This is a genomic window from Clostridium sp. MSJ-8, from assembly GCF_018918325.1.
In the GTDB taxonomy this organism is placed as follows: Bacteria; Bacillota; Clostridia; order Clostridiales; family Clostridiaceae; genus Clostridium.
Map to the genome: position 1 here is coordinate 1 of NZ_JAHLQH010000017.1, position 57671 is coordinate 57671.

At 27.5% G+C, this 57671-nt stretch carries 44 protein-coding genes (1 of these 44 running past the window's edge); 33 read left to right on the forward strand and 11 right to left on the reverse strand.

What is annotated here, in order from left to right; genetic code table 11:
* Window positions 1-116 precede the first annotated feature (116 nt).
* The 3 genes from KQI77_RS03070 to KQI77_RS03080 all read right to left on the reverse strand — a co-directional run bounded on the left by KQI77_RS03070 (window position 117) and on the right by KQI77_RS03080 (window position 3687).
* Window positions 117-989, reverse strand: coding sequence for a transposase (locus KQI77_RS03070; RefSeq protein ID WP_367397271.1), 873 nt, complete (start codon window positions 987-989; stop codon window positions 117-119).
* Between the two features lie 194 nt (window positions 990-1183).
* Entirely contained in the window at window positions 1184-2758 is a 1575-nt protein-coding gene (locus tag KQI77_RS03075) for a CotH kinase family protein (protein WP_216388266.1), read from the reverse strand.
* A 59-nt stretch (window positions 2759-2817) separates the two neighbouring features.
* On the reverse strand, window positions 2818-3687 hold the full coding sequence (locus tag KQI77_RS03080; RefSeq protein WP_216388268.1) for a 50S ribosomal protein L11 methyltransferase: 870 nt from the start codon (window positions 3685-3687) through the stop codon (window positions 2818-2820).
* A 113-nt stretch (window positions 3688-3800) separates the two neighbouring features.
* Here KQI77_RS03080 and KQI77_RS03085 point away from each other — a divergent pair, with 113 nt between their 5' ends.
* From KQI77_RS03085 to ndk, 6 genes are all read left to right on the forward strand, one after another.
* Window positions 3801-4757, forward strand: a complete 957-nt coding sequence (locus KQI77_RS03085; RefSeq protein ID WP_216388269.1) for a D-2-hydroxyacid dehydrogenase — start codon at window positions 3801-3803, stop codon at window positions 4755-4757.
* A 153-nt stretch (window positions 4758-4910) separates the two neighbouring features.
* The gene (locus KQI77_RS03090) at window positions 4911-5471 is read left to right on the forward strand and encodes a hypothetical protein (protein ID WP_216388276.1); all 561 of its coding nucleotides are present in this window, start codon (window positions 4911-4913) and stop codon (window positions 5469-5471) included.
* 326 nt (window positions 5472-5797) lie between these two features.
* Window positions 5798-7465 carry a 2-isopropylmalate synthase gene (leuA, locus tag KQI77_RS03095; RefSeq protein ID WP_216388278.1) on the forward strand — a complete coding sequence of 556 codons (1668 nt, stop codon included), beginning with the start codon at window positions 5798-5800 and terminating at the stop codon, window positions 7463-7465.
* 254 nt (window positions 7466-7719) lie between these two features.
* On the forward strand, window positions 7720-9105 hold the full coding sequence (locus tag KQI77_RS03100) for a sodium:alanine symporter family protein (RefSeq protein WP_216388280.1): 1386 nt from the start codon (window positions 7720-7722) through the stop codon (window positions 9103-9105).
* 211 nt (window positions 9106-9316) lie between these two features.
* Complete coding sequence (locus tag KQI77_RS03105; RefSeq protein ID WP_216388282.1) at window positions 9317-10300, forward strand: glycoside hydrolase family 73 protein; 984 nt, start codon at window positions 9317-9319, stop codon at window positions 10298-10300.
* A gap of 30 nt (window positions 10301-10330) precedes the next feature.
* A complete protein-coding gene (ndk, locus tag KQI77_RS03110) occupies window positions 10331-10735 on the forward strand; it encodes a nucleoside-diphosphate kinase (RefSeq protein WP_216388284.1) in 405 nt (134 codons plus the stop codon).
* A gap of 71 nt (window positions 10736-10806) precedes the next feature.
* On the opposite strand, the gene KQI77_RS03115 is transcribed toward ndk, so the two are convergent.
* From KQI77_RS03115 to KQI77_RS03135, 5 genes are read right to left on the reverse strand one after another with little or no spacing between them, the layout of a single operon-like run.
* Entirely contained in the window at window positions 10807-11850 is a 1044-nt protein-coding gene (locus KQI77_RS03115) for a PotD/PotF family extracellular solute-binding protein (protein ID WP_216388286.1), read from the reverse strand.
* Complete coding sequence (locus tag KQI77_RS03120) at window positions 11837-12640, reverse strand: ABC transporter permease (protein WP_216388288.1); 804 nt, start codon at window positions 12638-12640, stop codon at window positions 11837-11839. Before KQI77_RS03120 ends, KQI77_RS03115 begins: the two co-directional genes overlap by 14 nt.
* Window positions 12634-13476 (reverse strand): ABC transporter permease, encoded by an 843-nt coding sequence (locus KQI77_RS03125; protein ID WP_216388290.1) that lies wholly within the window; start codon window positions 13474-13476, stop codon window positions 12634-12636. The genes KQI77_RS03120 and KQI77_RS03125 overlap by 7 nt, the downstream gene beginning before the upstream one ends.
* The gene (gene potA / locus KQI77_RS03130; RefSeq protein ID WP_367397272.1) at window positions 13469-14521 is read right to left on the reverse strand and encodes a spermidine/putrescine ABC transporter ATP-binding protein; all 1053 of its coding nucleotides are present in this window, start codon (window positions 14519-14521) and stop codon (window positions 13469-13471) included. The genes KQI77_RS03125 and potA overlap by 8 nt, the downstream gene beginning before the upstream one ends.
* Before the next feature lie 22 nt (window positions 14522-14543).
* Window positions 14544-15083, reverse strand: coding sequence for a cupin domain-containing protein (locus KQI77_RS03135; protein ID WP_216388294.1), 540 nt, complete (start codon window positions 15081-15083; stop codon window positions 14544-14546).
* Between the two features lie 221 nt (window positions 15084-15304).
* Here KQI77_RS03135 and KQI77_RS03140 point away from each other — a divergent pair, with 221 nt between their 5' ends.
* Both KQI77_RS03140 and KQI77_RS03145 read left to right on the forward strand, forming a co-directional pair.
* Window positions 15305-16384 (forward strand): GNAT family N-acetyltransferase, encoded by a 1080-nt coding sequence (locus tag KQI77_RS03140; protein WP_216388296.1) that lies wholly within the window; start codon window positions 15305-15307, stop codon window positions 16382-16384.
* 81 nt (window positions 16385-16465) lie between these two features.
* Window positions 16466-17296: a YcdB/YcdC domain-containing protein gene (locus tag KQI77_RS03145; RefSeq protein ID WP_216388298.1), complete on the forward strand. Its 831-nt coding sequence runs from the start codon at window positions 16466-16468 to the stop codon at window positions 17294-17296.
* Between the two features lie 1100 nt (window positions 17297-18396).
* Here the strand turns inward: KQI77_RS03145 and KQI77_RS03150 are convergent.
* On the reverse strand, window positions 18397-19800 hold the full coding sequence (locus tag KQI77_RS03150; RefSeq protein ID WP_216388300.1) for a sodium:alanine symporter family protein: 1404 nt from the start codon (window positions 19798-19800) through the stop codon (window positions 18397-18399).
* Between the two features lie 189 nt (window positions 19801-19989).
* Entirely contained in the window at window positions 19990-22536 is a 2547-nt protein-coding gene (locus tag KQI77_RS03155) for a transglycosylase domain-containing protein (RefSeq protein WP_216388302.1), read from the reverse strand.
* A 93-nt stretch (window positions 22537-22629) separates the two neighbouring features.
* Between KQI77_RS03155 and yunB the strand changes: the two genes are divergently transcribed.
* The 21 genes from yunB to KQI77_RS03260 all read left to right on the forward strand — a co-directional run bounded on the left by yunB (window position 22630) and on the right by KQI77_RS03260 (window position 51613).
* Entirely contained in the window at window positions 22630-23277 is a 648-nt protein-coding gene (yunB, locus tag KQI77_RS03160) for a sporulation protein YunB (protein ID WP_253289318.1), read from the forward strand.
* A 73-nt stretch (window positions 23278-23350) separates the two neighbouring features.
* A complete protein-coding gene (gene hflX, locus KQI77_RS03165) occupies window positions 23351-25138 on the forward strand; it encodes a GTPase HflX (RefSeq protein ID WP_216388306.1) in 1788 nt (595 codons plus the stop codon).
* A gap of 5 nt (window positions 25139-25143) precedes the next feature.
* Window positions 25144-26043, forward strand: a complete 900-nt coding sequence (locus KQI77_RS03170) for a nucleotidyltransferase domain-containing protein (protein WP_216388308.1) — start codon at window positions 25144-25146, stop codon at window positions 26041-26043.
* A 25-nt stretch (window positions 26044-26068) separates the two neighbouring features.
* Entirely contained in the window at window positions 26069-27487 is a 1419-nt protein-coding gene (locus KQI77_RS03175; protein ID WP_216388310.1) for a PLP-dependent aminotransferase family protein, read from the forward strand.
* Complete coding sequence (locus tag KQI77_RS03180) at window positions 27475-28122, forward strand: YigZ family protein (RefSeq protein WP_216388312.1); 648 nt, start codon at window positions 27475-27477, stop codon at window positions 28120-28122. Before KQI77_RS03175 ends, KQI77_RS03180 begins: the two co-directional genes overlap by 13 nt.
* Window positions 28123-28317: 195 nt before the next feature.
* On the forward strand, window positions 28318-29991 hold the full coding sequence (hcp, locus tag KQI77_RS03185) for a hydroxylamine reductase (RefSeq protein WP_216388314.1): 1674 nt from the start codon (window positions 28318-28320) through the stop codon (window positions 29989-29991).
* 20 nt (window positions 29992-30011) lie between these two features.
* Window positions 30012-30206 carry a DUF3787 domain-containing protein gene (locus KQI77_RS03190; protein ID WP_216388316.1) on the forward strand — a complete coding sequence of 65 codons (195 nt, stop codon included), beginning with the start codon at window positions 30012-30014 and terminating at the stop codon, window positions 30204-30206.
* 24 nt (window positions 30207-30230) lie between these two features.
* Complete coding sequence (nifJ, locus tag KQI77_RS03195) at window positions 30231-33758, forward strand: pyruvate:ferredoxin (flavodoxin) oxidoreductase (protein ID WP_216388318.1); 3528 nt, start codon at window positions 30231-30233, stop codon at window positions 33756-33758.
* Window positions 33759-33977: 219 nt separating this feature from the next.
* Entirely contained in the window at window positions 33978-34718 is a 741-nt protein-coding gene (locus tag KQI77_RS03200; protein ID WP_216388320.1) for a YebC/PmpR family DNA-binding transcriptional regulator, read from the forward strand.
* Between the two features lie 241 nt (window positions 34719-34959).
* Window positions 34960-35520 (forward strand): hypothetical protein, encoded by a 561-nt coding sequence (locus KQI77_RS03205; protein WP_216388322.1) that lies wholly within the window; start codon window positions 34960-34962, stop codon window positions 35518-35520.
* A 174-nt stretch (window positions 35521-35694) separates the two neighbouring features.
* Window positions 35695-37119, forward strand: coding sequence for a sensor domain-containing diguanylate cyclase (locus KQI77_RS03210; protein WP_216388324.1), 1425 nt, complete (start codon window positions 35695-35697; stop codon window positions 37117-37119).
* A 365-nt stretch (window positions 37120-37484) separates the two neighbouring features.
* Entirely contained in the window at window positions 37485-37745 is a 261-nt protein-coding gene (locus tag KQI77_RS03215; RefSeq protein ID WP_216388326.1) for an ATP cone domain-containing protein, read from the forward strand.
* 343 nt (window positions 37746-38088) lie between these two features.
* Entirely contained in the window at window positions 38089-38358 is a 270-nt protein-coding gene (locus KQI77_RS03220; protein ID WP_216388328.1) for a hypothetical protein, read from the forward strand.
* 81 nt (window positions 38359-38439) lie between these two features.
* The gene (locus KQI77_RS03225) at window positions 38440-39648 is read left to right on the forward strand and encodes an NADP-dependent isocitrate dehydrogenase (RefSeq protein WP_216388330.1); all 1209 of its coding nucleotides are present in this window, start codon (window positions 38440-38442) and stop codon (window positions 39646-39648) included.
* 650 nt (window positions 39649-40298) lie between these two features.
* A complete protein-coding gene (gene polA, locus KQI77_RS03230) occupies window positions 40299-43103 on the forward strand; it encodes a DNA polymerase I (protein WP_253289319.1) in 2805 nt (934 codons plus the stop codon).
* 15 nt (window positions 43104-43118) lie between these two features.
* Window positions 43119-43718: a dephospho-CoA kinase gene (gene coaE / locus KQI77_RS03235; RefSeq protein WP_216388333.1), complete on the forward strand. Its 600-nt coding sequence runs from the start codon at window positions 43119-43121 to the stop codon at window positions 43716-43718.
* Window positions 43719-43729: 11 nt separating this feature from the next.
* On the forward strand, window positions 43730-44278 hold the full coding sequence (locus tag KQI77_RS03240; protein ID WP_216388335.1) for a lytic transglycosylase domain-containing protein: 549 nt from the start codon (window positions 43730-43732) through the stop codon (window positions 44276-44278).
* Between the two features lie 483 nt (window positions 44279-44761).
* Window positions 44762-46672, forward strand: a complete 1911-nt coding sequence (locus KQI77_RS03245) for a sensor histidine kinase KdpD (RefSeq protein ID WP_216388337.1) — start codon at window positions 44762-44764, stop codon at window positions 46670-46672.
* Window positions 46665-48704, forward strand: coding sequence for a sensor histidine kinase KdpD (locus KQI77_RS03250; protein WP_216388339.1), 2040 nt, complete (start codon window positions 46665-46667; stop codon window positions 48702-48704). The genes KQI77_RS03245 and KQI77_RS03250 overlap by 8 nt, the downstream gene beginning before the upstream one ends.
* A gap of 45 nt (window positions 48705-48749) precedes the next feature.
* Window positions 48750-49214 (forward strand): TspO/MBR family protein, encoded by a 465-nt coding sequence (locus KQI77_RS03255; protein ID WP_216388341.1) that lies wholly within the window; start codon window positions 48750-48752, stop codon window positions 49212-49214.
* 236 nt (window positions 49215-49450) lie between these two features.
* Entirely contained in the window at window positions 49451-51613 is a 2163-nt protein-coding gene (locus KQI77_RS03260) for a DNA topoisomerase (RefSeq protein ID WP_216388343.1), read from the forward strand.
* 332 nt (window positions 51614-51945) lie between these two features.
* Here the strand turns inward: KQI77_RS03260 and KQI77_RS03265 are convergent, their stop codons facing one another.
* On the reverse strand, window positions 51946-52263 hold the full coding sequence (locus KQI77_RS03265) for a hypothetical protein (RefSeq protein WP_216388344.1): 318 nt from the start codon (window positions 52261-52263) through the stop codon (window positions 51946-51948).
* 182 nt (window positions 52264-52445) lie between these two features.
* Here KQI77_RS03265 and KQI77_RS03270 point away from each other — a divergent pair, with 182 nt between their 5' ends.
* The 4 genes from KQI77_RS03270 to KQI77_RS03285 all read left to right on the forward strand — a co-directional run.
* A complete protein-coding gene (locus tag KQI77_RS03270) occupies window positions 52446-52979 on the forward strand; it encodes a biotin transporter BioY (RefSeq protein WP_216388346.1) in 534 nt (177 codons plus the stop codon).
* A 127-nt stretch (window positions 52980-53106) separates the two neighbouring features.
* Window positions 53107-54594 (forward strand): methyl-accepting chemotaxis protein, encoded by a 1488-nt coding sequence (locus KQI77_RS03275; RefSeq protein WP_216388348.1) that lies wholly within the window; start codon window positions 53107-53109, stop codon window positions 54592-54594.
* A gap of 971 nt (window positions 54595-55565) precedes the next feature.
* Window positions 55566-57008 (forward strand): PLP-dependent aminotransferase family protein, encoded by a 1443-nt coding sequence (locus KQI77_RS03280; RefSeq protein WP_216388350.1) that lies wholly within the window; start codon window positions 55566-55568, stop codon window positions 57006-57008.
* A gap of 27 nt (window positions 57009-57035) precedes the next feature.
* Window positions 57036-57671, forward strand: partial view of a DHHA1 domain-containing protein gene (locus KQI77_RS03285; protein ID WP_216388352.1) — the 5' portion only. The gene runs 564 nt beyond the window's last position; the window shows 636 of its 1200 coding nt (coding positions 1-636); its start codon is at window positions 57036-57038; the stop codon falls past the right edge of the window.

Consider the following 57671-nt stretch of genomic DNA (forward strand, 5'->3'; position numbering starts at 1 on the left):
CATAAAAATAAATATCAAAAAAAGGTAATTTCAGTTACCTAGCTTTGCTATCGGCTTTTTTAGAAAAAATTTAAAAAGTTATCCACAGATTGGGATATTTCTATTATGAAATATCCTCAATTATAAGCTGGTTTAAGCTGACCATTTTTCATAGCATCTTCTTTCATTCTCATAAATGTAGCATCTTTATCTGTTTTTGAATAACTATTACGCTTGCCACATATATGTATTTTCTTTGTATATTCTTTAAGCTTATTACAGTATTTTTCAAGAGCTTCAATCGAGCTCTGTAAAGCAGTTTTTCTTTTACCACATCCGTGTACGAATTCTATATTTTCAGATTTTTTGATTCTATAAAGCTTTTTTCTTAACTTTTTTATATCTTTTAATTTTATGATGTTTTTATATCCAACTTTGATTCCATAAAGTTCATTGCATTCAGAAACAAAGTCTGCAATCTTAATTAGAAGTCTTTTCATATTTTTAGTAACAGCTTTCTTCCATATAAATGTATATTTATTTGAACTAGCTTCTATTTTAGTACCATCAATAAATATTGCTTCTCCTGAAATTTCACCTATTTTATAAAGAAAGTTACTTGCCTCACTAAGAATACGTGTAGCACAAGGTGCAAAATGAAGACTTCTAAATCGTGCAAATGTTGAATGATCTGGTACTTTAGAACCTTCTAATAGATACATAAAATTAATATCTCTATAACAAGCCTTTTCTATGTCTCTTGATGAATAAAGTTTATTCATATATCCGTATAACATGATTTTAAGTAACTTTCGTGGCGATGCTTGATTTTCCTTTACTTTGGAATAAGTCATATATAAATCTGATAAATCCATCTCCTCAACAAATTGACTTAGCAAACGTACAGAATCATTACTTGGAATCATACACTCAACATTTATTGGTAATTTTAGTTGATAAAATTTTCTATTAATTATATAATTCTTATGTAAAATATTTGTTTTGTTCATATTAATATTTTACTATAAATCTCATTCTTTTTAAGGATGGGATTTATTTTTTTTGCATAAAAACAGAGCTGCTGCACCACTAATTATAAATTAGTTGTGCAACAGCCCCTTTTTCATTATAATATTGTTTTATTTGAATCAATAATAATTGATATTAATTAACTATAAAAATAAATGATCAAAAGTGAATAAATTTAATAATTTTTATTAAAAGGATTACTTAGGTTGAAATCGGCATAAGTGCTAGCTGTTGATTTACCTAAGTCAGTCATATCTACATCGATATCCACAGGGGTGGTGTCTCCATTTAATTGTTTATCCACAGATAAAGATCTAGCTGTTATGAGTTGTGTTAATCCGTCAGTAGCTATAAGAAAATCTTTTTTCTTATAGAAACAAGAATTGTTTGTATATTTATCTAACAATTTTGATTTCATATTTGATATAGTATTTATATAATTATTAGGTGCATATGATTTATTATCACTAGTTTGTCCACCTTTAGTTGTGATAATTACACAATCTTCTAAATATTTTTCGTATAATGCTCTATAATCTGAATTTTTAAGAATTACATTAAGTAGAGGTCTTTTAGATATATCAACATCAATTAAAGGATTATATATATCAAAGTTAACCATATCTGTGGCTTCTGTTGTACCATAGTTACCAAAAGAGTAATTATAATCCCAAGGAATTATTCTAGCAACGTTATTAAGATATAAGGCATAATTATGAGCTTTGCCTGATTGATAGCTATCTAGATTAACTAGATATGTATTAACGGCAAAATACCTGATTACCTCATCAACATCTATTAACTTTTCTAATGAAGATTTATATTCAGCAGTATTACAACTCTCAGAAGAACTTAATAAATTAAGATTTTTGATCCATTCTATAGTAGAATTAATTTGATTATTAAGTTTTATTTTTTTTGATTTTTTATAATTATTTATATCTATACCTTCATTAACATTATCCCATATGCCTGAATAATCTTTATATATATCATTATCTTTATAATCTGTTGAACTAATATCAAATGAGTTATAATCTTTGGTACATAATAAATCGCTTCCAGGAAGTTCAGGTTTACATAATAAACCCCCTTCTTCTTTTAATGTTCTGTTAATTAGAGCTTCATCTATATTCTCTAGTAATAGATATAGTCCGTAGTTTTCATCGTTTATGTAGAGATTTACCAAAGCATAGTAAGGAGTAGGAATATTCATATCAGTCATTAATTTATAAGAAAGATATTCCTTTAATAATGTTGCATCTCCATACATATTATTTAGAGAAATTTTATGTAAACCATAGAAATTTTGTTTTTCACCATATTCTGATTTTTTTATATATTTTCCAAAGTTAATGGAAAAACTAAATCTGTTAGAATTATCATCATGTACATTTCTTAATGTTGAATTTCCTTTAGTTCTTATTCCAACATAATTAATTTTATTATTGCCGATAGATATAGAATTAGCCAAAACGGTAGGAGTATCTAGTGCATTATCTAAAAGATAATTTAAATTTTTCTTAGATATATTTATTTTAACAGTTTCAATATTTTCAGTATTAAAGAGCTTTGAATAATTTGCTTCAATTGCTTCTCCTTGAGTAGCTTTGTTTATTTTATAGTTAGAAGGAATTTTTGCTATAGGATAAGTATTCTTTGAAGAATTTTTGTGTATAAATAAAAAAAATGATAATAAAGTAATGACTATTAAGCATATAGATATAAAAATAAAGTTTTTCTTTTTCATAAAAACCCCCTTATAAGAAATGGGAGCACAAATAAAAATATTGCGCTCCCTAATAATAATTATTTGTTTGCAAATATAGCAGTACACCATTCATTACTCTGATGTTTCTCTGTTAGAGTAAATCCATGTTCTTCTACTATGTTCTTTACTTTATCATAATTCCATTCAACTAATCCTGAAACTAGTAAATATCCGTCTTGTTTAAGATGATCTTTGATATAATCCATGAACATCTTAGTTTCATCGCCACCTATATTGATATATATCCAATCAAATTCATCATCAATAGAAACTTCATTAGATAGTACATCTCCTATTTTAACTTCTATATTAGATAAGTTGTTAAGTGATGCGTTTAGAAGTACTTCATCAGTAACATCTCTTATATCTAGTGCAGTAACTGAACTTGCTCCTTTTATAGCTGTAGCAATAGATAATATTCCTGATCCTGTTCCTATATCTAGGACTTTTTTGCCTTCAAAGTCTTTAGATAATATAACTCGAAGTAAGTCTTGAGTTGTTTCATGAAGACCTGTTCCAAAGGCACCTTGAGATATGAAGTTAATCTTTTTCTTATTATCAGCAACTTCTTCTTCTGGAGATGCAAGTACCCATGTTTCATCAATATCTATAGCAGGAATAGAAAAGTCATCATAAGATGTATCTTCCTCTTCTAATATATTGAAACATTTTTCACCTACTATAGGTTGCACTATGTTATTGAAACTTTTTAATTCTTCAAATTCTCCTGTAAATGCAACTTTTAATGTGACAAGTTCATCTTCTTTAACTATATAATCATAACCATTATCATCAGTTGTAATTTCAATAGGACTTTCATAGAATACATCATAGATATCATTTATCTGTAAATTCTCTATTATATTATCAACACGATTGTAAGGTACTTGGTAACATAAAATAAACATTAAGTAAAAATCCTCCTTATATGAATGTATTTCATATAGCTAATTTTAGTATAGAAAAAATGAAAAGTAAAGTTAGAGTGTGATAAAATAAAGAAAAGGAGAGGTGAATTGCTATGAAAAAAATAGTTATTTTAGAGAGAGAAACTTTAGGAAATTTAGACTTTGATATGCTTAAATCTTTTGGTGAATTAATTATGTATGAAACAACTAATCAAGATGATGTTATAGATAAAATAAGAGATGCTAATATAGTTTTAGTAAATAAAGTTGTACTTAATGAAGATAATTTGAAGTATGCAAAGAATCTAGAGATAATATGTGAAGTTGCTACTGGATATAACAATATTGATATAGAGTATGCTAAGAAAAATAATATTGCAGTAACTAATGTGGCAGGATATTCAACTAATACAGTAGCTCAGCATACATTTGCATTACTTTTATCACTATATAATAGAATTTCTTATTTTGATAATTATGTTAAGAGTTATAAATATACTGAATCTGGACTATTCACTGATGTTAGTAAAACTTTTTATGATATAGCTGGTAAGAAATGGGGAATAATAGGACTAGGGGCTATAGGTAGAAAAGTAGCAGAGATTGCAACTGCGTTTGGTGCAGAAGTAAGTTATTATTCAACTTCAGGTAGAAATAATGATTCAAAATATAAAAGAATAGAATTAGACGAGTTATTAGAAACATCTGATATTATATCTATTCATGCACCTCTTAATGATAATACTTTAGGCCTTATTAACTATGATAATATATGCAAAATGAAAAAGAATGCTGTTTTGATAAATGTAGGAAGAGGTCCTATTGTAGTAGATGAAGATTTGGCGAGAGCATTAGATGAAGAAAGAATATTAGGAGCAGCTTTAGATGTATTTACTGTAGAACCAATTAAGAAGGATAATCCATTATTATCATTAAAGAATCCAGATAAAGTTATATTAACTCCACATGTAGCATGGGCAAGTATAGAAGCTAGGAGTAGATTATTAGGAGAAGTGTGCAAGAATATTACAGAATTCTACAAAGGTAATAAAAGAAATAGAATAGTATAACCAAGAAATAATACAAGTTTAGTGCAATTTTACCCATAAGACTACAATCGTTTGTTAAAATTATAAGAATTAATTTACGAAAAATTAAAAAATATGGTATAATTTATTATATGGTATTTAGAAGTTAATTTTTTTGGGGGAAAGGATGATTGTATGAATATAAAGAGTATTAAGAAAATGATTGCTTGTATTATGATAAGCAGTATATCTATTAGTATGATTTGTTGCAATAATTCTGATAAGAATAAAAAAGATAAACAAGAGAGTAAGGTAGAGGTAGAGCAAGATGGATTGCCAGAAGTAGAAGAAAAAAAATCAGAAAGTTATTTTACTGAGAATGATTTAAAGGATGTAACTGCTGAACAAGTAGAGGAATTAGTTACATATTATAAGCAATTTTCACAGAATACTACTAAGATTATGAATGATTTCTATGGAGGAGTTCAAGATAATATTCAAGACATCAATTCAATTATAGAAGCTAATAATTCAATTAGAGATAAAATGTATGAATATGCACCTGATGTTATGTTAGACGAATTAAAAGGTTATGTAGATGGATTTGAAACATTTACAAATTCTATAATAGAGGCAGGAGAATATTCTCTAGAAAATTATTCGGATTATTCAGATGTAGATAATAAGAGATATAATGTTGAGAATGAATTAAAAGAATTAATACAAAAATATAATTTAAATATTTCGTTATATTAGCTTATTAAGAAACATATAAATAATAAAAACAAATCAAATTATTGACATGTATTGAAGAGTGTAGTATTATTAGTATCAATAAACAAAATATGTATAAGCTATGATTAAGAGTAGTAAGAAGAAAGATATCTTATAGAGAGTAGAACAGTTGCTGGAAGTTCACAGATAATCGCTTTTGAACTTGCTTATGAGCTGTAAGTTTTAAGAAGACTTACCGGTTGTTAAGATCGTTATTTTAATTAAGTATTTTTTTGGATGGTACCGCATAAAAGCTCCAATTGGGTTTTATGCGGTTTTTTACTATTTACGGGGAGGTATAGTAGATAATGTTAAATTACAAGAAGTATAAGAGATTTGAAACAATTAAATTAAAAGAAAGAACTTGGCCAGATAAGTTTATTGAAAAGGCTCCTATTTGGTGCTCAGTAGACTTAAGAGATGGTAACCAAGCATTAGTTAATCCTATGACAGTTGATGAAAAGATAGAAATGTTCAATCTTTTAGTAGAACTTGGATTTAAAGAAATAGAGATCGGTTTTCCATCAGCATCTCAGATTGAATATGATTTCTTAAGAAGATTAGTTGATGATAATATGATTCCTGATGATGTATATGTACAAGTATTAACTCAAGCTAGACCACATTTAATCAAGAAGACATTTGAATCATTAGAAGGAGTTAAGAATGCTATATTACATATATATAATTCAACTTCTATATTACAAAGAGATGTTGTGTTTAATATGTCTAAGGAAGAGATTAAGAATATAGCAGTAGAAGGAACACAATTAGTTAAAGAATATGCTAAAGATTTTAAAGGTAATTTAAGATTAGAATATTCTCCAGAAAGTTTTACAGGTACTGAAGTAGACTATGCCTTAGAAATATGTGATGCTGTATGTGATGTATGGGGAGCAACTAAAGATAATAAAGTTATAATTAACTTACCTTCAACAGTTGAGATGGATACTCCTAATGTTTTTGCAGATCAAATAGAATGGATGTGTACTCATTTTAAGGATAGAGATAGAGTAATAGTTAGTGTGCATCCTCATAATGATAGAGGAACAGGGGTTGCAGCAGCAGAATTAGCTATGCTTGCAGGTGCAGATAGAGTAGAAGGAACATTATTTGGTAATGGAGAAAGAACAGGTAATGTAGATGTATTAACTATTGCATATAATATGTTCTCTCAAGGTGTTAATCCAGAACTTAATCTAGAAGATATCGAGAAGATTATAGATGTGTATGAAAGATGTTGTAAGATTCCAGTTCATATAAGACATCCATATGCAGGAGAATTAGTATTTACAGCATTCTCGGGTTCACATCAAGATGCAATTAACAAGGGTATGACTAAATATAATGAGAGACATGGACAATATTGGGAAGTTCCATATTTACCAGTTGATCCTAGAGATTTAGGAAGAGAATATGAAGCATTAGTAAGAATCAATAGTCAATCTGGAAAAGGTGGAGTTGCCTTTGTAATGGACAAATATTATGGTTATAAGATGCCAAAAGCAATGCATAAAGAATTTGCAGATGTTATTCAAAAGATATCTGAATCAAAAGGTGAAGTTGCACCACAATTAATTATGGATAAATTTAAAGAAGAATATCTAGATATAGTAGGACCATTTAAATTTATCAAATGTGCAGTTACAGATGAGAATGTAGATGACCCTAAGGTAGATACTAGAATAAAAGTAAGATTTGAATATAATGGAGAGGAAAAAGTTATAGAAGGTGTAGGTAATGGTCCTCTTAATTCCTTAAAGAATGCTATAGTAGATGCAAAGATTGCAGATATTTCTATTTTAGATTATAGTGAACATGCATTAGGAAAAGGTTCAGAAGCTATGGCTGCTTCTTATGTTAAAGTATCAAGAAATGATACAAAGAAAGAGACATTTGGTGTAGGAGTAAATAGCAATATTACAATTGCATCAGTAAAGGCTGTATTTAGTGCACTTAATAGATTATACAGATAAACATTATATTTTCTAATGATTAGTACCAATTGTTATATGCTTTTTTAATAGCATAATTTAATTAATAATTTCTAAATATAAAAATTGAGTTAGCTAAATGTTGTAAACTTATTAAAATTTATCCGATACAACATTTTAAATGCTAACTCATTTTTTGATTTTTATTCTAATATTCTACAAAAAAATTGATTTTACAACAATAAATATATTATAATAGGTAAGTATTAAAAAAATAAAGTTTTGGGGTGAAAGATATGTCTTTATCTAGTGTACTTACTAGTATTAATGATTTTCTATGGGGACCACCTTTACTTATTCTATTAGTAGGAACAGGTATATATTTAACCTTTAGATTAAAATTAGTACAGATTACTAAGTTACCATTAGCATTGAAATATGTATTTGGTAAAGATGATGAAGAAGATGATGATGATGCAAAGGGGGATGTTTCAAGTTTTGGAGCATTATGTACGGCATTATCGGCAACAATAGGTACAGGTAATATAGTTGGAGTAGCAACAGCTATAAAAGCAGGAGGACCAGGGGCTTTATTCTGGATGTGGATTGCTGCTTTCTTTGGAATGGCAACAAAATATGCAGAAGGTGTTCTTGCAATAAAATATAGAACTGTAGACGAAAATGGAGAAATGGCTGGAGGACCTATGTATTATATACAAAATGGTCTAGGATTAAAATGGCTTGCTAAGATATTTGCAGTCTTAGGAGTTGGAGTCGCATTTTTTGGAATAGGTACATTTGGACAAGTAAAATCTATAGCAGAAGCAGCTAAGATAGCATTTAATGTTCCATCTGCTGTTACAGCGGTTGTAGTAACTGTATTAGTAGCTTTAGTAGTATTTGGCGGAATAAAGAGAATATCAAAAGTTTCAGAGAAGGTTGTACCTTTTATGGCTCTTTTGTATATATTAGCAGCAGTTGTTTTAATTGTTATAAACATAAAAGCTGTTCCTGGTGCATTTGCTGTAATTATTAAAACTGCATTTAAACCATCAGCAGCAATGGGCGGTGTTGCAGGTGTAACAGTTAAGATGGCTATATCAAAAGGTGTAGGAAGAGGAGTTTTCTCTAACGAAGCTGGATTAGGTAGTGCGCCTATTGCGGCAGCAGCAGCAAAGACAAAAGAACCTGTTAAACAAGGATTAATATCTATGACAGGAACATTCTTTGATACAATAATAATTTGTACAATGACAGGTTTAGCAATAGTTCTTACAGGTGCTCATGGTGGAGTGGAACAAGGTGCAGAAGTTACAACACAAGCATTTGCAATTGGTTTGGGTGTATCAACAGTTGCAAAATATATAGTCAATGTTGGATTAATGTTCTTTGCATTTACTACTATATTAGGATGGAATTATTATGGTGAAAAATGTATGCAATATTTAGCTGGTACAAAATCCATAGTAATATATAGAGCAGTATTCATAGTATTAGTTGCAATTGGACCATTTATGTCAATAGATTTAATATTTACAGTTGCTGATATAGTTAATGGTTTAATGGCTATTCCGAACTTAATAGGTTTAATAGGTTTAAGGAATGTTATTGCACATGAAACAGAATTATATTTTTCTAAATTAAAAGGAAGAACACAAGAAGAAGAGATAGAGATAGCATAGATTTTATGTTTAGTAAATTGTATAATTAGGTTAGTCATTTTTAATAAGCAACAAAATTATTAACACATTTATTTTTATATAAATTATATTAGGTATTTCTAAGATGGTGAAGAGGTGAAAATTCATTGATGCTATAAAGTAAGCAAAATCTTAAAATATAGCATTTAAACGGTATTTTCACCTTTTATTATTAGAAATAAAGGTGAAGAAGTTGGAAAAAAGAAAGGTTCAGAATTATAATTCAAGAAATATAAACAAAAGAAATGTTTCAAGGAACAAAAAAGCACAAATTATTAAACTTAAAAGAAAAAAAAGGAATAGAAATAGATTTCTATTTTCTATAATAATTATTATGGCTTTAGCAATAGGAATTAATAAGCTTCAAGACAATGTATCAAATATACCTAGTATTACATCAGATGAAATTAATTTATTTATTGATGAAGCAGATAAACATTCGCAGGATAAAGCTCAACTTAATTGGAAGGAGTTAGCTGCTATAAATGCAGTACTTTCTACTGAAGATTTTAAAGTAATAGACGAAAATACTATAAGTGAAATATCTAATGCTATGTATATAGATGGTACTACAAAAAGAAGAAGCTTTAATGAAACACTAGATAAATTACTGCTTACTGATAAGCAAAAAGAGAAGGCAGAGGAAATACTTAATAGTTTAAAAAATGTTAGTTTAAGAGAAAAATATAATGGAAAAGATATATCTAAGGAAGAATTTATACATAATTTAACAGAACCTAGTAAGAGATGCTATGAAAAATATGGAGTTTTACCATCAATAGCAATAGGGCAAGCTATATTAGAATCTCAATGGGGAACATCAGAATTGGCGACTAAATACAATAACTATTATGGTATAAAAGCAGATAGTAGTTGGAATGGAGCAATATGTAATTATTCTACGAAGGAAAATTATGATGATGTAATAAAAGCTAACTTTAGAGCATATAATACTATTGAAGAATCAGTGCTTGATCTTGGCGCTTTTATCAATAATAATTCAAGATATAGGGAAAATGGCTTTTTCAATGGGGGAAATTATACAGAACAAGCAGAAGCTCTAGAAAGAGCTGGATATGCAACACTAAAAGATGAAAACGGAACATTAATATACGCTGATTTATTAATACAGATAATAAGAGAAAATAATTTAATGGTATTAGATAGTGAAGTGTAATTAATAAGTAGTTAGATGGAGGGAATAATTATGGAAAGATCCTTAGTATTAATTAAACCTGATGCAGTTGAGAGAAATTTAATAGGAAAGGTTATTTCTTATTATGAAGAGGCTGGATTGAAGATAGCTAACATAAAGATGCTACAAGTTTCAAGAGAACTTGCTGAGAAGCATTATGAATGTCATAAAGGAAAGGAATTCTACGAGAAATTAATAAAATATATAACTAGAAGTCCTCTATGTGCTATGATAGTTGAAGGTGATGATGCAATAGAGCGTGTTAGAAAGATAAATGGTGCTACTAGACCAGATGAGGCAGAGTACGGAACAATTAGAAGGGCTATAGGTATAGATGGTACTCAGAATAGTGTTCATTCTTCAGATTGTTTAGAAAACGCAAAAAAAGAAATAGAATTATGGTTCGGTGATGAATAACTTATAGTTAGATATTGAGTTTCTAATAAAAAAATTAAGGTGGCTAAATGCTACCTTAATTTTTTGTGTTTTTATACTCCTGTTATTCTAGTCCATTCTTCATTATAGAATTCAAATATATCTTTTGGTAAATCCTTAAATACTTCACATTTATCTAATAATTTACTTGATGGGTAAGATGCTTTTGTATCTTCATCAAGCAACTTATATGTTTCAGTATTAGGTGTATAATATCCTATATATTCTACATTTTGTAATGAATTTTCTGGATCTGTAAGGAAGTTAATTAATGCTTCAGCTCCTTCTTTGTTAGGTGCACCTTTTGGAATACACATTCCATCAAACCATTTGTTTGATCCTGATTCTGGTACTACATATTTTAGAGAAGGATCAGATTCCATTATATAAGCAGCATCTCCAGACCATACAGTGGCAAGAGCAGCTTCACCATTTAGCATTGCATCTTTAACTTCATCTACAAGCCATGCTCTAGATAATGCTTTTTGCTTAACTAGTTCATCAGCAGCTTGTGATATTTCAGATTTATCTGTAGAATTCATAGAATAACCTAATCTCATAAGTGAAATTGAGAAGGCATCTCTAAGTGAGTTAAACATTATTATATTATCTTTATATTTTTTATCCCATAATATATCCCAATTAGTTATCTTTTCTTTTACTTGAGATGGATCATATATAATACCTATAGTTCCCCACATATATGGAACAGAATATTTATTATCTGGGTCATAAGATAGACCTTTATAATCTTCACCTATATATTTATAATTTGGAATATTATCGAAGTTAATTTCTTCTAATAGATTTTCTGATATCATTTTTTCTATCATATAATCAGAAGGAAACACCAAGTCATATTTTGTAGTTCCAGAAGTTACTTTAGAGTACATTATTTCATTAGTATCATAAGTGTTATATACTACTTTGTAACCAGTTTCATCTTCAAATTTTTCTAATAAATCTTCATCTATGTAATCTCCACAATTAAAAACATTTATTGTTTTGCTAGAATCTTTAGATGAACAGCCAATAATTGAAGTTGAGATAATTAAAATTATAGATACAAGTGCAAGTAATTTTTTAAAAATTTTCATTGTTTTTATCACCTCTTATAAATGATTTGCCATTAGCAATAATTAATAGCAGAAGAACAACAATAAACATTATTGTTGATAATGCGTTTATTTCAGGTTTAATACCTCTTCTAGCCATAGAATATATTTCTATAGATAGATTAGAAACACCAGGACCATTAGTAAAGAATGATATTACAAAATCATCTACAGACATTGTAAATGCCATTAGAAATCCAGAGATAATACCTGGTTTTATCTGAGGTAATATTATTTTTCTTATAGTATAGAATTCAGTAGCACCTAAGTCGAGTGCTGCTTCTTCTACATTATCTGGCATTTGTTTTAGTTTAGGTAGCACTGATAATATAACATAAGGTATGCTAAATGTTATATGAGCTAAAAGCATAGTAATAAAGCCAAATTCAAAATTAAAAAATATGAATAACGACATAAGTGCAATACCTGTAACTATATCAGGATTAAGAACTGGTAAATAATTTATATTTAAAAGTATAGTTTTAAATGATCCTTTTTTTATTTTGTTAATTCCAATAGCTGTAAATGTTCCTACTATAGTTGAAATAACAGAAGATATAACTGCTATTAATATAGTATAATAAAGGGCATTCATTAATCTATTATTTTGAAAAAGACTAGAATACCATTTTAATGAAAATCCACCCCAATGAGACATAGACTTAGAATTATTAAAGGAAAATATCATTAATGTTACAATTGGTGCATATAAAAATATAAATATAAGAATCAAATAGAATCTTTTAATGAAGTTTTCTAATTTGCTTAACATATACCACCAGCACCTCCTTCTTTATCTGTTCCTCCAAATCTATTCATTATAGCCATAGATATAAGTATTATAATCATCATTATTATTGATATAGCTGAACCAAAGTTCTTATTACCCATAGTTATAAATTGTTGTTCTATTAAGTTACCTAGAAGCATATATTGTCCGCCACCTAATAAGCTAGATATAACAAATGTTGACACAGCAGGCATAAATACCATTGTAATTCCTGACATTACACCTGGTAGACTTAATGGGAAAATTATTTTCTTAAAAACTGTAAATCTAGTAGCACCTAAATCTTTTGCAGCATTTATAAGATCATGGTCCATCTTTGATAATATTGTATATATAGGTAGAATCATAAATGGTAAAAAATTATATATCATACCTAACAGTACAGCTCCATCATTGTATAAAAAGGATATAGGTCCTATTCCAAAGTTAGATAAAAAGCTGTTTATTATTCCGTTTTTACCTAGTATAGGTAGCCAAGCATATGTTCTAAGTAGAAAGTTCATCCACATAGGAAGAATGAATAACATAACCAAAAGAGATCCTCTATTAGGAGCCATTTTAGATATAATATATGCTACAGGATATCCTATAAGTAAACATAAAAATGTAGAAATAGCTGCAATAATAAGTGAACGTGTAAATATATTTAAATATTGTTTCGAAAATAATCTGTGAAAATTATCTAACGAAAAGCTATAACCTGTACCATTAGAAGTAGTAAAACTATAAAATAATACAATTATTAAAGGTATTATTATAAATATTATGCTCCATACAGTGTATGGATAAGATGCATATGCTGAATGTTTTTTATTCATTGTCTGCCACCTTTCTCATAATATGAATATCTTCTGGATAAATTCCTAGTCCTATGATATTTCCAACTTCAACATGTTTTGTGTTATGCAATATCCAAGTTCTATCATTCTCTATGACTTCTATTTCATAATGAACTCCTTTGAATATTACAGAATTTACTTTGCCAATTAGTTTTGATTCTTCAGGAGAAAGAATTTTTATATCTTCTGGTCGTATAACTACATCAATATTTTCATTTGTTTGAAAACCTTTATCTACACATTCAAATTCAGTATCTGCAAAATAAACTTTAAAATCTTCGAGCATTATACCATCTAGTATATTACTTTCTCCAATAAAATTAGCAACAAAAGCATTAGCAGGCTCATTATAGATATCTTCAGGAGTTCCCATTTGTTGAATCTTTCCTTTATTCATAACTATTATAGTGTCTGACATAGTTAGTGCTTCTTCTTGGTCATGTGTTACAAATATAAATGTTATTCCTAAACGCTTTTGAATTTTTTTAAGTTCTAATTGCATCTCATGACGAAGCTTAAGATCTAGTGCACCTAAAGGCTCATCTAATAATAAAACTTTAGGCTCGTTAACTAATGCACGGGCAATAGCTACTCTTTGTTGTTGACCACCACTTAGAGAAGGGATTTTTCTCTTCTCAAAACCAGATAAAGATACTAATTTAAGCATTTCAGTAACTTTATTCTTTATGTCTGTTTCAGGAAGCTTCTTAACTCTAAGACCAAAAGCAATGTTCTCATATACATTCATATGAGGGAATAATGCGTACTTCTGAAAAACAGTATTAAGAGGTCTTTTGTTAGGTGGCATGTTAGTTATGTCCACGTTATTAAAGAAGACAGTACCATCATCAGCAGATTCGAAACCAGCTATTATCTTAAGGGTAGTGGTTTTACCACAACCTGAAGGTCCTAATAAAGTTAAAAATTCATTTTCTTTTATATCTAGAGACAAATTGTCTAATATTATATTGTCACCAAATGATTTTTTTATTCCGTTAAGTTTTATAATAGTTTCATTCATCAACAGGACTCCTTTTTAAATAATATTAAAACGATGGTGGGCTGCTAACCCATATAACTTTTGCAGTACTTTTTCCAGCATTAGCAATGTAATGATTCTCCTTAGGTTTAAAATAGAAACTCTCACCTTTTTTTACTTTATGCAGTTTATCACCTAAGTGAAGAATAATAGAACCAGATAACACATATCCAAACTCTTCACCTTCATGAGGAGTTTCTTCAGCATATCTTCCGTTAGGTTCTAACGTAAGGAGAATTGGTTCCATACTATTTTTTTGTGAATTTGGAACTAACCACATACAATTGAATTTAAGTTCGTTATTGTCTTTAGTAAACATATCTTCATGTGTGAAGACAATTTTCTCATCTGTCTTGTCACTGAAGAATTCCATAAGATTTGTCCCTAATATTTCTAAAATATCTATTAATGTAGCGATAGAAGGAGAAGTTAAGTCGTTCTCTATCTGCGAAATAAAACCTTTAGATAATTCACATCTGTTAGCTAATTCTTCTTGGGTTAAGTTTTTCTCTATTCTAAGACTACGAATTTTATTACCTATTTCCAATATTTCACCGTCTTTCTACATAATGTTTAGTAAAATAATACTAAACTCTAAGTTTAAAATTACTAAACAAACAAATGTATTATATACTAGAAATTATATATAAATCAATATAAAATAAAAAAATAATAAAAAAAATAATGATAAGATTAGAAATAATATTGATAATGAATAATAAATATGAGATATTATAAGGTATAAAACAAAGATATGTAGGTGTAAAAATGGTTAATGATAAGATAAATTATAGGAGAAATGGTAAGAAAATATATATAAAGCAGCCAGAATTGAGTGAAATGGAGTTTGTATCTAAGCTATGGAGTGATGAGGATACTATGAGAGATATAGGTGGAGTTTATGATATATCAGAAGAGAAGTGGGAGAGGTTCTACAATAGTATGATAAAGGCAGAGGATAAAAAGAACTTCTATTGCTTGATATATACAGTAGATGAAGATAAACCTGTAGGAGAGGTAAGTTTTCATGGATACGATTGTGTTACTAAGAGTGCTAGATTTAATATAAAGATATTATATAGTGAACGTAGGAAGGGGTATGGTGAAGAGGCTTTTAACTTGTTATTAGAATATTATTTCTTTGAATTTGGGGGTAGAATGGTTATAGATAATGTAACTACAAGAGAAGGATTTAACTTAGTAAAGAAATTTGGTTTTGAAGTTACTGGTCAATATAATGAAGAAATTGGTATTAGGTTAACTAAGGAGAACTTTTCACATAAAGTTATTACAGAAGAAAAAAAAGTAGGAATATTTGTATATGACAATATGGAATTATTTGATTATGCGTTAGTAGAGAAGATACTAACAATTGCTAATGAGATTAATGGTAAAAAGATATTTGATATAAGTAATATATCTATAAATTCCAAGATAAATATAGATTCAAATGTTGTTTTATATAATAATGTGGACAAAAAGCAATGGGATATAATTATTCTACCAGGTAGTAAGTGTATAGTAGATTCAGAACTTAATAGTAGCTATATACAAGACAATATCAGATCAAGTGAATATATATGTGCACAAGGAAAGGCTATAAAGTTTCTTATTGCAAGTAACGTATTAGAAGGAATATTTGTACCAAAAAATCAAGTGGATGATGAAGATTCTAAATATATACCTACAAGAAGATTAATAGATAAGCCATTTGTTGACAATGGGAAGGTTATGTTGAGTAGTAATATAATGGGGCAAATGGAATTGATGTTAAGATTAGTAGACAAAATAGGTGGTATTAAATTGGCTAAGGATGTAGGAAAAGCTATAGGTGTAAATTATGAATAGCTTTAAATAATCATAAGTTTAGTGTAAAATATAACTTAAGAGAGTTTTTAATTAAAATAATTTTTTACCATGGAGGTTTTTATGCAAAAGAAATTAAACGGAAAAATATTAATATGTACCGTTGCAATTTTAATTGTTTTAATAGTAGTAGCTATTCTCATATTTGATAAAAAAATAAAAAAAGAAATAAATATAGCTAAAGATTTTATACAAGTGTTATATGATAATGATATGGTTAGCAAAGATAAAAAAATTGAGGATATAAATTTCGATATAAGTAAACAAAGTGATGGAGATAATGACTATTATTCTATAACATCAAAAGATTTTGGAGTAGATTTAAACGAAAAAGGCAAGGTAATAGGATTTAATTATAATAGAAATAATCCTATTGGAGAAAAAATAGATGCAGATGTAGCTAGAGAGACTGCAGAAAAATATGTATCTATATTGGTTAATGGTGATTATAAGTTTAAGGAAGAAGAAAAGCAAGAAGGTAATGTAACATATTATAGTTATGTTTTCACTAAATATAAAGGTGGCTTCCCATTTTATAGCGATCAAATAGTAATACAAATAGATAAGTATACTGGATATTTAACAAGATATACTAATGTTGAATCTCAAAAAAGTCCAGAAAAGATAGTGATAAATGTAGAAAAAAATATTGCAGAAGCTACAGCATTAGAATCGTTTAATAAGTTAAATAATGATGGTGTTGTTCAAGAAGGAGAAACATTTACAGCATTTTGTGATAATGAGGACAAGACTAAGACAGAATTAAGCTATGTTGTTTCTATAGTAGGAAAAGATATGTCAGATAAAGAAGTAAAAATGAAGGTATTTGTTTCTACTAAATCTGGTAAAGTAATTAATACAATAAAAGATAATGTTAGTACTGCAACATCATAAAATAACTTATGTTTCACAATAATTAATATCAAAATTATATGTTCTAAGTAAATAAGATAATATGAAAATCCAATGTTATTTAGTATAATAAAAATTATGTTTTCTAATGATTAGTATCAAATATTATATGTTTTCATAAATAGCATAATTAAGAATTTCTGAAAAATTATTGAAATATTAATTGTTAGATAACTTATATTTTACAATAATTAATATCAAAATTATATGTTTAAGTAAATAATATAATATCATTAAGTATTTACTAATATAATAAAAAAGAGTAAAGATCCCTAAATACTATAAACTCACTAAAGCTCAAACAGTATAGTATTTTTAACGGGATCTTTACTTTTTTATTATAAGAAATACTAAATTCTATTATAGATAATTTACTTAAATCAATAATTTGATATTAATTAACTTAAAAGATAAGTAATCCAAAAAATATATTCAATAATTTTTTAAAGTAAGAATTACTGAAGACTTAAGATACTTGTTAATAATATAGATATATTAAAAATCACCATAACGCGTAAATAATTAAAATATAATAAGCTTAGTGGAAGTAACCATTACTGTTAAGGTTAGAATTATAGGTAGATATAGAATAATATAACCATGAAGAATTAAAAATTAGTATGAGCAATATGGAACAATCGGTTACTGAAACTAATGCTATTATATTTTAATTATCAATATTTATTCAAAGCAATAATATTGATACTAAAAAAGAAAATCATAATATTAACATTATCAAATAACATTGGATTTTTCATCATAATAATATTATTTTACTTAAATCAATAATTTGATATTAATTAACTTAAAAAATAAGTAATCAAAAAATATATTAGCTAATTTTTTAAAAGTAAGAATTACTGAAGACTTAAGATACTTGTTAATAATATAGATATATTAAAAATCACCATAACGCTTAAATAATTAAAATATAATAAGCTTAGTGGAAGTAACCATTATTGTTAGGGTTAGATTATAAGTAGATATAGAATAATATAACCATGAAGAATTAAATATTAGTATAAATAATATGGAACAATAGGTTACTGCAACTAATGCTATTATATTTTAATTATCAATACTTACTTCCAAGCATCTATATTACTTAAATCAGGCATAGATTTTGCTGTAAATACAGGTTCTTTTATTCCAGAACGTTTTTGATCTTCATAATCCTTTAATAATCTAAAGGCTGTCTTACAAAGCATTGCAATTGCAATTAAATTGATTATTGCCATAAGCCCCATAAATATATCAGCTAAAGTCCATACAAAATCTAAGCTTACTTTAGAGCCTAAAAAGACCATAAATACAGTAAACAATCTATATATAGTTAGAACATGTTTCTTTTTAGATATAAATTCTATATTAGATTCACCATAATAATAGTTTCCTATAATAGAGCTAAATGAGAATAATAATATACATATGGCAATAAAGTAGTTACCCCATGAACCAACCTGTGAAGAAAGAGCTTTTTGAGTAAGTTCTATACCTTTTAGTCCACTAGTAACTGGATCAACATCAGATAATAGTATAATGAAAGCTGTACAGCTACATATTATAATTGTATCAGTAAATACACCTAATGTTTGGATTAAGCCTTGTTTTACTGGGTGTGATACTGTTGCAGTTGCTGCAGCATTAGGCGCACTACCCATACCTGCTTCATTTGAGAATAAACCTCTTCTAATACCATTTAATAATGCAGCACCTAGAGTACCACCTGCAACTTGCTTTATTCCAAATGCACTTTTTATTATAAGTGCAATTACTGAAGGAAGCTTAGTTATGTTAATTATTATAACAAGTAGAGCTATTAATATATAAGCTATGGCCATAATTGGAACAATTACTTCTGATATTTTTGCGATTCTATGAATACCACCGAATATTATAATAAATGTTAAAATGGTTATTAGTATGCCTATTATGTTTTTATTAAATCCAAAAGCAGTATTTATTGCAGAAGTAATAGTATTTGATTGTACAGAATTAAATATTAATCCAAATGTGACAGTGATAAGTATTGCGAATATTAATCCCATCCATTTTTTATTTAGAGCTTTTTTCATATAAAAAGCTGGTCCGCCTATATAGTCACCATTAGAATCTTTTTCTTTGTATAATTGAGCTAGAGTTGATTCGATAAAACTTGAAGCAGCTCCTATTAGTGCAATTATCCACATCCAAAATATTGCACCAGGGCCACCTATAGTTATAGCAATTGCAATACCTGCAAGATTACCTGTACCAACTCTAGAAGCGGTACTTATACAAAAAGCTTGGAATGAAGATATTCCTTTATTATCTTCATTACTTGAGAAACTATCTCCTAATAAACGAAACATTTCTTTTATCATTCTGAATTGTACAAATTTTGTTTTATATGAGAAAAATAATCCTAAGCACAATAAAAGAGCGATTAAGATATATGTCCATAAAAAATTGTTGCATTTATCTGCTAAGTCATTTAAAAATAGCATAAATATCCTCCCTGTAATTCATATTTAGACATTCTTTTTAATAAATTATATAGTGAAATTTAAAAAAATGCAAGAAATACTGTTTATAAATTGCATTTTAAATTTACTTTATTGAAATTAACAAAATATAAAAACCACCAGAATCATATCATTCAATGGTGGTTTTTTATATTTTGAATAATTCAAATATTATTCTTCAGGATTATTTTCATTTTCAGTATCAGAGTTATTGTCATTATTGTGATTATTGTCATTATTTTCATTATCATGAGAATTATTATTGTCATTGTTATCTTCATTGTTAGTTTCATTATTATTCTCGTTATTATTATTCTCATTATATTTGTTGCTATTTCTATATTTTGTATTAGTAGAGTAATTAGTACTTCCTATTAAGTAAGGATAATCTGCAGTAACAGGGTTTGGATTAGCTTTTTTTACCAAAACACCACCACCATAATTAACATGTGCGTCACAATAAGATGTTGGTTCAGTACCTTCTATAAACATTTCAGTATATACACGATTGCCTCTAGGATCACTAGAACATAAGCTAGTAGCTAGCTTTCCTGAATCCTTGCATACAGTGGCTGTTGTTATACCTGAAGGTTGTTCTATATCTTTAACTTCCAATCCTTCATGAGCTTTTTCCATTATCTTAGCCCATACAGCAGCTGCTGAGTTAGAGTTAAGTCCATATTTTTCATTTAAATTAACTGAACTATTATAATAACCTAGCCATACAGATCCAGAATAATATGGTGTAAGTCCTGAGAACCATAAGTCTTTGAAGTCAGTTGGAGTTCCTGTTTTACCAGCAGTTGGCATAGATCCCCATTGAGCACTTGGACCTGTATAAGATCTAGAACCTTTTAATAAGTCATACATTATATAAGCTGTTTGCTTTGAGAAAATCTCTTTTGTTTCAACCTCGTTATCTAGTATTACATTACCTGAAGCATCTTCTACCTTAGAATATAGTCTAGGTTCAGTATAGACACCTTTATTACCAAATACACCAAATGCTGAAGCTAATATATAAGGAGTACCTCCATCAGGATTCTTAGGATCATTACGGAATTGTCCTAAGGCAAGGGTTGCAATACCTGTATAATCATCATTATATTTTAAACCAAATTCTTTGCCATAAGCCTTACCTGTATCAACCCCTAGTTTGTTTTCTACAAGAACAGCAACTACATTTTTAGAATACATAATACCATCCCTTAATGTTACATTACCTGCATATTTGAAGTCATCATTATTAGGATTGTATGGTGTTCCATCAGAATCAAATAATCCTTCGCTTTCAGGAATAGGTGCATCATCTATTGTAGAAGCTGCTGTTAATATCTTTTCATTTATAGCTGGACCATATACAGTTAATGGTTTAGTACATGACCCTATAGAACGTAATTCACTATAAGCTCTATTAGTTGATTGTGCAGTATGTTCACCACGACCACCTATTACTACCTTAACAGAACCTGTATGATAATCGACGATAGTACAAGCAGCTTGGAAGGCTGGGGTATTACTATTTGGTATTACCTCTTCGCCATTATAAACAGTGGTTTCATCAAGAACTTGTTGTGCATAATCTTGTAATTCTCTATTCATGTTTGTGTATATTTTTAAACCACCATTTGCTAGTAATTTTGAAACTTCGTCTTTTGTATATTTGTATTTGTTAATTAAATCTTCTTTTACTTGTGCTATTGTAGGGTTAATGTACCACTCATATTCTAGTTTGTATGATTTATGAGTTGAAGAGAATACTAAACCACCATTGTCGATATCTGTAATTGCTTGATTGTACTCTTCTTGAGATATTTTTCCTAGTTCTAACATCTTAGATAGGACTGTTTTAGTTCTATTAATATATGTTTCTTTGTTAGAACAAGAATATGCACTATAAGTAGTTGGAGCTTGAGTAATACCTGCAATATATGCACATTCTATTAGATTAAGTTGACTAGCAGGTTTTGCAAAGTATAAATTAGCAGCTGCATCTACACCATAGGCAGTTCCACCCATAGGGATTGTGTTTAGATAAAGACATAAAATTTCATCTTTTGATAATTGCTTTTCTAATTGAATTGCAAGCCACATTTCTTTGATTTTTCGTTCAATCTGAGAACTCTCATTAGTTAATATAGTGTTTTTTAGTAATTGTTGAGTTATAGTTGAACCACCATGGAATTGAGTATTACCTGAAAAAACTTTTTTTACATCTGTTACAAATGAACCAACAATTCTTATAGGATCAATTCCAAAATGTGTATAAAATCTCTGATCTTCAATGGATGTAAAGGCATCTTTTAGATTCTGAGGTATTTCTTCATAACTTATTACATTTCTATCTACTTCAGAAATAAGGTTATCCATAAATTCACCATTATCATCATAAACAGATGTAGGTTCACTTAAGGCTTTTACTGCATTTACATCTAAATCTGGAGTGCTTTTTATAATTGCAAAAACATATCCTAAGCCTATAACAGTTATAGTTAAGCATAAGAAAAATACAGTTAAAAAGATTCCTTTAAATATTCGAAAACCAAGAGATCTTTTTTTCTTTTTTTTCTTCTTGGAAGTTTTATTATTTACGACATTTTTTGCTTGATTACTTTTAGAAGAAGTAGTTGCTTTATTATTGTAAGGATAGCTTACTTTTTTTGTATTATTGGATTTTTTGGCTTGATTTTTATTATTGTTATTGTTGTTTGTTGCCATTTTATCCTCCTGTAAAATAAATAATAATAATATAAAATATTATAGCATAATTATAATATTAGTGTATTAATAACTCAATATAAAGGTATAAACATGAATTATAAAAACAAAAAATATTCCAAAAATAGGAAAAAATATATTGTGATTATATCATTATTTATTGTTATTTGTCTAACTTTTTTTGCTTATTTTTTTGACAAAAGAATATTTCCTTCTGTTTTAAAAATGAGCGAGGTTAAAGTTAAGGCAAAAGTAGTTGAAATTATTAATGAAACAAGTTTAGAATTACTTAGCGATGAGTTCTCATATAATGAAATGATGATAATAGATAGAGATTCTGAAAATAATATTTCATTAATAAGAGCTAACACTATTAAACTTAATTATTTATCGTCTAAATTAGCTATAAAATGCAATAATAAATTGGACAAAATGGGAAAAGTCGGAATAGAGGTTCCGTTAGGATGGATTAGTGATAATAGTACTTTTTATGAACTAGGACCAGACATATGTGTAAATTTAGAGCCTGTAGGTAACCTAGAAGTAGAATATAATTCTATATTTGAGAGTGCCGGCATAAATCAAACAAGACATATAATCAATCTAGAGGCAAAAGCTACAGTTAAAATAGAAGTACCATTACATAATGAAGAATTTATAGTAACATGTACAGTACCAATTGCAGATACTATAATAATAGGAAAAATTCCAAGTACAGCAATAGATTTCGGAAAAAACTAAAAAGGAAGAAATTAATCTTCCTTTTTGGTATAATATAAGTTAAAAATAAGACTAATTAAGGAGACTAGCAATTATGGTTACAGGAAATATAGAAGGTATCAAAAAATCATATTTAGAAGAATTAGATTTATTACATAAAGTCAAAACTTCAAGAGATGAGATATGTAACATTGAAATAATAGATAAAATAACAAGAATATCATCTATTATAGAGAAAGAAGTAAGCGTAGCAATAGATAGAAGAGGCAATGTAATTTCAGTAGCTATAGGAGATTCTACATCTGTTTCTCTTCCTATATTAGAATTAGTAGAGAAGAAATTATGTGGTGTTAGAGTTATACATACACATCCTAATGGTAATAGTCATTTATCAGCATTAGATATATCAGCATTACTTAAGCTTAAGTTAGATGCTATAGTTGCAGTTGGAATACTTGATGGTAGAATAACTGATTTATCTATGGCAACTATTTTTGTAAAGAACGATATATTAACTTATGAGGAGAAGAATAATATATCAATAGAACAAGCGTATTCTATTAACATATCAGAAATGATTCGTTATTCTGAGAGTTTAGTTAAGAAGAGTGATGTAATTGAAGAAGATACAGAAAAAGCTATATTAGTAGGCTCAGATACTAGAGAGAGTTTAGATGAATTATATGATTTAGCAGAAGCATGTGATATTCCTGTTCTAGAAACAGTGTTTCAGAGTAGATCTAAGGTAGATCCAGCATTTTTTATAGGCAAGGGAAAGGTTTTAGAGATAGCTACTTTAAGACAGAAGTTAAAAGCTAACCTTATAATATTTGATGACGAATTATCAGGATCTCAAGTAAGAAATCTAGAGGCTAATATAGGTGCTAAGGTTATAGATAGAACAACACTTATATTAGAGATATTTGCAAGACGTGCAAAGAGTAAAGAAGCAAAGATTCAAGTGGAGCTTGCTCAACTTAAGTACAGAAAGAGTAGACTACAAGGTCTAGGAACTGTTTTATCTAGAACCGGTGGCGGAATAGGAACTAGAGGTCCTGGAGAAAAGAAATTAGAAACAGATAGAAGACATATAGAAGAAGCTATATATGACTTAAATAAAGAGCTTAAGAAAATAAAAAAAGTAAGAGAAGTTCAAAGAGGTAAAAGAACTAAAGAGAATATACCTAAGGTATCATTAGTAGGTTATACTAATGCAGGTAAATCTACTTTAAGAAATAATTTATGTGAAAAAGCAGCAAGCGAAACAAGTCAAAAAGAAAAAGTATTTGAAGCTGACATGTTGTTTGCTACACTAGATGTAACTACAAGAGCCATAAAGCTTAAGAATAAAGGAATTATAACTTTAACTGATACAGTAGGATTTGTTAGAAAACTTCCACATGACTTAGTAGAGGCATTTAAATCTACACTAGAAGAAGTTGTTTATAGTGATTTATTATGTCATGTTGTTGATGCATCATCTGATTCAGCTATTTCAGAAATAATAGCTGTAGAAACTGTGTTAAAAGAGATAGGTGCAACTGACAAAAAAATGATATTAGTACTTAATAAAGTGGATAAGGCAACTCCAGAACAAATCGAAGAAATAAGAAAAGATGCTAAGCTAGAGCAGATTATAGAAATTTCAGCGAAGGAAGGTCTTAACCTAGATGAATTGTTAACAATAATAGAAGAAAATCTTCCATATAATATGCAGAAAGTAAAATTATTAGTTCCTTATGATAAAGGTCAATTAGTATCAATGATTCATAACAATTGCAGAGTTATAGAAGAGGAATATAGAGAAAATGGAACTTATTTAGAAGCAGAAGTAACAGATGAATTTTATAATAAAACAAAGGAATATATTCTTGAGGAGTAAAGATAATGAAAAAAAGTATAGCTGAATTACAGATAGCATTCCAGTCAATAACTAACTCATTAAAACGTAATAAAAAAGTAAGAGCAGTGTTCACATATGGTAGTATAGTATCAGGAGATATTTGGGAAGGCTCAGATATAGATATTTTCATAGTATATGAAGATGAGTATGATAAGATAAGAGATATATTTTCAGAGTCAAAAGGTGTACCAGTACATGCAAAGGTTCTATCAAGAGAAGAATTTATAGAGTTAGATAAGGTATCAGGTAATAAAGGAATTATTAGAGATTTAATGGCCAAATCTAAAATGGTATTTTCTAAGGATGCAATTATAAGTGAAATATATAATAGATCTAGATATAGTAATGATAGTCAGCTAGAAAAATGGAATTTGGTGTATCTTGGTAATATAATAAGTGACTTAGGTGTATGTAAAAAGTATTTAATAAATGGAGGATTGAATACATCATATGAGGTTCTAATGAGAGTTTTAGATGGAGTTGCTAAATTATATATAAATTTAAACGGATATGAAAAAACAAAAGATTCAGTGGTTATGGCCTCTAATTTAAGTCATTCAATAGAAAATGTAGTTACTAACTTGTTTAATAGTAAAGTTACAATAAAGGTACTACAAGAAACTATAGATTATGTAGATATATTTATACAGGATAATCTTATAGAAGCTTCAAAATTATTATTAGAATGTTTATCTAATCAAGAAATAGCAGTAAGTGCTTATGAACTTACACATTCAGAATTATTTAGTGAATTTAACATAAAGATAGAATTTATACTTAAGGAATTAGCAAGAAGAGGATATGTTATTCAAGAAAAAAGACCATTGTATGATTCTTCAGGAATAAGGATTATGAAAGAATATGTATATAAGATAAAAAGTTAATTAACGTACAGGGGGGCTATTATTTATGGTTGATAAACTGTTTCAGATAAAATTTATAGAAGAAGAAGCCAAGTATATAACTATAGCAAATCATATAAAATCATTAATTGAGGACAAAAAGATAGATGATGGGGCTAAACTTCCTACTATTAGAGAATTATCTACATACCTTGGTGTAAATAATGTAACTATAGTTAGTGCATATAAAAAACTCGTAGATGAAGGATTTGCTAAACAAAAAATGGGTAGTGGTACTTATGCAAAAAGAAAAGAAATAGCTTTTTCATTTAATAAAACTTATTCTAATACAGTTAGAAAAATGAATATAATGAATCATGAAGATATAATAGATTTTTCGGGTGAAACAGTTAAGGAAAATATATTTCCTATAGAGCATATAAAAGAAACTATAACTGAAGTGTTAGATAGAGATGGTGCTAGTGCTTTAATATCACAAAATCCATTAGGATATGATAAGTTAAGAAGTGCAATAAATAAGGTTTTATGGAAAGGAAAACTTAATTCAGAAGATATACTTATTATATCTGGAGCACAACAAGGAATAGATATAGCATCTAAAACTATATTAAACATTAATGATAATGTAATAGTTGAAAAGCCTACTTATGGAGGTGCATTATCAGTATTTAAATGGAGAAGAGCTAATATATTTGAAGTGGATATGGAAGAAGATGGGGTGGATATAGATGCATTTGAGAACATCCTCAAGAAAAATAAAATAAGAATATTTTATACCATGAGTTATTTTCAGAATCCTACAGGCGTTAGTTATAGTAGGGAGAAAAAGGAGAGAATAATACAATTAGCAAAGAAATATGATTTTTATATAATAGAAGATGATTATTTATCAGAACTTATATATGATAAATCGGTAGAATATGCACCATATAAGTGGTTAGATAAGGATGATCGTGTAATATATATAAAAAGTTTTTCAAAGATATTTCTTCCAGGAATTAGAATTGGATATATAATAGCACCTAAAGTATTTAAAGAGAGTATTAGAAATTCTAAATTTAATACTGATATAGCAACATCAAGCTTGATGCAACGTGTGCTTGAACTTTATATAAAAAAAGGTTATTGGATAGATAATATACATTTTCTAAATGAAGAATATAAGAATAGATATAATTTTATGTCAGAAATTCTTAATACAGAATTTAAAGATATGATAAGCTATAAGGAACCTGGTGGAGGTTTAAGTTTTTATGTTCATATAGAAAATAGTAGAATTAATTCTAGAAAGTTATTTATAGAATTGAGCAAAAAAGGAGTAATAATAACACCAGGAGTATTATTTTTTAGTGATATAAGAGAAGGAGATAAGACTTTTAAGATAAGCTTTGCCCAAACAGATATAAATAATATTAAGAAGGGGCTAGATATAATAAGAGAGGAGTTAGAAAAGTGGCATATATAACTATAAGAAATTATGGGGAAGATTCATTTATAGAGAAGAAGTCAGAATTTATAGGATATGCAAAGAGAGTTGAGAATGAGGAAGAGGCAAAAGCATTTGTAGATGAGATAAAAGCAAAACATAAGCAAGCTAGACATAATTGTTTTGCATACATAATTGGAAGTAATATGGGAATCCAAAGATATTCTGATGATGGAGAACCTCAAGGAACAGCTGGTATTCCTATATTAGAAGTTATGAAAAAAAGTGGAATAACAGATTGTGCAATAGTTGTTACTAGATATTTTGGTGGAATATTATTAGGGACAGGTGGTCTTACACGTGCATACACAAAAGGTGCGTCTATGGCTATAAATAATGCTGGAATAATAGAAAAAGTAAAGGGAGTAAAGTTATCTATAGATATAAATTATGATCTATTAGGTAAAGTCCAATATTTATGTACTCAAAATAATTGGTATATGGAAGAAGTGACATATGAAGAAAATGTAAGATTCTATATATTAGCAGAAGAAAGCATAGCTAATGAAATAGAACAAGAAATTACTAATACTACTAATGCTCTAGCTCATATAAAGAGAAGTGATGAAGGAGATTATTTTAAAGAAGAAAATAGATTATATGCAGAAATATAATTTGATAAATTGAATGAGAAAAATCTGTAATCCGTGTAATATTAAGGATTGCAGATTTTTTTTGTTTGTATTTTAATCTTTTAATTATGCATATTTTAATAGTTAGATGAAAATAATAAATTGAAAGAACAAATAGTTAATTGATATATATATATATATATATATACAACTATTTATCAGAATGGAGGCAATAATATGGGCAATAATATGGACATAGAATACCCTATGTTTTGTTATCAATGTGAACAGACAGCAGGGGGGAAAGGATGTACCAAACTTGGTGTGTGTGGTAAGACACCAGAGATAGCTAACCTTCAAGATTTATTATTATTTCAATGTAAAGGAATAAGTTGCTATGCAAATGAACTTCTTAAGAAACAGCTTAATGTTGATAAGGAGATAGTTGAGTTTATTGAGAGTAGTTTATTTACTACTCTTACTAATGTTAACTTTGATGCTGATGTTCATGTTAATCTACTTAGAAAATCTCAACATATAAAAGACTCACTTAAGAAGAAATTAGGTAAGATAAACAATAACACGGCTTATGTTACATATAGTTTAAGTGAAACAAAAGCAGATATGCTACGTGATTCAGCAGTAGCAGGTATTATGTATGATAGGAATTTAGATCCAGATATAAGATCACTTCGTCAGACAATTATATATGGATTGAAAGGAATAAGTGCATATGGACATCAAGCAAGAGAACTTGGGTATTATGATGATGAAGTTGATAATTTCTATATAAGAGCACTTGAAGCAGTAACAGATGATAGTTTATCAGTAGAAGATTTAATAAGATGGACTATGAGAACTGGAGAAATGAGTGTTGCTATAGTTAAAAAACTAGATGAAGCAAACACATCAGTTTATCATAACCCTATTATGAATAAGGTAAATGTCCATATAAAAAAAGGACCATTTATCATAGTATCAGGACATGATCTAAAAGATTTAGAGATGTTACTTAAACAAACAGAAGGAAAAGGAATAAATATCTATACTCATGGGGAGATGTTACCATGTCATGGATATCCGGAGCTTACTAAGTATAAACATTTAGTAGGAAATTATGGTGGTGCATGGCAAGATCAACAAAAAGAATTTGATGGAATACCAGGTTGCATACTTATGACAACTAATTGCATGATGAAACCTAGAGAGAGTTATAAAGATAGAATATTTTCTACCAATGTAGTTGGATGGGATGGAGTAAAATTTATAGAAAAAAATTCAAATGGGGAAAAAGATTTTACTCCAATAATTGAAAAAGCATTAGAACTTGGTGGATTTACAGAAGATCAAGAACCTAAAGAGATACTTGTTGGATTTGGACATAAAACAACATTAAATTATACAGAAGATATCGTAAATGCAGTTAAAGAAGGTAAAATAAGGCACTTCTTTGTTGTAGGTGGATGTGATGGTGCAAGACCAGGTAGAAACTATTATACAAAATTTGCACAGATGGTTCCTGATGATTGTGTTATTTTAACCCTTGCTTGTGGAAAATATAGATTTAACAAACTAGAATTCGGGACAGTTGAAGGACTTCCTAGGTTATTAGATGTTGGACAGTGTAATGATGTATATTCAGCTATTAAGATAGCAATTGCATTAGCAGATGCGTTTAAAACAGATGTTAATAGTTTACCTTTATCAATAATTCTGTCATGGTATGAACAAAAGGCAGTAGCAGATTTGCTTGCATTATTATCACTGGGAATAAAAGACATATATTTAGGACCAACATTACCAGCTTTTATAAGTCCTAATGTGCTTCAATATCTTGTAGATACATTTGGATTAAGACCAATAAGTACTCCAGAAGATGATTTAAAGTCATGCTTGAAACAAGAAATTTAGATAATGAGGTGGAAATGTACATGGACCAATATTCAAAAGAAGTTATTAATGCGAATAAAAATATCAAAGAAAAAAGTAAAGTGAAAACTCATAGTGCGGATACAGCAGCATGGGCAGAAAGTTATAAAATTATCCCTGATTCAAATGTAACAATTCCTAGTGTAGAAAATGTTATAGATGCTAAAGATTGGGTTGATAATGGAAGTAAATTATAATATTTGAGAAAGGAAAGTGTTTATATGGCAAAAGTTACATTGACATTGGATGGTAACACAGCAGCAGCATATGTAGCATATGCTTTCACAGAAGTAGCATCAATATATCCTATAACACCATCTTCAACCATGGCAGAAGTAGTAGATGAATGGGCTGCAAAAGGCAAAAAAAATATATTTAATCAGAGTGTGAAGGTAATTCAAATGCAATCCGAAGCAGGAGCTGCAGGTGCATTTCATGGTTCATTGCAAGGAGGAGCTCTAACAAGTACATTTACAGCATCACAAGGATTATTACTTATGATACCTAATATGTATAAGATAGCTGGAGAATTACTTCCAGGAGTATTTCATGTGAGTGCAAGAGCTATTGCAGCACAAGCACTTAATATATTTGGTGATCATCAAGATGTTATGGCAGCAAGGCAAACAGGTTGTGCGATTCTAGCCTCTTCTTCTGTACAAGAAGTTATAGACCTTGCACCAGTTGCACATTTAGCTGCAATTAAGGGAAGACTTCCTTTTATTAATTTTTTTGATGGCTTTAGAACTTCGCATGAGATACAAAAAGTAGAAGGACTTGAATATGATGATTATGCATCATTAATAGATACAGAAGCATTAAAGGAATTTAGAGAAAGAGCATTATCACCATCTAATCCTGTTACAAGAGGAACAGCTCAAAATCCTGATATATATTTTCAAACAAAAGAATCTTCTCAGCGATTTTATGAAGCTATGCCTTCTATTGTAGAAGAGTATATGAATAAGATAAGTAAGCTTACAGGAAGAAAATATGGCTTATTTAATTATTATGGAGCAAGGGACGCAGAATATATAATAGTTGCTATAGGTTCAGTTAATGAAACTATAGAAGAAACAGTAGATTATATGAATAAACAAGGTAAGAAATATGGTGTAGTAAAAGTTCATCTGTATAGACCATTTTCTGCTCGTCACTTCTTAGAAGTAATTCCATCTACCGTTAAAAGAATAGCTGTATTAGATAGAACGAAAGAACCAGGAGCAGTAGGTGAACCTTTATATTTAGATATAAGAAGTTGTTATTATAATGCTGAAAATGCACCTGTTATAATAGGTGGCAGGTATGGATTAGGATCTAAGGATACTACTCCTAGTCAGATAAAAGCTGTATTTGATAATCTAGAAAGTGAAAATCCTAAAGATAGATTCACAATAGGTATCAATGATGATGTTTGCAATACATCATTAGATATAAATGAATATATTAACACAGCAGATAAGGGCACAGTATGTTGTAAGTTATGGGGATTAGGATCAGATGGAACTATAGGAGCTAATAAGCAAGCTATTAAAATAATAGGAAATTATACAGATAAAAAAGTCCAAGGATATTTTGCTTATGATTCTAAGAAGTCAGGTGGACTTACTATATCTCATTTAAGATTTGGAGATAGAGATATAAAATCAAGCTATTTAGTAGAAGAAGCTGATTATACTTCTTGTCATAATCAATCATATATATATGCATATGATATAACAAGAGGTATAAAAGAAGGTGGAACCTTTGTTTTAAATTGTAGATGGACTGATGAAGAGTTAGAAGAGAAGCTTCCTACAAGAATTAAAAGGACTCTAGCTGAAAAGAATATTAAGTTCTATTGCATAGATGCTATAAAAATAGCAGAAGATATAGGATTAGGTAATCGTATAAGTATGGTTATGCAAGGTGTATTCTTTAAATTGACTGATATTATCCCAGAGGATGAAGCAAAGAAATATCTAAAAGAAGCAATAAGAAATATGTTCAGCAAAAAGGGTGAAAAAATAGTAGCATTAAACTGTGAAGCTATAGATAAAGGATATGAATTAATAAGGGAGGTACAAGTAAAAGAAGAGTGGAAGAATATTGCTGATGAAGACATTAAGCAAGTAAAAGAACCAGATTTTATAGCTAATATTATGCGTCCAATGCTAAGAGAGGAAGGTAATGAATTGCCTGTTAGTGCATTTAATGGAATGGAAGATGGAACATTTCCACCTGGTACATCAGCATATGAGAAGAGAGGAATAGCAGTAAATGTTCCTGAATGGAATATTGAAACTTGTATTCAATGTAATCAATGTTCCTATATATGTCCACATGCATGTATAAGACCATTTCTATTAGATAAACAAGAGATTCAAGATGCACCAGAAGGATTTAAAACTAAGAAAGCTATTGGAAAGGGAATTCAAGAATATGAATTTAGAATACAAGTAAGTACTATGGATTGTACAGGATGTGGTAATTGTGCTGATGTATGCCCAGCTAATCCTAAAGCTTTAGTAATGAAGAAGATATCCACACAAACAGAAGTGGAAGTTCCAAATTGGGATTATGCTGTTAATAAAGTTTCAGAGAAGGGAGATTTATTTGAAGGGAAAAGTGTTAAGGATAGTCAATTCAAAAGACCTCTTGTAGAATTCTCAGGTGCATGTGCAGGGTGTGGAGAAACACCTTATATAAAATTATTAACTCAACTATTTGGTGATAGAATGATGATTGCAAATGCAACAGGATGTTCATCTATATGGGCAGCATCAGCACCTGCTACAGCTTATACTTGTAATGAAAAAGGTATGGGACCTGCGTGGGCTAATTCATTGTTCGAAGATAATGCTGAGTATGGGTTAGGTATGTATCTTGCTGTTAAGCAGATAAGAGATAGAATTGAAGACAACATGAAAGAATTAATGCATAGTAATATAGATATGCAATTAAAAGAAGCATTTAATAAATGGATTGAAGTAAAAGAATGTGGAGAAGAAACTAAAAAAATAAGCAAAGATATAATAGAAATATTAGAAAGATATGAGACAAAGTCTAGATCAGAAGAAGTATCGAAAGAATTTATAATAGATAATCAAAGTTATCTTATAAAACCATCTCAATGGATAGTTGGAGGTGATGGATGGGCTTATGATATAGGTTATGGAGGACTAGATCATGTAATCTCTACAGGAGAAGATATTAATGTATTAATTTTTGATACAGAAATATATTCTAATACTGGAGGTCAAGCATCTAAATCGACTCCAACGGCTGCTATTGCAAAGTTTGCTTCAAGTGGAAAGAAGGCAAATAAAAAAGATTTAGGAAGAATGATGATGACATATGATAATGTTTATGTAGCACAGGTGGCAATGGGAGCAGATAAAAATCAAACTATAAAAGCAATGATAGAAGCAGAGAAGTTTAATGGTCCATCAATAATAATTGCATATTCTCCATGTATTAATCATGGAATAAAAGAAGGGATGGGACGCAGTATTGCCAATATGGATAAGGCAGTTAAAAGTGGTTACTGGCATTTGTATAGATATAATCCAGAATTAAAGCAGGACGGTAAGAATCCATTTATATTAGATTCAAAAGAACCAAAAGAAAGTTTTAGAGAATTTATAATGGGTCAAGTTCGTTATGCAGCATTACAAAAGCAATCTCCAGAAATAGCAGAAGAATTATATAAAAAATGTGAAAAAGAAGCTAATAAACGTTATGAAATATATAAAAAATTAGCAGAATAATATTTATTATAGAAGTAAAAAGTTAAGCTGGCTAAATGTTGCAAATTCATAAAAGTTCAACATCTATAATGCTAGCTTAATTTTTTTACTCTATGAGAAATTATTTGCTTAAACTAAAGCTATTATATTTTAATTATAAATAACATGACTTTTATTTCCTAATTTAATATGTTATAATTTTAAGAGTTTAGTGTTATAAAACGATTGGAGGAGAAAAAGATGTCAGGACATTCAAAATGGCATAACATCCAAGCTAAAAAAGGCAAAACGGATGCAAAAAGAGGTAAAATATTTACTAAAATAGGTAAGGAATTAGCAATAGCTATAAAAAACGGAGGAGCTAATCCTGACAATAACGCCAAGTTAAGAGACGTTATAGCAAAAGCAAAGGCTGCAAACATGCCTAATGATAACATTAATAGAGCTATAAAGAAGGCAGAAGGGGATATGAATACAGTAAACTATGATTCTATAGTTTATGAAGGATATGGTCCAAGTGGAGTTGCAGTTATAGTTGAAACATTAACTGATAATAAGAATAGATCAGCAGGTAACGTAAGAAGCGCCTTTACAAAAGGTGGTGGAAACATGGGAGCAACAGGTTGTGTTAGTTTCATGTTCCAAGAAAAAGGTGAATTAGTTGTAGAAAAAGCAGATAGAGATGAAGATGAAATGATGATGATGGCTCTAGAAGCAGGAGCAGAAGACTTCAATGCAGATGAAGATGAAGTATTCGTAATAACAACTACACCAGAAGATTTCTCAAGTGTACGTGAAGCATTAGAAGCTCAAGGAGTAGAATTCTTAGAAGCAGCAGTTAAGATGATACCAGATACATACACTGCAATTAACGAAGAAGACGCTAAGAAGTTCCAAAAGATGCTAGACTTACTTGATGATGATGATGACGTTCAAGAAGTTTATCATAATGCTGAGTTCCCTGAAGGATGGGAAGAATAGGGCGTTTAGAAGTATTCTGAACTAGAAAAAATCATTTGATAATGGTATACAAATTTGTTTAAAGACACTTTCAATATTGATATACATAGTGTGTATTGATATTGGAGGTGTCTTTTTTTGCTTTTGGAGGATTTATTAAATTTTTTATATAATTATTGAAAAAATGATATTAATTATTATATAATATACAATGTCAATATTTGGATATATTAACATAAAAGGAAACTAGGAGAATGATATTGTGAAGAAACTAAATGAAACATTAAAAATAACAATATTAGTATCAGTAGCAGTTTTAACATTATTCTATATAAGTTTTAAGATAGTTAAATCTGATATAGAGAGACATCAATATCCAATAACTTTAAATAACGATAATTATAAATTAAGGTATATTGAAGACGGACCATATATTATTTCACAGGAAGATATTAATTATGATGTTTTTACTTGTTTAACATCTTATTCTATAACAGGCAATTACATTTATGCTGTAGATTCTTATAAGCCATTTAGTTATTTAAAAATAAATAGTGATTTAAATATTACTTTTTTTACTGAAGATATTAATGAATTTGACGAAAGTGATCAGAAAATATTTAAATATATGTTAAAGAAAGAAAAAGATAAAATTACTAAAGTAAATTTAAAAAATATAAAACCATCTAAAGTTATTGATTCGTATTTTGGAGATGGCAGTATTGTTTTAAAAAAGAGAAAGAATTCTTATGTTCTTTATGATAGAACTAATAACAAAATTATAGATACTGTAAAAAAATTAAAAGGATATTATTTAATATAAAATATGCAAAAAATAATGTAAAAAACAGTAATACAGGTAAACAAATTATTGATAATAAGTTCAGTCTATAGTAGATAAATGTTAATGGTGTTATAATTAAAAAAGTGAGAAATTATAGAGAGTATATATCTTGTAACCAAAATAATAAACAGATATGTTAAAGGAGGAGAGGATTTGAAAAATAAATTTAAAAGAGAAAAAGCATACCTGGGTATTATTGATAAGTTTATAATATTTTTTGTTACAATAGCAGTTGTTTTAGTAATTAGTACATCTATTATTTCTTATAATAGGATGGAAGATAATCTTTTAGATGTATATGAAAATAATCTTTCCAATAGAGTAGAAGAACTTGTGGAATCATTTGATTCTTTTTTTGAGAATAAATTTGATAATCTAGATTTTTTAGCTACCCAACCAGAAGTTTATAACATGAATAGAAATGAACAACAAGAATATTTATTAGAAAAAGCTAAGCCATTAGGTTTTGAGAAACTATTTATTGTAGATGAAGAAGGAAAAGCCTTTTATATAAAGCAGAATATAGTGAAAAATCAAGCTGGTGAAGATTTTACAAAAAAAGTATTAAATAATGACAGATATATTTCAGAACCTTTTATGGAATATACATTACATCGCTCAATTACAACTATATCAGTTGATATAGTTAATGCAGATGGTAAGAAAGTAGGAGCACTATGTGGAACTATAGATCTTGCAAAAGTTAATTATAAAATTGAAGAATTTACAGTAGGTAAAGATGGATTTGGTGTAATGATAAATGATGCAGGACAATATATAGCATATAAAGATATGAGTTTAGTTCATAGCAAGGAAAATTTTATAGATGAGTATTCTGAATATAATGATGATATATCATTAATTGAAGATAGAGATGATATTAGAGAAAAAAGTGGAAGTGTTAAGTTAAAAGGAATTAAATATAGTGCGGCTTATAAAAAACTTGATGTAAATGAATGGACAGTTATTATATTGGTTCCGCAATCAGAAGTTTTAGTGGAATTAGGTGCATATACAAGAATGCAAGTTTTAAATGTTATGGTTGTTGTTCTTTTAATTTTATTAGTTGCCAAGATAATGTATAATTGGCTATATAATGAGCATAAAGCGTATACAGATGGTCTTACTAAAATATTTAATAGAGCAAAATGTGATCTTGTATTGAAGAAAATAGATAAGGATAATAAATCTAGAATAATACTAATCTGTTTTGATCTTAATAATTTTAAAAAGATAAATGATTTAGAAGGCCATGCAGCAGGAGATAAAATGCTTCAAGATTTTGCTAAAATTTTAAATAATGTATTTGGAAAAATTGGATTTGTTAGTAGAATAGGTGGAGATGAATTCTTGGTTTTATTAAAAAATGCAACAGACAAAGAAATTGAGGCTTGTATACATGCTATGAATAGAAGAATAGATTTGTATAATAGACATTTTTATGATAATAAAAAATTAAAACTATCAACTGCATATGGTATTGCAATAAAAGAAAGAAATGAATTAACATCAGTAAATATTTTAAAGGAAAGAGCAGATTCAGAAATGTATAAAAATAAATATAAAGATAAAGAGTAAAAAAGAATAGAAATTAAAATAAATTACAAAAGTAAACAAAAAGTAAATAAAATATTATCTTTTTATGAAAAAAATAATTGACATATAATATCATATGTAATAAAATAACTCTTGTCGGTTAGTGAACCGATTTAGAATTTACAGTTGCTTTTAGACCACCAGGGTCGGCTTTTTATAGGAAAGGTCGGTTTTGGTGGTATTTTTAACGCTTAAAAAATAAAAATCCAATATCAATTTTTATTATAATTCATTAGATAATAAGTTTTTATGTATTAATTTATAAAAAAGTTACAAAATAATAGAGTGTGCTATTATGAAAAAACATTTATAATATATATATAAATAAATACTAGGTGGTGACAATTATGAAAATAATAAAGAAAGACGGTAGAATACAAGAATTTGATAAAAATAAAATAACAACTAGCATTAGTAATGCAGCAAGTGGATATTCATTAACAGAATCTGACTTAAAGATGGTTGTAGAAGATATAATAAAATTATTAAATAAAATTAGAAAAGATGAAACTCCAACATCAAGCTATGAGATAATAGGAGTTATTACAGACGTTTTAGTACAAGATGGATTTAAATTAGTATTAAAAGAATATATAGCACATGAATAATATATTGAAATTAATTGTTTCTATAAATAGTATAAGAAACAATATACTGAAAAATCTAATGTTATTTACATTATCAAATAACATTAGATTTTTTTACTCTATTAGGAAATTATATTTTGTTTGTAGGTGTGAATAAGTATCTTAAACATAGTATTTATGTATTGATAAGGTCACTACCCATAGAGTAAAGAAGAAAATAATGTCATGATAGAACACCAAGAATAATTTAAAACTTGTATATTTCTATTAAGAAATACTTAAAATTATATAAAATATCTTTATAGAAGAATTGTAGAATTGTATAATGAATATAAATATTTAGATAAAAGAAAGGAAAAGATTTATGAATAACAATACACTTAAGACAATAGGTATAACGTCAATAATAATTGTGATATTAATGTTTATATTAAAATTATTCATCAAGGCTCTACCATATGTAATTATAGTTGGAGTAGTATTGTGGATTGTACTTAATATAATAGGTTTTATTAACAATAGAAAATCTAAGAAGAATAAAAATTCAAGTGATTATACAAATGATATAGATAGTGAATATTCAGATGATGCTCCAGAAGTTATAGATGTTGATTATAAAGATGTAGACGAATAATTTGATAATAATTATTATATATTGTATAATACAGCTATGTTAAAAATTAACTTACATATATAAGAAGGGGGACACTTTTAGATGGAAAAAATTAAAATGACAACTCCATTAGTTGAAATGGACGGAGACGAGATGACAAGAGTTCTTTGGACTATGATAAAGGATGAATTACTTAATCCATTTATAGATTTAAAGACTGAGTACTATGATTTAGGGTTAAAGTATAGAAATGAGACTGATGATAAAGTTACAGTTGATGCAGCAGAAGCAATTAAGAAATATGGGGTAGGTGTAAAGTGCGCAACTATAACACCAAATGCTGCTAGAATGACTGAATATAACTTAAAAGAAATGTGGAAAAGTCCAAATGGAACTATAAGAGCATTGTTAGATGGAACAGTATTTAGAGCACCTATTATAGTTGACTCAATTAAACCATATGTTAAGAATTGGACTAAACCAATAACTATAGCTAGACATGCATATGGTGATATATATAGAGATGTTGAAATGAAGATACCAGGAAAAGGAAAGTGTGAATTAGTATTTACAGCTGAAGATGGAACAGAAACAAGAGAATTAGTTCACAACTATGATGGACCAGGTGTTGCACTTGGTATGCATAACTTAAATGGATCAATAGAGAGTTTCGCTAGAAGTTGTTTTAATTTTGCATTAGATACAAAACAAGATTTATGGTTTGCAACAAAAGATACTATATCTAAAAAATATGACCATACATTCAAAGATATATTCCAAGAAGTGTTCGATAAAGACTATAAAGAAAAATTTGAAGAAGCAGGAATTGAATATTTCTATACATTAATAGATGATGTTGTTGCAAGAGTTGTAAAATCAAATGGTGGAATGATTTGGGCTTGTAAGAACTATGATGGTGATGTAATGAGTGATATGGTTGCAACAGCATTTGGTTCATTAGCAATGATGACTTCAGTTTTAGTATCTCCTAAGGGTTACTATGAATATGAAGCAGCTCATGGAACTGTTCAAAGACATTATTATAAACATTTAAAAGGTGAAGAAACATCAACAAATTCAATAGCTACTATATTTGCATGGTCAGGCGCTCTTAGAAAGAGAGGAGAATTAGATGGCAATGCAGATCTTATGAAGTTTGCAGATAACTTAGAAAAAGCTTCTTTAGATACTATTAATTCAGGAGTTATGACTAAAGACTTGGCAATGCTTACTGAATTAAAAGATGTTAAGACAGTTAATAGTTTTGATTTTATACTTGCTATAAGAAAAAACTTAGAAAAGTTATATTAATATAAATAAATATGTAAAAAATCCAATGTTATTTGGTTTGATTAATATCAAAATTATATGTTTAAGTAAATAATATAATATCATTAAGTATTTACTAATATAATAAAAAAGAGTAAAGATCCCTAAATACTATAAACTCGCTAAAGCTCAGACAGTATAGTATTTTTAACGGGATCTTTACTTTTTTATTATAAGAAATACTAAATTTTATTATAGATAATTTACTTAAAGCAATAATTTGATATTAATTAACTTAAAAGATAAGTAATCCAAAAAATATATTCAATAATTTTTTAAAGTAAGAATTACTGAAGACTTAAGATACTTGGTATAAATATAGATATACTAAAAATCATCATGACACATGAATAATTAAAATAGAATTGATTTGATGGAACAAAGCTTTTTTGCTAGGGAAGAATTAGTAATGTTTATAATAAATAAAATACTGCAAGAAATTGAAGAACAGTATGAATAAAATTGAGCAAACGCTTTGTAAAATCAAAGTCATTCTATTTTAATTGGTTACTGAAACTAATGTTATTATATTTTAATTTATAAGAAGATATTTTGTTGTTATTTTGTTATAATATTAAATGATTAAGAGAAGAATAGTTAAAAATAAATTTTTTATCAAAAGGAAGATGACAATGAATAATGATTATTTATTATTAATAGATGGTTCTAGTTTATTATCAACTCAGTATTATGGTAATTTACCTAGAGAAATAATGTTTGCAAAGACAACAGAAGATAGAGAAAAATTTTATGATAAGATAATGCAGACATCTGATGGAATTTATACTAATGCAATATATGGATTTATGAGGACATTTATTAAGATATTAAAGGAACAAAAGCCTAAATATATTGCTGTAGCATGGGATATAAGTAGAGATACATTTAGAAGAGAATTATATTCTGAGTATAAAGGAACAAGAGGGGAAACACCAGCACCTCTTAAAGAGCAATTTAAGTTATGTCAGGATATTCTTAAAGCTATGAATGTACCGCAATTTATGGATACTAGATATGAAGCTGATGATTTCTGTGGAACATTAGCGAAAAAGTTTGAAGAAGAGATACCAGTTAGAATATATACTAAAGATAACGATTATCTACAATTAGTATCAGATAATACTAGATTATGGCTTGCGTATACTACACAAGAGAAAGCAGATGAATTATTTAAGAAGTATAATATAGATAAGGATTCTACTAATGTACCTGATAAATCATTTGAATTAACACCTGAATTAGTTAAAAGGGAATTTGGAGTTAAACCATGTCAAATTGCTGATTTAAAGGGGTTAATAGGAGATAAGTCAGATAATATAAAAGGAGTAACAGGAGTTGGAGAGGCAAGTGCTGTTCCATTATTATGTGAATATGAAACTATAGAAAATTTATATAATAATATAAGAGATTTAGACAAAAAATCAGAAAAAGAATTAAAGGAATATTGGAAAACTAAGCTATCAATAAAGAGATCTCCATTATCATATTTGTTAAAAGAAAGCGAAGAAGATTTAGTAGGAGAAAAATCTGCTATTATATCTAAGAAGTTAGCAGTTATAAAAAGGGATATAGATTTAGGAGAACTAGAAATAGATGATTTAAAGGTAGATATAAATGAAAAAGTTGGTAATGACGAATTTGAAAAACTACAAATAAAATCTATTAATTTAGATAATATTAATAATATAATTAATTCTCAAGAGGTAATTAAAGATGCCGATATCATAGAATTAACAGAAGTGAGTAAACTAGAAGAGTTACAAGATATACTTAATAATATAGGAACTATTTCTTATTTTTCATATAAAACAGTAAATGATTCTGAATATTCTAAGATGGATTTAGATAGAATAATATTATATTCTGAAGAAAAAATATATAATATTAATTGGTTTAATATATATAATGAAGACAGCGAGAAATCATTAGATATACTTAAGAATTTTATGGAGAATAGTTCAATAGATAAAGTTATTCATAATGCCAAGGCATTAATAAAGATATTATATAAGTATGGTATAGAGCTTAATAATCTTATTTTTGATACATCTATTGCAGGGTATATTATAGATTCTTCTAAGGGGGATTATACTCTTAGTAATTTAGTTAAGGAATATTTAGGTGAGACTATAGATGATTCAGATAAGGAGTTAAAAGCAACTAAATATATTAAAGAATTATATGAAAATTTATATAAAAAGATAAAAGAAGATGGAATGGAAGACCTTCTATATAACATTGAATTACCTCTTATATATGTTCTTGCATCCATGGAAGTTGAAGGCTTTAGAGTAGATAAGAAGATGCTTAGAGAATTAGAAACTAAGTTTAAAAAGGAAATAGAAGATACTCAGAGAGATATATATGAGTTAGCAGATGAAGAGTTTAACATTAATTCTCCTAAACAATTAGGAAAGATATTATTTGAAAAGCTAGATCTTCCAGTAATTAAAAAGACTAAGACAGGATATTCTACTAATGCAGAAGTATTAGAGAAGTTAGAAGGAAGTCATGAGATAATACCTAAAATAATGTATTATAGACAGATAACTAAGCTTAATTCCACTTATGTTGAAGGATTGCAGAATGTAATAGATGAAGATGGACATATACATTCAAACTTTAATCAAACTGTAACTACAACAGGAAGATTATCTAGTACAGAGCCTAACCTACAGAATATTCCTATAAAATATGAGATGGGTAGAGAAATAAGAAAGGTATTTATTCCAGAAGAAAAAGGAGATATGATATTATCGTGTGATTATTCTCAGATAGAACTTAGAGTTTTAGCGCATATGTCAGAAGATAAGAATATGATAGATTCCTTTAATCATCATAGCGATATTCATAGAAAAACTGCTTCAGAAGTGTTTAATGTACCAGTTGAAGATGTAACTCCTCTTATGAGAAGTAGAGCAAAGGCTGTAAACTTTGGAATAATATATGGAATGAGTGACTTTTCATTAGGTAAAGATTTAAATATTCCTAGAAAAGAAGCAAAGGAATATATGGATATATACTTTAATAGATATCCTAACATAAAAAAATATCTAGATGGTGTTATAGAATCTACAATAGAGAATGGATATATAACAACAATGTTTAATAGAAGAAGATTTATAAAAGAAATAGAATCCTCTAATAAAATAACTAAAGCATTAGGCGAGAGACTCGCTATGAATGCACCTATACAAGGAACTGCAGCAGATATTATTAAGATAGCTATGATAAAAGTTTATAATAGATTGAAAGAAGAAAAACTAAATAGTAAACTTATATTACAAGTTCATGATGAGCTTATACTTAATGTAAAATCATCAGAGAATGAGAGAGTAATGAAAATTGTTCAAGAGGAAATGGAAAATGCAGTTAAATTAAGTGTGCCGCTAGATGTGGATATTAATGAAGGTATGACATGGTATGAGGCAAAATAGAGGAAGTGATTAGGTATGATAAAGATAGGACTTACAGGAGGGATAGGTTCAGGTAAAAGTGTAGTATCTAATATTTTATTAGCATCAAAAATAAAAGTAATAGATGCTGATATTGTATCTAGACAGGTATTAGAGATTTATCCTGAGATATTAGATAAGGTAAGAAGGGAATTTGGAGAAGGATATTTTGATTGGAGAGGAGAATTTAGAAGAAAAGAATTCGGTAATCATATATTTAGATTCCCAAAGTTGCGTATAAAATATGAAAATATAATAATTCCGTACATTAAAAAAGAGATAAACGAAGCATTTGATAGATATGAGAAAAATGGAGAGAAAGTAGTAGTATTAGATGCACCTACTCTTATAGAAAATAAAATGCATGAAGAAATGGATTATATTATACTAGTTTATGCAGATACTAATACTCAGATTCAACGTATTAAAGCAAGAGATAAGATATCTCAAGTAAATGCAATTAGTAGGATTAATTCTCAGATGTCTCTAGAAGAGAAAAAGAAATACGCTAATATAATAATTGATAATAATGGTAATATAGCAGATACAAAAGTTCAAGTAGAAGATATAGTAGATTTTATTAAACATATTAAATAAAAGGAGATACAATGAGAATTAAGAAAGGCATTATAATTGTAGGAATAGTACTAATAACATTATTCTTTGGTACAAAATATTATCTAAAAGAATATTTATTCCCTTTTAAGCATGAAGAATATATTATGAAATATTCAAAGGAGTATAATTTAGACCCTCTTTTTGTTTTATCTGTTATAAAGGCTGAAAGTAAATTTAAGTCAGATGCGGTATCTAATAAGGATGCCAGAGGATTAATGCAGATAACTGAAGATACTGGTGAATGGATAGCAATTCAGATGGGATTAGATGATTATTCTACAGATAAGTTATATGAAGAAGAGTATAATATACGGATGGGATGTTGGTATCTTAATGATTTAGAAAATGAATTTTCTTCACAGAGTTTAGTTATAGCAGCATATAATGCAGGTAGAGGAACTGTTAATGGTTGGCTTAGTGATTCAAAATATTCAGAAGATGGTAAGACATTAACGTATATACCTTATGAAGAAACTAAGAATTATGTAGATAAGGTAAATACTTATTATAAGATATATAAATTTTTATATAAAGGATAATTAGTACTAATATTATATGTTTTCATAAATAGCATAATTTCATTAAGGATTTCTAAATATAAAAAATTAAGGTATTATTGTTAGATAACTTATATTTTACAATAATTAATATCAAAATTATATGTTCTAAGTAAATAATATAATAAAAAAGAGTAAAGATCCCTAAATACTATAAACTCGCTAAAGCTCAGACAGTATAGTATTTTTAACGGGATCTTTACTTTTTTATTATAAGAAATACTTAAATTCTATTATAGATAATTTACTTAAATCAATAATTTGATATTAATTAAAGAAATAAATGATTTTCCAATAAAGAAATTCAAGAACTTTCTAAAGAAATACATAATCCTTAAGGGGATTGGATGAAGAATTAAGGCTCATAGCCTTAGTGCAAGTTGTTTGTTTTATGACTGGGAAAATATATAAAATTTACATTTACCTATATATTATGATGGTGTAAAATAACTATGGAGGTAAAAAATGATATTAAATAGAAAAAGTGTTATTAGTATAAAGCAAGAATTAATAAGTAAGATAATAGTTATTGCTATTTTAATTGTTGCAATATTATTTGGATATAAATTTGATATTGATGTAGTTATTATACTAAATATAATATATATGGTTTCTTCTGGTGTAGATCTTGTATGTTGTAGTTTTTCAAGAGAGAAGAGAAATAGTTTTGTAGAAAAGGTATATATTGTTGATACAGTATTTTTAATGAGTATAATAATTGAATTCTTACCTATTGTGGATAATAGCTATAATAGCATTGTGGTATTAAAAGGTGCAAATATGTTAAGTTATTATTTACTAGTAGTATCAATATTTATTTCTTTTTTAGAAAATGAAAGTCAAGATAAGCATGTGAGTATAATAATTCAAATAATAAGTTATATTACAGCATATGCTTTTAATGCATTATTGATAAAAATGGATTTCGCGGATATAGCAGTTATTATATCCTTAATGTTTGTAGTAATATTAAATATAAAAAAGAAAAATAGTGAATTTGATGATAAGCTAATAAAAGATGGAAGACTAAATAACTCCTTATATTATGCTATTAATAGTTTAATATTATGTGTATTAATTAGTTCTATATTAATTGTAAATAAATCTAGCAACATTATTATAAAAATAAGCAATTATTTGTTGTTTTTTAATATATTAGATTTATCTATGAAGTTATGTTTTATATTATTGAATGAGCGATATAATGATGTGCTTTATAAAATAGATGAAACTGATTCGAGAATATTTAAGATGAACAAGAAAGTTAATAATGTAAAAAGACATATGAAATATTCTAAATCTATTATAAAAAAAGAAGAAAGTATTATGGATTCCTTTGTAGAAAATATGCCAATGTCCATAATTACATATAATAAAAATACATTAAGGATTACTTTCGTTAACAAAAGTATGCTTATGATGCTGGATGAAAATGACATAAAAAATATAGTTAATAAGAAATTAACTGCAATAATTTCAATAAAAGATTCTGATGATTATTCTAATCTTGAAGGAGCTTATGGAGAAATAAATTATAATGACAAAAATATTTACATAGAAATAGGTGTATTTGCAATAAATGAAACTAATGAAAATATAACATTAATTATAAGAAATGTTACAGAAAAGGTTATGTCTGAAAAGCTAAAAGAAGATATGAAAGATAAGGAATTCAAGGAGAAACTTAAAAGAGATTTTTTATCTAATATATCTCATGATTTGAAAACTCCTATAAATGTTATATATTCAGCAGTACAATTAATGGATATATATAATAATGAAGAAGGAATAATGAATGTTAAAAAATATAATGAAATAGCAAGAAGTAATTGTTTATCGCTTATTAAATTTGCAGACAATTTAATAAATGAAGGTAATATTGCGAAAGATATAACTGTAGTAAATAAGGAAATATGTGATATATGTAAACTCATTGAAAATATAGTGTTTTCATTATCTGACTATGCACATAGTAAAGATATAAAATTAGAATTTAAAAGCTATAAAAAAGAAGTTTATTTAGAAGTAGATATAGAATTTATGGAGAGAATAATTACTAATTTAATATCTAATTCTATAAAGTTTATTAGAGGTAAAGGATTTATAAATGTTGAGATAAAGGATAATGGAGATCAGGAACAGATAGTTATAGAAGATAATGGAATAGGAATGAGTGCGGAAACATTACAGACAGTTTTTGAGAGATATGCTATGGGTGAAAATAATAAAAATAATAAAGATAAAGGCACGGGATTAGGACTATTTCTTGCAAAGAGAATGATAGATGCACAAGGTGGAACAATAGAAGCAAAAAGTATAGAAAATATGGGGACAAAGATGATTATAAATTTTGATAAGGTGAATAAAAATGATTAAAAGTGAGAAAATAAGATATATGTATTTGTTTATTCCCATAGCTATTTATTATATATTCTTTATATTTTATAGGTATAGTTATAATGCATTTACTAGTTCTATTAATATTTTTCAAGTTGTTGTTTTCTTAGCAGTAGGAATATTAGCTGTATCTAGAAAAAAAATTAGTGAAGAATATGTTGTATATAGGAATCTAGGTTGTGCTTCTATAATTATAAGTTTAGTTGCCATAATTAGATTTATATTGGTTTATGCAGGTAATTATAATAATGATGAATTATATTTTTTAACATTAGCAATAATACTATGTTGTAATATTCTATATACCGCTGCTTTTCATTCAGCATATAGGAATAATAAAAGTGGCATAATAAGTATATTTAGTATTTATACAATTATAACTTTATTGATAATTTTTTCTATAAAAGAAAGTGCTGTTGAGCTTTCTGTTGGAATTTATCATAAGAAATTAATAATGATATTAATAGGATTATTTTTTATTAATGTATGTACATTTAAGAGAAGTATTAAGGAGAAAAGGGCTCAAGTATTACATTATACATATTTAATTTTTACATTAATAGGTAGTATATCCTATGTACATTATAAAAACGTATCTGAGATATTTAATATTTTTTCGTTTAATGTAAAATATATATCTGTAGTAGTATTCTATATTATGATAAAAGAAGAATATTTTTTGAAATCATATGAAGAAGGAAGAGAAAAGCTAGAAAAAGCAACTAAAGAAGATGTAGAAACTAATGAGGAATTTAGTAATAAGAGTAATGAATTAAGGGAACTACATCAAGTTATAAAGAATAATAAGTATAGACAAAAAGAATCTATTGAATCTGTAAGAGGTAGTGTTGTAGTAATATTACTTGATATAATAACTTATGTTAATAATTCATTTAGAGAAAATTTTGGCGATAAGTTAGCAGATGATATTATTGGAAGCAATATTAATGATTATTATACTATAAACAACAATTATATGGATGAAATATTTGGACTTACTATATATGAACCTAAGGAAGAAGTATGTAGAGAAAAAGCTTATTATAAGGTGGGCAATATTATTAATCTAGGTAAAGAATACGAAGTGTTTTTTATCAGATTAAGTGAAGTAGATTATTGTATATATATAAAAGATATAACCTACATAAAAGAAAGTTATGCTATAAAGAAGCAATATAATGAATATCTAAAAGAAGAACGTGAAAAGGAAAAGTTCTATGCTAATATTGCTCATGAGCTAAGAACACCTATTAATGTTATATATTCAGGAGTTCAATTGAATGATTTATATATCAAGAACAAACAATACGACAGTATAAGTGGAAATATAAAAAAAATAAAATTAAATAGTAAAAGGCTTATAAGAACCATCAATAATTTTATAGATGCGAATAAAATTATGGAAGGATATCTTGTTCCTGATATAAGAACGTATAACATAGTACCTATAATAGAAGATATATCTATTGCAACTAAGGAATATATTGAAAAGATAAACAATACATTAACATTTGATTCAATTGAAGAAGAGATATATGCAAGAGTAGATAAAAACTTAATGCAAAGGGTTATGCTTAATATTTTATCTAATTATGTTAAGTATGGAAAAGAAGGTGGACATTTAAATATTAGGATTTTACTAGAAGATAAGAAAATAATAATTATAATAAGTAGCAATATGTATTTGATACCTAAAGAAGACATACCAAATCTTTTTAATAAGTTTGGAAAAATTAATAATGGATTAGATAGAGAAACTGAAGGGACAGGACTAGGATTGTATCTATCAAAGGGATTTATGCAACTACAAGGAGGTACTATAGTAGTTAAGTCTAGTGAAGAAGAGGGTACAAGATATATTTTAACTTTGGATAAAACAGATGATATAAGTGAAATAGAAGATAGCTATGATGATATAAGTGAAATAGAAGATAGCTATGATGATATAAGTGAAATAGAAGATAAGGTTGAAACTGAATTCTCGGATATATATTTTCATAAAGAATTATAAAGGCAAGTATAATATACAAATAATATAATTTAAGGAAGTATATTTATGATTGCAGTGCTAAAAAAAATAATAATGTGTTTGTTACCAAGTATTTTATATTCTGTAGTTATTAGTCTTAATTATAATAATATCAATATGTATAATAATTTAGATAAACCACTATTGGCACTTCCAATATGGATATTAATTATGATATGGGGAATATTATATATTGCTATTGGAATATCAAACTATAGAATTTTTATGAATTCCAATAATACAAGTAATTTTAATTTCTACTTTATTGTACAAATTTTATTATGTTTTATTGGTGCATTTTTATTTTTTAGTTTTAGATTATATGGCTTGACTTTTATTGTTTCAGTTTTAAATTTGATTTTTATAATAATAGCAACATCAAAAGCTTTTAATATAGATATTGTTTCGGCAATAATAATGACTATGTATACTATATGGAATGGATATAATATATATATATTATGTTTTATATGGATGAAAAACGAAATGTAATTAGTTTATAAAAGGATAGAAAAAGTGTATAATGTAATTTTAGAGCCTTATGACAGGTTCTCAAACTTGTTTTTGTGTTCTGTCATGGCGCTATTTTTATTTTTTACTCTATAGGGAACATACTTCTCATATTACATAAGTATTATGTTTACAATGTTTTTCTACAGGTTTGTTTTAGAGATGATTTCCTATAGGATAAAAGATGTCTAAAAGACAATATGGAGGACAGAGTTGTTTTGAAAAAAGTAATAATTGCAGAGAAGCCTTCTGTAGCTAAGAATATAGCAGATGCGTATAAAATAAAGAAGAGATTAGATGGATATTTTGAAGGTGAGAATTATATAATAACATGGGCATTTGGACACTTATTGCAGTTATATGATGCAAAAGATTATGATGAGAATATGAAGGGATGGAGAATGGATAAGTTTCCGTTCATTCCAGCACAATTTAATTATAAAATAAAAAGTGATAGTGTTAATAAGTCTATAACAGATAAAGGTGCAGAAAAGCAGATCAATCTTATTAAGTCGCTTATAGAAAGAGAAGATGTAGATGGAGTTATATCAGCTACTGACTATGATAGAGAAGGGCAAGTAATAGGCGATGAAATATTTTTATTTTTAAATGAAAAGAAGCCTGTTTATAGAATATTACTTAATGAGTGGACGGAGAATGAAGTAAAAAAAGGAATGGATAATCTTAAACTTAATTCAGAGATGAAGTCACTTCAAGATGCAGGAATAAGCAGACAATGGGCTGATTGGATTATAGGAATTAATCTTACTTCTGTTGCTACTCTTAGATATTCAAGTAGGGAAGATAATAAGATTATTAATATAGGTAGAGTATTATTACCTACCCTTAAAATTATATATGATAGGGATAAAGAGATAGAAAACTTTAAATCTTCAACTTATTATAAACTTATAGTAACCTTTAAGACATCAGATAATAAAGAGTTTGAAGCAACATATTATGATAACAATAATAATGAAAAATTTGAAGATAAAAATATAGCTGAAAATCTTAAGAATAGATTAAATGAAAAGAATGCTAATATAATTGATAAGCAAATAGAAAAAAAGAGGGAATATGCGCCTCTTTTATTTAATCTATCAAGTTTACAAGGATATGTAACTAGTAAGTATAAAGGGTGGACATCTGATAAGGTTCTTAAAGTAGCTCAAGGATTATATGAAAAGAAATTCACAACTTATCCTAGAACAGGAAGTGTGGCATTAGATGAGAGTTTAAAAGAGAAAACTAGAAAGGTTCTAGAGGTAGTGAAGAAAGGATTACCTTATGAAGAACAAATAAAATTTAAAGATAATAAAAGGATATTTGATAATTCTAAAGTCGAAAGTCACAGTGCAATAACACCTACATATATAATTCCAACTAATTTATCAAAGGATGAACAGATAGTATATAATGCTATAAAAAATAGATTTATTATGCAATTTATGCCTATTGCAGAGTTTGAAGAAACTAAGCTTAATATGAAAATTAACGATTCTGAGATAACAGGTTTATTTATTGCAAAGGGAAAAGTACAAATAGTAGAAGGATGGAGAATTGTAGAAAAAATAGAAAGTAAAGATACTATATTACCATTAGTTAATAAAGGTGATGTAGTAGATGTAGTAGATTCTAAAGTAAATGCAGTTACTAAAAAACCACCTAAGATGCATAACGAGAAAACATTGCTTAGGGTTATGGAAACATGTGGCAAGAGCTTTAAAGATGAAGAAAATTCTGAAGAAATGATGGCATCTATTTTAAGTGGGTTTAGTATTGGTACACCAGCTACTAGGGCTGAAACTATAAAAAAACTAAAAGAAGCAGGATATATTAAAACAAAAGGAAAAAGTTTAACAACTACAGAATTAGGGAAAACTTTAGTAGAGATATTTCCTGTTAAGGAATTATTAGACCTTGAGTACACAGGAAGGTTAGAAAAAACATTATCTGATATAGAAAAAGGTAAATTTAAGAAAGATGAATTCTTAAATATGATAAAAGATTTTACAATCAAGGCAGTAGATGATATAAAAAAAGACACATCTATGCTTAAGAATTTTAAGGTTCCTCTTCCAGAAGGTGCTGAGAGCTTAGGAAAATGTCCTGTATGTGGTAATGACATAATAGAAAGTGATAAAGCTTTTGGTTGTACTAATTGGAGAAATGGATGTAAATATACTATTTGGAAAGATGATAAGTTCATTGCTTCAATAGGCAAAAAAGTTTCAAAAGAAATGGTACAATTACTTCTTAAGAATGGAAAGGTTGGTTTTAGAAATATAAAAAGTAAAAAGGGAACTGTATATGCTGCTTATTTTAGATATGAATTGAATCCGGAAACAGGTTATTATAGTTGGAAAGTAGAATTTATTTAAATCAATAATTTGATATTAATTAACTGAAAAGATAAGTAATCAAAAAATATATTAGATAATTTTTTAAAAGTAAGAATTACTGAAGACATAAGATACTTGTAATAATATAGATATACTAAAAATCATCATAACGCATGAATAATTAAAATAGAATTGATTTGATGGAACAAAGCTTTTTTGCTAGGGAAGAATTAGTAATGTTTATAATAAATAAAATACTGCAAGAAATTGAAGAACAGTATGAATAAAATTGAGCAAACGCTTTGTAAAATCAAAGTCATTCTATTTTAATTGGTTACTGAAACTAATGCTATTATATTTTAATTATCTGTTTAATTTTTGTTATTCATAGACATAATCATATTCATAAGTTGATTTATATCAGGCATGTTCATATTATTATTCATTCCATTATTCATATTAGGGATGTTTGTATTTTGTCCTTTCGTATTATTGGTAGCATTCATGCCTTGTGTGTTCATGTTGTTCATTCCATATGGATTATACATGCTTTGAAGCATAGCCATTAGAGGATTCATATTGTTTTGTCCATTGAAATAAGGATTCATATTATTGTTTTGAATGTTATTCATAAAAGGAAACATATTTCCTATTAATCCGTTTAATAATATATTTATTAGAGGATTCATATTAGTTCACCTCGAAAATAGCGTTTTGTATATATTATTTGATAGAAATAGAAATTGATACATATTTTTATGAAGGGAGTATTATTACAAAAACATTGTCGACCTATACGCACCTTTTAGGTTGACGAATTAGAAATATGGATATATAATGTTTACAAGAAGTTTAAGAGGTGATTTTTATTATGAAATTAAAAACAAGAGAATTAACATTTATTGCATTAGCAGCAGCATTAATGGCTGTATTTTCACAAATAGCATTACCTATAGGTTCGGTACCTATGACTGTACAAATTTTTGCAGTAGTGCTTATTGGTGCTGTATTAGATAAAAAATCAGCAACTATTGCTATGGTAATTTTTGTGTTATTAGGAGCAATAGGTATACCTGTTTTCGCTAACTTCAAGGGCGGTTTAAGTGCAATATTAGGTGCTACAGGTGGATATTTATATGGATTTATACTTACAGCTTTTGTTGTAGCATATCTTAAAGAATATAATAACAAAATATTATTATGTGTTGGAACAGCATTATCTGTAGTGTTAACAGAATTTATAGGAACTTTACAACTTAAAGTTGTATTATCTTTAACTATGTCGCAAGCTTTAGCTGCTGGATTTATTCCATTTGTATTAAAAGATATTGTATTGGGAATAATTGCTTTATTTGTAGGAGAATTATTAACTAAAAAATTAAGGATAGCAAGGGTCGCAAATTAGTATTTTGTGTATTGTGTATTATATGTAAAGATAATATTAAAAAACTATGTTTTATAAATATACCTCTTGTGCTTATGTTAAAATTTTTATATGGTACATATTTTTATAAGCGTAGGAGGGTATATTTATGGAACAAAAGAGATCTTTAGTAGAAGTAAATAAAAATTTAAAAAAGGTAATTGCCATATGTGACTTTACTTTCTTAATAGTGGTTATTCAATTATTAATGAGAAAAATGGCAGTTAAAGCTGCTATTGGGATACTTATATTATTGATTTTAACACCAGTATTAAATCATATTGCATACAAAAAGAAACCTAATAGTAGATGGATACAAGTTATAAGTGGTACAGGAGTGTTTTTAACTTTCTTTATAGCATTATTTTTTGTGGACATGGAGTTCTATCCACTTATTATAGCTTATGTAGCTATATATGTTATGTTTGCTAGTATAAAAAGTGTTTTTTATGTTATGATACCATATGTAATAATGGCAATAGTTAAAATTATTACTGTAGTTAATTTTGACAATTTTGTTTATGATGGAGATGTTGCAACAGCAGTAATGATGCTAATATCCGTTATTATATCAACAGCTATTTTATCAATTGTTGCTAATATGGTTGATAAACAATTATTGATAAGTGAAAAAGCATTAGCTGATATAGAGTTATCTAATAAGGAACAAAAAGAATTAACTAAAACAATATTGGATATTGTTGATTCAACAACAGCAGGAACAGATAAGATAAATAATATAGTTTCAGATATAAATACATCAACTAAATCAGTGGCTAATGCTATTTCGAAGTTAGCAGGTGGAGTTGATAATGTTTCACAAAACATACAAAATCAATCAAATGAGATTAATTTAATTCAAGATAAGATAACTTCATCAGATAAAGCTTGTATTATAATGAGTGACACAACTAAAGAAACAATGCAAGTTATAAAAAAAGGTAATAATGTAGTGGAAGACCTTGCAAAAGAAAGTAATAAGGTTACTTACAATACACAAGAAGTAAATTCTCTTATGGAGCAATTAAGTGAAGAATGTGAAGAAATAGCAAAAATAACAGATGTTATAACAGATATTGCAGATCAAACTAATCTTTTAGCATTAAATGCATCTATAGAAGCAGCTAGAGCTGGTGATATGGGTAAAGGTTTTGCAGTTGTTGCATCAGAAGTAGGTAATCTTGCAGATAAATCAAAAGAATCTATAGCAACTATTTCGCAAATAATAGATAGATTACTTGATAAAGCTGAAAAGTCAAAACAAATGGTTGCAAAATTAGTTGATAGTAATACAGCTCAAAATAATTTAGTTGAAGAAACTAAAAAAGTATTTATAAATATTAATAGCAATATGCTTAAGACAGAAGAAAAGAATAATATAGTTAAAAAGAGTATTAATGATGTATTGATTTCAAATGAAGAAATAACTAAATCTGTTAAAAATTCCTTAAGTATAGCTGAAGCATCAACAGCATATACAGAAGAAACTTATGCATTATCTAATGAAAATATAAATAAAACAGAAGAAGCAGAGCAATTGGTTAAACAATTGAATGAAAATATATCAAAATTAAAACAATATACTGAAAAAGAATAAAATCAAAAAAAATTATTGATAAATTTATTATTAGATAAACTATATTTTACAATAATTAATATCAAAATTATATGTTTAAGTAAATAATATAATATGGATAAAATCCAATGTTATTTGTATCTGATTAATATTATATTTATTATTAGTATCAATATTATATGTTTTCATAAATGGCATAATTTCATTAAGGATTTCTAAATATAAAAAAATTAAGGTAGCTAAATGTTGTAAACTCACTAAAGTTCAAACAGTACAACATTTTAGACGCTACCTTAATTTTTTTATAATAAGAAATCCTAAAATTCATTATGAATATTTATTCAAAGCAATAATATTGAGACTAACTAAGAAAAGTATAATATTAACATTATCAAATAACATTGGATTTTTAATTATAATAATATTATTTTACGTAAATCAATAATTTGATATTAATTAACTTAAAAGATAAGTAATCAAAAAAATATATTTAATAAATTTTTTTAGTAAGAATTTTTGAAGAATTAAGATGCTTATAATAATATAGATACACTAAAAATCAATATAACGCTTAAATAATTAAAATATAATATGCTTAGTGGAAGTAACCATTATTGTTAAGGTTAGAATTATAGGTGGATATGGAATAATATAGCCATTAAGAATTAAATATTAGTATGAATAATATGGAACAATAGGTTACTGAACTAATGCTATTATATTTTAATTATAAACATTCATTATGAATATTTATTCAAAGCAATAATATTGAGACTAACTAAGAAAAGTATAATATTAACATTATCAAATAACATTGGATTTTTAATTATAATAATATTATTTTACGTAAATCAATAATTTGATATTAATTAACTGAAAAATAAGTAATCAAAAATAAATATATTCAATAATCTTTATTCTCTTGCAGGATATTTTTTTAGAGTATAAAATTAATACTATGAAATTATTAGTTACAAAATGAGGATGATAAAATGATATTTTCTACACTTAACATAAATAGTAATGAACCTATTTATACACAACTTAAGCAACATATAATTAATGCGATAAACAATGGAGAATTAACTAAAGATAGTAAGTTACCTTCAACTAGAGAAGCTAGTAAAGTTTTGGGGATAAGTAGAAATTCTATTATATCAGCATATGAAGAACTTGAAAGTGAAGGAATAATATTTACTAGAAGAGGTAAAGGAACCTTTATAGCTATAGAGTCAAGGGCTACAAATGAAGATTATTATGTGAATTATAGTGTGAATAAATATGGGAAAAGTTTAAGAAAATTAGATATTATAAAAACAGAATTGTCTTATGAAAAAGGGATGATTTCTTTTAAGTCGATAGCACCTGAAGATTCATTATTTAATTTAGACGAGTTTAAGAGAGCTATGTTAGATGCTTGGAGTTTCGAAGAACAGCATCTTCTTAATTATGGATATGCAAAAGGATATAAACCTTTAATTGATTATCTTATGCAATATATGGATAATAAAGGGGTTAATACTAATAATAAAGATATACTTATAACCAATGGGTTTACAGAAGCTTTTGACATATTAATCTCAACAATAACAGAAGAGGGAGACGTTATATTATGTGAAGAGCCTACTCATAATACTGCTATTAAGATTATGAAAGCACATGGAATTAAAGTGGTTCAAGTACCTATGGATAGAGAAGGAATAATAATATCAGAATTAGAGAAAACTATAAAACAGTATAAACCTAAATTTGCATATTTGATACCATCTTATAATAATCCTACAGGTATAGTTACGAAAGGGGCTAGAAGAATATCTATATATGAGACTTTGAGGAAGAATAATATTCCTATATTAGAAGATGGTTTTAATGAAGAATTATTATATTCTAGCTCTGCAGTTATGCCTATGGCATCTCTTCAGGGGGAAGGTAATGGAGTTATATATATAGGGAGTTTATCTAAGATATTATTTCCTGGATTAAGAATAGGTTGGATTTTATGTGATAAGAATCTAATTGATGTATTAGAGAGTGTGAAGAGAGGAAGAACTATACATTCATCATTTTTAGATCAAAGTACGTTATATTACTATATGAAAAGTGGTGCATTTAATAGATACTTGAAGAATGTAAGAAAATATTATAGAGATAAGTATATGTTGGTCATGGATCAAATAGAGAAAAACATTCCTTATGAATATGTAACAGGTGAAGGTGGATTACATGTTTTTATTAAACTTAAAGGAGGAATATCATCTAGAAAGCTTTTAGATTTATGCTATAAAGATAAAGTGTTATTTACTCCTGGTGATGTGTTCTTCAGTGATTCATCAAAAGGTTACGATACACTTAGAATAGGTTTTGGAAGAGTTAAAGATGAAGATATAATAAAAGGTATTAGAATAATAGGAGAGAATGTACAGAAGCTATTATAGGCTATATTGAAGGAGAAAAATTTATTTATGGAAAAATTATATTATAAAGATCAGTATATAAGAGAATTTAAAGCAAATATTATAAGTATTCAAGAAAGGGATAATAAGATATATTTAGAATTAGATAAAACAGCGTTTTTTCCAGGTGGCGGAGGACAACATTGTGATTTGGGATATATAGATGATTCCAAGGTTCTAGATGTAATAGAAGATGGAGAGAAAATATATCATGTAGTTGATAATAAACCAACTCATGAAGCTAATGTAAGTTGTGTCGTAGATTGGAATAGAAGACTAGATGGAATGCAGCAACATCTCGGACAGCACGTATTATCAGGATGTTTCTTTAGCTTATTTAATAAGAATACAGCAGGAATACATTTAGGTAATGATATAAGTACAGTGGATATAGTAGGAGAAGTTACAGAAGAAGAGGTAAAAAAAGCTGAAATAAGGGCTAATGAAGTTATAAAAGAAGCTCATAAGGTAAATTTTGTTGTAACTAATAGAGCAGAAGCTAAAAAAATGGGACTTAGGAGACAACTGCAAACTAAGGATAATGTAATAAGAGTAGTAGAAATAGAAGGATTAGATATAAATGCTTGTTGTGGTGTTCATCCAAGTAATACACTAGAACTTCAAGTTATTAAGATAAAATCTATA

What these genes read in the sequence shown, in the direction of transcription:
- KQI77_RS03070 (WP_367397271.1), bottom strand. Translation starts at nt 989, where the DNA reads ATGAACAAAACAAATATTTTACATAAGAATTATATAATTAATAGAAAA.
- KQI77_RS03075 (WP_216388266.1), bottom strand. Translation starts at nt 2,758, where the DNA reads ATGAAAAAGAAAAACTTTATTTTTATATCTATATGCTTAATAGTCATT.
- KQI77_RS03080 (WP_216388268.1), bottom strand. Translation starts at nt 3,687, where the DNA reads ATGTTTATTTTATGTTACCAAGTACCTTACAATCGTGTTGATAATATA.
- KQI77_RS03085 (WP_216388269.1), top strand. Translation starts at nt 3,801, where the DNA reads ATGAAAAAAATAGTTATTTTAGAGAGAGAAACTTTAGGAAATTTAGAC.
- KQI77_RS03090 (WP_216388276.1), top strand. Translation starts at nt 4,911, where the DNA reads ATGAATATAAAGAGTATTAAGAAAATGATTGCTTGTATTATGATAAGC.
- leuA (WP_216388278.1), top strand. Translation starts at nt 5,798, where the DNA reads ATGTTAAATTACAAGAAGTATAAGAGATTTGAAACAATTAAATTAAAA.
- KQI77_RS03100 (WP_216388280.1), top strand. Translation starts at nt 7,720, where the DNA reads ATGTCTTTATCTAGTGTACTTACTAGTATTAATGATTTTCTATGGGGA.
- ndk (WP_216388284.1), top strand. Translation starts at nt 10,331, where the DNA reads ATGGAAAGATCCTTAGTATTAATTAAACCTGATGCAGTTGAGAGAAAT.
- KQI77_RS03115 (WP_216388286.1), bottom strand. Translation starts at nt 11,850, where the DNA reads ATGAAAATTTTTAAAAAATTACTTGCACTTGTATCTATAATTTTAATT.
- KQI77_RS03120 (WP_216388288.1), bottom strand. Translation starts at nt 12,640, where the DNA reads ATGTTAAGCAAATTAGAAAACTTCATTAAAAGATTCTATTTGATTCTT.
- KQI77_RS03125 (WP_216388290.1), bottom strand. Translation starts at nt 13,476, where the DNA reads ATGAATAAAAAACATTCAGCATATGCATCTTATCCATACACTGTATGG.
- KQI77_RS03140 (WP_216388296.1), top strand. Translation starts at nt 15,305, where the DNA reads ATGGTTAATGATAAGATAAATTATAGGAGAAATGGTAAGAAAATATAT.
- KQI77_RS03145 (WP_216388298.1), top strand. Translation starts at nt 16,466, where the DNA reads ATGCAAAAGAAATTAAACGGAAAAATATTAATATGTACCGTTGCAATT.
- KQI77_RS03150 (WP_216388300.1), bottom strand. Translation starts at nt 19,800, where the DNA reads ATGCTATTTTTAAATGACTTAGCAGATAAATGCAACAATTTTTTATGG.
- KQI77_RS03155 (WP_216388302.1), bottom strand. Translation starts at nt 22,536, where the DNA reads ATGGCAACAAACAACAATAACAATAATAAAAATCAAGCCAAAAAATCC.
- yunB (WP_253289318.1), top strand. Translation starts at nt 22,630, where the DNA reads ATGAATTATAAAAACAAAAAATATTCCAAAAATAGGAAAAAATATATT.
- hflX (WP_216388306.1), top strand. Translation starts at nt 23,351, where the DNA reads ATGGTTACAGGAAATATAGAAGGTATCAAAAAATCATATTTAGAAGAA.
- KQI77_RS03170 (WP_216388308.1), top strand. Translation starts at nt 25,144, where the DNA reads ATGAAAAAAAGTATAGCTGAATTACAGATAGCATTCCAGTCAATAACT.
- KQI77_RS03175 (WP_216388310.1), top strand. Translation starts at nt 26,069, where the DNA reads ATGGTTGATAAACTGTTTCAGATAAAATTTATAGAAGAAGAAGCCAAG.
- hcp (WP_216388314.1), top strand. Translation starts at nt 28,318, where the DNA reads ATGGGCAATAATATGGACATAGAATACCCTATGTTTTGTTATCAATGT.
- KQI77_RS03190 (WP_216388316.1), top strand. Translation starts at nt 30,012, where the DNA reads ATGGACCAATATTCAAAAGAAGTTATTAATGCGAATAAAAATATCAAA.
- nifJ (WP_216388318.1), top strand. Translation starts at nt 30,231, where the DNA reads ATGGCAAAAGTTACATTGACATTGGATGGTAACACAGCAGCAGCATAT.
- KQI77_RS03200 (WP_216388320.1), top strand. Translation starts at nt 33,978, where the DNA reads ATGTCAGGACATTCAAAATGGCATAACATCCAAGCTAAAAAAGGCAAA.
- KQI77_RS03215 (WP_216388326.1), top strand. Translation starts at nt 37,485, where the DNA reads ATGAAAATAATAAAGAAAGACGGTAGAATACAAGAATTTGATAAAAAT.
- KQI77_RS03220 (WP_216388328.1), top strand. Translation starts at nt 38,089, where the DNA reads ATGAATAACAATACACTTAAGACAATAGGTATAACGTCAATAATAATT.
- KQI77_RS03225 (WP_216388330.1), top strand. Translation starts at nt 38,440, where the DNA reads ATGGAAAAAATTAAAATGACAACTCCATTAGTTGAAATGGACGGAGAC.
- polA (WP_253289319.1), top strand. Translation starts at nt 40,299, where the DNA reads ATGAATAATGATTATTTATTATTAATAGATGGTTCTAGTTTATTATCA.
- coaE (WP_216388333.1), top strand. Translation starts at nt 43,119, where the DNA reads ATGATAAAGATAGGACTTACAGGAGGGATAGGTTCAGGTAAAAGTGTA.
- KQI77_RS03240 (WP_216388335.1), top strand. Translation starts at nt 43,730, where the DNA reads ATGAGAATTAAGAAAGGCATTATAATTGTAGGAATAGTACTAATAACA.
- KQI77_RS03245 (WP_216388337.1), top strand. Translation starts at nt 44,762, where the DNA reads ATGATATTAAATAGAAAAAGTGTTATTAGTATAAAGCAAGAATTAATA.
- KQI77_RS03250 (WP_216388339.1), top strand. Translation starts at nt 46,665, where the DNA reads ATGATTAAAAGTGAGAAAATAAGATATATGTATTTGTTTATTCCCATA.
- KQI77_RS03255 (WP_216388341.1), top strand. Translation starts at nt 48,750, where the DNA reads ATGATTGCAGTGCTAAAAAAAATAATAATGTGTTTGTTACCAAGTATT.
- KQI77_RS03265 (WP_216388344.1), bottom strand. Translation starts at nt 52,263, where the DNA reads ATGAATCCTCTAATAAATATATTATTAAACGGATTAATAGGAAATATG.
- KQI77_RS03270 (WP_216388346.1), top strand. Translation starts at nt 52,446, where the DNA reads ATGAAATTAAAAACAAGAGAATTAACATTTATTGCATTAGCAGCAGCA.
- KQI77_RS03275 (WP_216388348.1), top strand. Translation starts at nt 53,107, where the DNA reads ATGGAACAAAAGAGATCTTTAGTAGAAGTAAATAAAAATTTAAAAAAG.
- KQI77_RS03280 (WP_216388350.1), top strand. Translation starts at nt 55,566, where the DNA reads ATGATATTTTCTACACTTAACATAAATAGTAATGAACCTATTTATACA.